Raw genomic sequence first — 57,671 nt, 5'->3', positions numbered from 1 at the left:
GCCTTCATATGCGATGAAATAGCCGTTAAGCAAACCAATCATTCCGCCGAGCACCAGACCGCCCACCAATACCACCGGCCAGGGCAATCCCCAATTATTCAGGGCAATGGCGGATAACGCCCCCACCAGCGCCAGAATGGAACCCACCGAAAGATCGATGCCGCCGGTGGTGATAACCAGGGTCATGGCGGTGGCGACAATCAGTAACGGCGCGCTCTGGCGGATGATATTGAGCCAGTTGGGACCGCTGAGGAAATCATCGGTTATCAAGGCAAAGACTACACAGCAAAACAGGCAAAATAGCGCGATGCTTACCACGCCGGAGTGGTTATGTAAAATGCGTCGCGGCAGCGAATGCTGAATCATACGGTTATTAGACATATTCATAATACTCATGCGGGTATCCCCGTTAATGGGCGCGGGCAGAGTGCGCCTCGAACTTCTCGCCGACGATCAGATTGACGATGTCCGACAAACTGGTATTCGCCACCTGTCGCTCCGCGACGTTGGTGCCTTCGTACATCACCATGATGCGATCGCAGACCAGAAAAAGATCCTGCAAGCGATGGGTAATCAGGATCACGCTGACGCCGCGGGCGCTGACGCGTTTTATCAATTCCAGCACCGCCTCCACTTCGGCCACCGCCAGCGCCGCGGTGGGTTCATCCATGATCAGCACTTTAGGTTCAAAGGCCGCCGCACGGGCGATGGCGATGGCCTGCCGTTGCCCGCCGGAGAGATTACGTACCAGCAGACGGGTATCCGGGATGGATATTCCCAACCCCTTAAGCATCTCCCGCGCCTGGGCATGCATGGTTTTTTCATCAAGAAACGGGATGCCCAGCCAACGGGTCTGCGGTTCACGTCCCATAAAAAGATTACCCGCCACGTCCACGGTGTCGCAGAGCGACAAGTCCTGGTAAACCATTTCAATATGGCAACGCCGCGCGTCCGCCGGGGAGGTAAAGGCCATTTCCTGCCCGTCGATGCGTATGGCGCCGCTGGTGGGGACCACCGCGCCGGACAGTATTTTCGTCAGCGTGGATTTACCGGCGCCATTGTCGCCCACCAGCCCCAGCACTTCGCCGGGGGCCAATCTCAGGTTAACCCCGCGCAATGAGCGGATGGATCCATAAGTCTTGGTGATATCCACCATTTCGACCCTGGGGGATACGTTCTGTGCTCCAGCCATTGATATATCTCCGAACTTGAAAGATGAAGCGCATACCGTCCCTCGAAAGGGACGTTATGCCGGCATCGGTGAATTTCGGTTGTTTTCGGTTCACAATTCCTTTGTAAACCGGTTTACCAAAACAATGGAAACTCACCTTCCGCCATTCCACTCGCCTGTGCTGCTATGTGGATATTTGTATCGCCAAGAAGGTCAAAGCAGTTTTCATGCCATGGCGGCGGTCAGTTGCAAACGACTACGTAGGATATGGCTGGTATCCTATTGATATAAAATAAATAAAGACAGGGAGGATTTTTTTTGTGCGAAGGTTACGGTATTGTTGCCGCCAATAGGTTAAATGCATTTCAATGCATCATTTTTGTGCAGGGTTGCGCAAAATTGGTGCGAAAACTTACTCCGGCGGGTAGCGCCGCACCGAATCTCGGCCAATCCATTGCACCGGAATACGGGTTTCAACGTTGATATCCTGGCGACCGTTAAGCAATTTAATCATGATGTCGATGGCGGTGCGGCCCAGTAAGCGGGCAGGCTGACGGATGGTAGATAACCGCGGCGTGATAAGCTCAGCGTAGCTGGCGTCGTCAAAACCCACCAGCGACAGTGCTTCAGGTGCCGTCAATCCCCGTTGGCTCAGGCCGTCAAGCAGGCCGAGCACCAGATAGTCGCTTGCGGCGAACACTGCTGTGGGCGCCTCGGGCAGCGATAGCAGCCGGTGCAGGGCGGATTGGCCGAATTCCCGGCTGTAGTCCCCATACAGTACCCGCTCAGGAGGGCAGTCCAGTCCCGCATGCTCCATGGCTTGCCTGAAGCCCTCATGGCGTTCGCGCACGCTCATCAACGCATCCGGACCGCCGACAAATGCGATGCGGCGATGGCCGGCGGCAATGAGTTGCTCCGTGGCCAATATGCCTCCCTGAACGTTATCAACAAAGAGCTTAGGCACTACGCTGCCAGGAATATCCTCATCAATCAATACGATGCGCTGATGGCCTACCAATTCTTCCCGTAATAAACCGTTATCCGGCCGGTTGGTCGTGAACAGCAGTCCGTCCACTTGGCAGGTATCCAACCAGCGGATAAACTGGCGTTCTTTATCCGGGTTGTTGCGGGTGATACATAGCACCAGGCTGTAGTGATGCTCCGATGCGGCTTCTTCCGCGGCATCCGCCAGTTCAGCGAAAAACGGATTGGTAATATCCGGCAGCACCAGGCCGATGGTTTCGCTGCCGCCTTTGCTCAAGCGGCGGGCCAGACTGTTGGCGCGATAATCCAACTGGGCGATGGCATCTTCAATCCGCTGCACCGTCGCCTGCGGCAAGACGATACTGTTGTTGAGATAACGCGAGACGGTGGCCTTGGACAGGCCGGCCAAGTTGGCGACATCTGAAAGGACGACTCTTTTTTTATTCATTCGCACCACCGCAATCATTCTGCCCAGCGCTATTGTTAACACATTTACGTCAGAGGGTTACAGGCCTTTTTAACGTAATTCTGTCCTATAATAGGCTGTGTCGCACGAATTAATGCTTGACAAAAGTTCGGCGTCGATGAATTGTAATTAGCAGTTTACCCGCAATACCTGTTTTCCGGGAATTATTCCCGAACCTGCCGATTCTGACCGTAAAATAGCCTACATGGACAGGCTAGGAACAGAATCCGACAGTAAATGCTGCGACACCGGACGGCGATTTTGTGATTTCCGTTGCTGTGTTTTCGCCCTATCGATATTTGTCCCGCCAACTTTATCCCTGATGCCGAGGCCGTTGATTTTGGTCCTTATGCATCTTGCTTGCACTATTTTTCTTGACGAGGACAACCAAATGTTATTTAACACCGGCAAAAGATTCATTTCCACCCTGGCCTGTTCATTGACGGCAATAGCATTATTGACCGGCGCATCTTCAGCAAAAGACGCGGCGCCCACCTATGCGTTGGTCCAAATTAACCAGCAAGCGTTATTCTTCAATTTGATGAATAAAGGGGCGCAGGAAGCGGCAAAAAAAACGGGTAAAACTTTGGTGGTTTTTAATGCCACCGATAATCCCGTGGCGCAGAATGACGCCATTGAAAACTATATTCAACAAGGCGTTAAAGGCATTCTTGTTGACGCGATTGATGTGAACGGTATTATGCCGGCCATCAAAGAAGCGGCGGATGCCCATATTCCCGTTATCGCCATTGATGCCGTATTGCCCGCCGGACCGCAAAAATCACAGGTTGGGGTAGATAATATTAAAGGCGGCCACATCTTGGGTGATTATTTTACCGATTATGTTAAGAAAAATATGGGCGGCAAGGTCAAGGTGGGGATTGTCGGTGCACTGAATTCAGCCATCCAGAATGCCCGTCAAAAAGGATTTGAAGATGCCATCAAAGTCAATCCGGGGATCAAAGTGGCGGATGTGGTGGATGGACGTAATATCCAGGACGATGCGCTGACCGCCGCGGAGAATCTGATTACCGGTAACCCCGACATGACCGCGATCTACGCCACCGGCGAACCGGCATTGCTGGGCGCGATGGCGGCAGTGGTCAACCAGGGTCGTCAAAAGGATATCAAGGTTTTCGGTTGGGATTTGACTGCCCAGGCCATCACCGGCATCGATCAAGGGTATGTGGCGGCGGTCTTGCAGCAGGATCCTGAAAAAATGGGCTTCGAAGCGCTGAAAGCCCTTAACGCGGTCACCGCCGGTCAGACGGTGGAGAAAAATATCCTGGTGCCGGCCACCGTGGTGACCAAAAGCAATGTCGACACGTTCCGCCCGTTATTCAAGTAATGGCCTGTCCCGACCGGGCAGTCCAGCGGGACATCCTGTCCCGACCAGACAAGGTGTTATCAGGCAAGCAAGGCGGCCAGCTCTTCCCGGGAAGGGAAGGCATTTAACGTACCGCTGCGGCCGATGGTAACCGCCGCGGCGGCAACGGCATGGCGCAGCGCCTTCGGATCAACGTGAACGCCACGCCGCAGTGAAGAGGCCAGCATGACCGCCAGGAAAGTATCGCCGGCGCCGGTGGTGTCGACGACACGGCAGGGCGCGGCATCCACGTGATGTTGCTGTCCGTTGCCAAACAGCAGCGCGCCGTCGGCGCCGAGAGTAATCACCAGCGTGCCGACGCCGTCGTTCAACAACTGTTGCGCGGCGGCCACCGGCTCCTGATTACCCTGGCTCAGCAACCTGGCTTCGAGACTGTTGAGCACGGCCAGATCGATAAGCGGCCAAAGCTGGGCGAATTGCGTTTTAACCGGCGAAGGATTGAACACATTGAATAATTTACGACTGCGGGAATATTCAAAGATGGCGCGGGTTTTTTCAAAAGAGAAATTACCCTGCTGTAATAACACATCACCCGGCTGCGCGGCGGCGAGGGCGGTTTTGATGTCCTCCAGGGATAAAATTTCGGCAGCGGTGGTGGTGGTGATATTCGCATTATCGCCATCGGCGCTATTAAGAATAATGGATGTATCTGTTGCGCAATTTAATGGCTTAATGGGAAACAGCGTTAATGATTCTTGCTCTATTTTTTTACGGCACCATGCCCCTTGACTATCATCACCGCTCCCGGCAATCAAGGTGGTATTTATTCCACAGCGGGCCAGGATAATGGCCTGATTAGCCCCTTTACCACCCAAATCCTGGGATATTCTTTGCCCAAGAATCGATGCGCCTTTTTCCGGCAGTTCATCGATAAGATAGGTTTGATCGACGCCCATATTACCCACGACATAGACGTGCATAATGTAATTCCTAAGAAGGTGAAATAAGATGGCCTCTATATCAGCAGATAAACCCAGTGCAATACAAGATATATTTTCCAGAAGTAAAGCAGTCATTGGCGTTGTGCATTGCGCCGCTTTCCCCGGCACGCCGCAATATAAAGGGCAGCCTTTTTCGAAAATAATTGATCGCGCTTTGTACGATGCCAAGCATTATATTGCCGGCGGCGTGCATGGGCTCATTATCGAAAATCATGGCGATATTCCTTTTGCAAAACCGGAAGATATCGGGCCGGAAACCGCGGCGCTAATGTCGGTCATCACCGATCGTATCAAAAAAGAATTCGGCGTGCCGCTTGGGATTAATGTGCTGGCCAATGCCGCCTTACCTGCCCTGGCCACGGCGCTGGCGGGCGGGGCGGATTTTATCCGGGTCAATCAATGGGCGAACGCCTATATCGCCAATGAAGGGTTTATTGAAGGCGCGGCGGCCAAGGCGTTACGCTATCGCAGTATGCTGCGGGCCGAACATATCCGGGTTTTTGCCGACAGCCACGTTAAACACGGCAGTCATGCCATTGTTGCCGATCGTTCCATTCAGGAATTGACCCGGGACGTGGATTTTTTCCAGGCCGACGCGGTGATAGCCACCGGCCAGCGCACCGGCGACAGCGCAACGTTGGAGGAAATCGATGAAATACGTTCCGCCACCGCGCTGCCGTTGTTGGTGGGATCCGGCGTCACCCCCGATAACGTCCAACAGATTTTGCAACGCACCCAGGGCGTGATTGTCGCCAGCACCTTAAAAGTGGGCGGCGTCTGGTGGAATGAAGTGGAACCGGAACGGGTTAAACATTTTATGGCCGCGGCCCGGGCGGCGCTGGAGGCATGATGGAGAGTTTCAGCGACCGACTGCTGGCGGAGCACCAGGCGTCCTGGCAGGCCATGCAACAGCATCGTTTTGTTACCGATATCGAACAGGATAAATTGCCTGCCGACGTTTTTAATCAATACCTGGTGTTCGAAGGCGATTTTGTCGCCACCGCCATCGGCATTTTTGCCCTGGCGGTCAGCAAAGCGCCGGATATCCGTCAGCAGCGCTGGCTGGTGGGCGTACTGAACGCCCTGGTGGACGACCAGATGGGTTATTTCGAACAGGTCCTGGCGCGGCGCGGTATCAATCCCGACCATTATCAGCGCAACCTGCTGGCGGTCAGCCGTTTTCGCGACGGCATGTTGACGTCCGCCCGTGATGGAGGTTATGCCGATATCATCACCCTGATGTTTGGCGCCGAGTGGATGTATTACCATTGGTGCAGCCGCGTATCCCGGTCCGGACAAACGGACCCGGATATCCGCCAATGGGTAGAGATGCATGCGGAAGAGGCTTTTTTCGCCCAGGCCCGTTGGTTAAAGGCGGAACTGGACCAGTGCGGCGCGGCGCTGCCTGAAAGCGAACAGCGGCGCTTGTCCGCCCTCTATCGGCAGGTGCTGGAATGGGAAATTGATTTCCACAGCGCGGCTTACGCGGATTGCATTGCGGATTAGGCCCGAGATCACTGGACCAAATCACACCGATCGTGCAACGAACGTGTTAAAGGGAGACCGCGCTGATGGGGTCGAATCGGGCATGGTTTTCCCGCCCGACCGAGCGCCCCACAGCACGGTAGGCCCGCTAACGCCGAAGCTGAACCGGACGTGTTAAAGGGAGACCGTGCCAATGAGGTCGAATCGGGCATGGTTTTTCTGCCCGACAGAGTGCCTCATGGTACGGTAGGCCCGCCATTACCGATTGTGCAACGGGCGTGTTAAAGGGAGACCGTGCCAATGAGGTCGAATCGGGCGTGGTTTTTTCGCCCGACCGAGCGCCTCATGGTACGGTAGGCCCGCTATCTCCACGACGTGAACCGAACGTGTGAAAGGGAGACCGTGCCGGCAATCATTCTGCGTTTACACCATCCCTCAGCCGGCTTTGGATATGGGATGGTGCTTTCGGTCCAGAATCGGCTTCAGGAAGCGGGCAGTGTAAGAATCCTTGCAGGCCGCCACGGTTTCAGGGGTACCCGATACCAGAATTTCTCCTCCGCCATTTCCCCCCTCCGGGCCGAGATCGACAATCCAGTCGGCGGTTTTGATCACGTCCAGATTATGCTCGATAACCACAATGGTATTACCCTGATCCCGCAGCTGATGCAGCACTTCCAACAACTGCTGGATATCGGCGAAATGCAGCCCGGTGGTGGGTTCGTCCAGAATATAAAGCGTCTGGCCGGTGCCGCGTTTCGACAGCTCCCGGGCCAGCTTGACGCGCTGCGCCTCGCCGCCGGACAGGGTGGTGGCGGATTGTCCCAAACGAATATAGGAGAGACCCACATCCATCAGGGTTTGCAATTTACGCGACAGCGCCGGCACCGCATCGAAAAACTCACGGGCGTCCTCAATGGTCATATCCAGCACTTCATGGATATTTTTGCCTTTATACTTCACTTCCAGGGTTTCGCGGTTATAACGCTGGCCCTTGCATTGATCGCAGGGCACATAGATATCCGGCAGAAAATGCATTTCCACTTTCAGCACGCCATCCCCCTGGCAGGCTTCGCAACGTCCGCCGCGCACGTTGAAACTGAAACGGCCGGGAGTATAACCACGGGTACGGGATTCCGGCACGCCGGCGAACAGTTCCCGCACCGGCGTAAACACCCCGGTATAGGTGGCGGGGTTGGAACGCGGCGTCCGCCCGATGGGGCTTTGATCGATATCGATGACCTTATCGAAGTACTCCAGACCCTGTATATCACGATAAGGCGCGACTTCAGTGGTGGTGGCGCCGTTTAACTGGCGCTGCGCCACCGGGAACAATGTGTCGTTGATCAAGGTGGATTTACCGGAACCCGACACGCCGGTGATACAGGTGAACAGCCCCACCGGCAGCGTCAGGGTGACATCTTTCAGATTGTTGCCGCGGGCGCCGATTAATTTCAGCACCCGGGTGGGATCGGCCGGAATGCGCCGTTCGGGAATGGCGATCTCCCGTTTTCCGCTCAGGAACTGCCCGGTGAGTGAGGCGGGGTTGGCCATAATCTGTTCGGCGGTACCCTCGGCGACCACTTCCCCGCCGTGCACGCCGGCCCCCGGACCGATATCGATGATATGGTCCGCCGCGCGAATGGCGTCTTCGTCATGCTCCACCACAATCACCGTATTGCCGAGATTGCGCAGATGGATCAAGGTTTCCAGCAGCCGTTCATTATCCCGCTGGTGCAGGCCGATGGAAGGTTCGTCCAGCACATACATCACCCCCACCAGGCCGGCGCCGATTTGGCTGGCCAGGCGGATACGCTGCGCCTCCCCGCCGGACAGGGTTTCCGCCGATCGGGACAAAGAGAGATAATTCAAACCGACATTCACCAGAAACTTCAGCCGATCGCGGATTTCTTTCAGAATTTTTTCAGCGATCTGGGCCCGTTGACCGCTGAGCTTCATCTCATCAAAGAAGCTCAAGGCATGGCCGATGCCCATATCGGAAATGGAAGGCAGCGTGGTGTTTTCCACAAACACATGGCGCGCCTCACGGCGTAGACGAGTACCGCCGCAGCTGTTGCAAGGGCGGTTGCTGATATATTTCGCCAACTCTTCGCGCACCGCCGAAGATTCGGTTTCTTTATAACGGCGCTCCATATTCGGCAGCACCCCTTCGAAGGGGTGGCGTTTTATCGAGCTGTCGCCGCGATCGTTGATATATTTGAATTCAATGGTTTCTTTACCGGAACCGAACAGGATTTTTTGCTGGACTTCGCTGTCCAGTTCATTGAACGGCGCTTCCACATCGAATTTGTAATGGGCCGCCAGGGATCGCAGCATCTGGAAGTAATAAAAATTGCGCCGATCCCAGCCGCGGATGGCGCCGCCCGCCAAGGATATTTCCTGATTTTGCAAGACCCGTTCCGGGTCAAAATATTGCTGAACACCCAGCCCGTCACAGGTAGGGCACGCGCCGGCCGGATTGTTGAAGGAGAACAGGCGCGGCTCCAGTTCCGGCATGCTGTAACCGCAAATGGGGCAAGCGAAATTGGCGGAGAACAGCAGCTCTTCCGCTTGCGGATTATCCATTTCCGCCACCACGGCGGTGCCGCCGGACAGGCCGAGGGCGGTTTCAAAGGATTCCGCCAGCCGCTGGGCCAGATCCTCCCGCACCTTGAACCTGTCCACCACCACTTCAATGGTATGTTTTTTTTGCAGTTCCAGCTTGGGCGGATCGGACAGATCGCAGACTTCGCCATCGATGCGGGCCCGGATATATCCCTGCGTCGCCAGGCCTTCCAAGGTCTTGCTATGCTCGCCTTTACGCTCTTTCACTATGGGCGCCAGCAGCATCAAGCGCGTGCCTTCCGGCTGGGACAATACATTATCCACCATCTGGCTGACGGTCTGCGCCGCCAGAGGCACGTCATGATCGGGACACCGCGGCTCGCCAACCCGGGCGAACAGCAGGCGCAGGTAATCATGAATTTCAGTAATGGTCCCCACGGTGGAGCGCGGGTTATGGGAGGTGGATTTCTGCTCTATGGAGATCGCGGGGGAGAGGCCCTCGATATGGTCCACATCCGGTTTTTCCATCAACGACAGGAATTGGCGGGCGTAAGCGGAAAGCGACTCGACGTAACGCCGCTGACCTTCGGCATAAAGGGTATCAAAAGCCAGAGAGGATTTGCCTGAGCCGGACAGGCCGGTAATGACTATTAACTTGTCGCGGGGAATAACCAGGCTGATATTTTTCAGGTTATGGGTACGAGCACCACGAACTTCGATCTTATCCATTCAACTTAATCCCGACACCGGATGAATAATTACTGACGACCGCTTTGACAACGCGACCGGCACGAAACGGACAATTATGACACAAAAAAAGCTGAACGAATATCCAGTATTGATTGCAACAGCAATATCTGTATCAACCGAAGCGGGAGCGGCGCCGCAATGATTTTCAGCCGTGTTCTTTACGCGTTTGCATGGTAAACTTTACCGATTACACTTAAAAAATCATTTTATCAGGAGAGTCGACATGGCCAGCAGAGGCGTAAACAAAGTGATTCTAGTCGGAAATCTGGGCCAGGATCCGGAAGTCCGTTATATGCCGAACGGTGGCGCGGTAGCCAACATGACTCTGGCCACGTCCGAAAGCTGGCGCGACAAGCAGACCGGCGAAACCAAAGAAAAGACCGAATGGCATCGGGTGGTCCTGTTCGGCAAACTCGCGGAAGTGGCGGGTGAGTACCTGAAAAAAGGTTCTCAGGTCTATATCGAAGGGGCGCTGCAAACCCGCAAATGGACCGATCAGGGCGGCCAGGAACGTTATACCACTGAAGTGGTGGTGAACGTGGGCGGCACCATGCAAATGCTGGGCGGACGCCAGGGCGGCGGGGCGGGTGCGACCGGCGGCAATGCCGGCGGCGGCCAGCAGGGCGGTTGGGGCCAACCGCAGCAGCCCCAGGGCAATAATGCGCAGTTCAGCGGCAATCCCGCTGCCGCGCCGGCGGCGCCAGCAGGTCGTCCTGCCGCCGCACCGCAGAATAATGCGCCGGCCGCCGGCAATGAACCGCCAATGGATTTTGACGACGATATTCCGTTTTAGAGTCGACCTTAGAATTTTTTTTGACAAGAAACTAATTTAAGGCCCTGTTAATTCAGGGTTTTTTATATTACACTTAATGATAGTAATATTTTTCTATTTCTTACAGCCCAAATCTTCAAGAGATTGACGGCAATCCAGCCGAGTTAATGACTGAACTGATGGATGTCAAAGCTTGGAGGAGGCCCGCCTCGAAATTCGGTATGCTTGGAACTTTATGCCATTTTCAGCTCCTATCCGAAATTGTCCCAAGGGGCCAACGTGGTTTACCAACATGCCAAACACGGATCTGAAAGTGATCCCAGTGCGAGAAGAACAGAAACTCAAATTCGAGATGGGGGACCGTTGGCACCCATTCAGCAAAGGCCTTGGTTTCCCCGATGCGCAGGTCGTGACTCCAGTCGTCAAAAACCAACACAGAACCGTGGCTTAATCGGCTTTCCAAAAACTGAAGGCATTCAACGGTCGGTTCATAAATATCGCAATCGATCCGCGCGAAACTAACCTTTTCGAGAAGGCGGGCTTCCATCCCTTTTAGGCTCTCTGCAAACCAATCGGGTACCAGGCGAATGTTAGGACGGTTTTCAATTTGAACATTGCGCTTTACTTCGTCCAGGCCGGCACAAAACATGCCCTCCTGCCAAAATGGATCGTCATTCTTTTCACTGGGCTTGGATAGGCCCTTGAAGGAATCGAAGCCCCAAATCTCCCGGTGGAGTCCTACACTGCCCATTATGTTGTATAGTCGATTAATCCATTCGCCCTTAAAAACGCCGAATTCGACAACTTCCCCCGGAACATTGTTTTTTTGAATATCACTCAAGAGGTCGGTGATAACGGCTAGCTCCGCGACGCCAATACCTTTTGATGCAAGTTTAAAGTACGATGACCCGGGAGTGAAACTAGCTATCAGCTTCGTGTTCTTGTCAACAGGGAACATGCCGATGCCAAAGAGCTTTTCCGTCCATTCAAGGTATTCCCCAATCCAACTAAATTTTTGATTGGCTGTTTGAATTTGAGTTACCAAATTCTGCAACTCGACCAGATCTTCCTCTTTTTTAGCGAGGTGTGCAGCCATTTTATTGATCTGCTCTCTAGATATTGGGGTTAAGTTGAATCTTTCGAAAATTTTAATAATAAGTTTATTCATCATGGCCTCCGGAACGTCGCTTATTTAACTTCACTCTTCTGGATTAGAGAAAGATAATTAATTCGATTGATTATCCGTCCTGACCGCGAGTTGCCTATTGTTTACCATCGCCAACCTGAAAACGCCTACCTAAGAGATTGCATTGCGGCAGACGCACTGGATGAATCATTTTTTGTTTTCAGTCGCTTGCTAAGTCTTCGACTATTCTCTCAATCAGACGGTGGAAGAAAAACATTATGTGGCATATATTCCAGTGGTTTTACTATAGGCGAGCACATTTTCTGCCTGTTCCAACTCATCTTTGTTTGTATGTACTATAGATTTACGTTTCTAATGTAAATTTGAAACATGCAATATCTTAATAAGATCTTGGATTCTAACTTAAAAATTGGCGATTTTGACTTCGATTTAATTAATCTTTTAAAAAAATTCTTACTAGCGTTGTATTAATATCAGATATCTTGAATCGCTTCTAGCGGATCATCTCTTTAACGTTCTAAAAAAATGAATGCAACCCAGATACAACCTGGATTTTTTGTCGTCCCGGAATTCCGAGACGCCGCTCTCGCAAGCATAAAGTCTTGCGGTCGACTGAGAGGATCACTAGATCTATTGGTTTGAAGTTTCATGTCAAATCTTACCATATAAACACGGTATCTGATGGGAAAAAGTATTCCATAGAGCGGATGCTCAGTGGAATTGTAGCCTTAGGGAGAATAGCCGAGCACATCAACAAATACGTCGCTGCAACGCGCCCACATATCGGGCTTTTTGAGCCAGAATATCTACCGGCGCCGGGAGTGGGTCAGTCACTTGCACTTAATCTGCTCTCAAACGAGGCGAGCGGAGCGCTCATCAATAGGTTAAGTTTATCAATCCGGCGGCGGAGAGCGGCAGCCCGTCCAGCGTCGCTTTAGCCTGTGCGTCAGACGCACCGTTGAGAAGAAAATCACCCTTACCGCATTCTCACGCAATCTGAAGTGCTGGATGATGCCACCAAGATAAAGCTTGAGTGTGGCGGGGATTTCGCACCGACCTGCCTTGACGGCCTATGAATTAAAAAATAACGTGCTGAATATGTTAATAACGCTCCCAGGGCGGTATATCGCCGAAATCCTTCACCAGACAATCAATAAACCGACGGATTTTTACCGGCGTATAGCGCATCGCCGGATAAACCGCCTGTACGGTTAAGTCTTTGGGTCGATAGGAGGGCAGTAAATTGATCAGCTCACCGCTGGCAAGAGATCTACCGAATACAAAGCTTGGACCGTAGGTAATACCGATACCCGCCAACGCCGTGTCCAAGAGCATCTGAACATTATTGGCTTGCATTCGGATCGGGCCGTCTATGTGGTGGGGTTGCTGGTTTTCATCGTAGACCGTCCATGCACCCGTCGACACCTCTTCGCTGAACGCCAAACGAGGCGAATGATGTAAGTCCTCGGGCACCCGAGGCGTCCCTTCACGGGATAAAAACGCCGGCGCGGCGCAAAGCACCATACGACAAGGCGCAAGGCGTCGGGCGATAAGGGCTGAATCGGCTAACCGGCCGATACGTATTGCCACATCAATATTTTCATCGTGCAAATCCAGGTAGCGATCGTCCAACCGCATATCAACGTTGAGCAACGGGTGATCCTTCAAGAATCGCCCAATGACATCGCCCATGTGCAGAGTGCCGAAGGTCACTGGCGCGGCAACACGTAATACGCCGTTCAGGCTAATGCTGGCATCACTGGCTTCGCGGTTAGCGTCGTCGAATTCATCCAGAATGCGTTTGCAGCGATCGTAATACCTGCTGCCGGCATCGGTAAGATTTAAGCGCCGGGTGCTGCGCTTGATCAAGCAGACATTCAATTCCGCTTCAAGCCCGGTCAGGTATTTTCCCGCCATTGAGGCGGACAAGCCAAAGCGCCGGCCCGCAGCCACCAGACTGCCCTCGTCGACGGCGGCAATAAAAATTTCAATGCAGGTCAAACGATCCATAAAGTCTCTATTCGATAGTTTTAGGATAGATTGATGATAGCAGAGAGAGGATTATCGATTAAAACGATTTAATTTATTATCGCGGCCTGACATTACTTATCACGGGGTTGCGTTATGAAATACTTTTTGAATGGCATTCAATTGAATTTAGTAGAAAGAGGTAACGGCTCACCGGCCATTATTTTTTTACATTACTGGGGCGGTTCGTCGCGTACCTGGAGAAAAGTTATAGCCGCTCTACCTGATTCTTATCATACCATCGCGCCCGACCTGCGGGGATGGGGTGAATCGGCCGCGCCGGCCGATAACGGATTCGCCCTTATTGATTTTGTTAACGATATCCTGGCCATGATTACGGCATTGGATGTGCGAAAGTATGTGCTGGTAGGGCATTCCATGGGGGGAAAAATCGCACAATTGCTGGCCTCGCAGCGTCCCCGTGGTCTTGCCGGGCTGGTACTGATTGCGCCCGCGCCGCCGGTGCCGATGTTATTGACGCAGGAAGCCCTGTTGGCCATGGAGAATGCTTACGCCTCACCGGAGTCGGTGAATATGGCCATCGACCATATGCTCAGCGCAAAGCCCTTATCTTCCGGCCAGCGTCAGCAGATCGTTGAAGACAGTTTACGCGGCGCGCCCGGAGCAAAAATAGCCTGGCCGAGGTACGCCAGTCAGGAAGATATTTCTGCGGAAGCTGCCGGGATCGTATCCCCAACGGTTATTATTGCCGGAGAACTGGACTGGGTTGAAACCGCCGCGGTGTTGAAAACCGCACTGCTGCCGCTTATCCCCCATGCGCTGCTGCATGTGTTGCCGGGAACGGGGCATCTTTCACCCCTTGAATCCCCTGCCGAGATTGCCGGGATTATTCGTGAATTTATCGAATGCTTATAACCCTTCGAGATAGGGGTAAATCGCATCTTTTATCTGATTGAATAGCGAAGATGCGATGAGTAAACAACAGATTAGGGAAGGCTCTCGCAAATATTTCCCTCGAGGCCGTTGAGAAGTGATTCGATAATCTGCCGTAACGCTGTCTGTTAACGCAAGGGACGGGTGATGGCCTGCCCGATCAATTCCGCCAGCCAGTCCATAAAAACCCGCGCGCGTCGGGGCAAATAATGGCGATGGGCGTACAACAACGAGACGTCCATGGAAGGCGGCGGATAATCCGCCAGGATGGCAACCAATCGCCCGGCGGCCACATGTTCGCTCATGCCGATGGCCGGCGCCTGGATGATCCCCAGTCCGGCCAGACAGGCTGCGTTATAGGCGTCGACATTATTCACCGTCACCATGGCGGGCAGCTCCAGTTCCACTGGCTTGCCTTGCCGCAGGTAGGTAAATCCCTCGGCCCGGGTGCCCAATACCGACACGTAATGTACCAGATAATGCCCGGCAAGCTCTTCCGGAGTGCGTGGCGTGCCGTGGGCGGCCAGATAGACCGGGCTGGCGCAATTTAGCATCGGCAGTTGGCCTAACCGGCGCGCGACGTGGGTCGCATCGGTTAATTCACCCACGCGTAGTACGCAATCAAATCCCTCCCGGACGATATCCACCCTGCGGTCAGTGCAGCTGATCTCGATTTGCACCCGCGGGTGCCGTTGCATGAATTCCCCCAGACGCGGCAGCACTAGGGAACGGGCAAAGCCGGCCGGCATATCGATACGCAAGCGCCCGGCCAGCACCAGACCGTCCTGGCGAAACAATCCCTCTAGCTCGTCCATGTTCGCCAGCATATCCAGGCTGCGCTCATAGAGTACCAGCCCGTCTTGTGTCGCCCTTACCCGTCGGGTGGTGCGATGCAGCAAACGAGCGCCCACCAGGTCCTCCAACTGCTGGATATGCTCAGACACCGTTGACTTCGGCAGCCCAAGGCTCTCGCCGGCCTGGGTAAAACTCGACAGTTCGGTCACCCGCACGAAACTGCGCAGAAGCTCCAGCTTGTTCACCATTGCCGCGTCACTCGCTATTGTTCTGTTATGGCGAACAGTATTTCCGATTTTGGCGGATTTATCTATCTCAATCCGGCCAATAAACTGTTACCCGAGCCATAATGATAAAGCCACCCATTAACGGGAGAACGACCATGAGTAATAAAATCGCCTTGATCACCGGCGCCAGCCGCGGACTGGGTAAAAGCATCGCACAGCACCTGGCTCGCCAGGGCGTCGATATCATAGGGACTTATCATAGCAAGGCCGACGAGGCGCGGGCGCTGGTTGAAGAGATCAAACAGGCCGGCGGTAAAGCGGCCATGGTGCAATTGGATGTGGGCGACAGCGCCGGGTTCGGGGATTTTGCCGCCAAGGTGAAACAGGTTTTGACCGCCGAGTTTGCGCGTGAGCAGTTCGACTTTCTGGTGAATAATGCCGGCGTCGCGTCGCATGTTGCTTTTGCGGAAATCTCTGAGGAGGAATTTGAACTCTTGTTTAAAGTCCACCTCAAGGGGCCCTATTTTTTGACGCAGAAATTGCTGCCGCTGATTGCCGATGGCGGGCGGATCGTGAATATCTCCTCCGGCCTGGCCCGGTTCTCCTTCCCCGGTTCCTCCGCCTATGCGGTCATGAAAGGGGGAGTAGAAGTGTTAACCCGTTATCTGGCCAAGGAGTTGGGGGATCGCCGCATCAGCGCCAATACCATTGCTCCCGGTGCCATCGAAACCGACTTCGGCGGCGGCTTGGTGCGGGATACACCGGAGATAAACCGGCAAATTGCCTCTGCCACCGCTCTCGGTCGGGTGGGGCTGCCGGATGATGTCGGCGCCGCCGTGGCCGCATTGCTGGCGGATGGCAACGGCTGGATCAACGGCCAAAGGATTGAGGTCTCCGGCGGTATTTTTCTTTGAATTCGCTGCATTATTACGGCGAGTCTGACCGAAATCTGTAATTGCGGGCCGGTTAACGGCACCGACCGGCCTTGCGCTGCCGCGCTTCCACCAGCGGGCAACCTGGGCAGTATTCGAGACCGGCGAGTTTATAACGCAGGCAACAGAGGCGACGGATAATTTTTGGCGGCCCCGACGGCTGCGGTATCTCCCGCACCGGCTGATAAAGGCGGTTGGGCGTGCCATCCGCCAGGGTGCGCATTGCCAGAAATTCCACGGCCCGGGTAATATCCGCCCCCTGCTGTAGCGCCATATCAACGCCGTGCGCCAGACGGATACCGGCATTGTTCCAAAACAATCCGGGCTTGATGCCGGCTAGCCGGCTTAAGGTCCGGCATACCGGCGCCAAATGCCGATCAATCAATTCCTCGAACCGGGCGGTACCCTCGCATGGAGGCACCGCGCGGCCAATATCCGCCAGAATAAACCGATCCGGCACGGCGTTTTCGGACTGCGTGAAGCGGATGCTTTGCGGCAGAAATGGCAACTGCCAGTCGTACAGCATATTGATACGCGTCCAGGGCGCCAGTAAAAGCGCAAAGTACCATTGCGACCAGATGGAGATAACCGCCGCCCGATCTCCCCCTTGATTTATTCTCAACAGGGGTTCTAAAACCGCCAGCGCCGTATCCTGCGCACATAAATCCAGTACGCTATGTACTTTTTTGTTGTCAGGGGCCGTGAGGAGAAAATTTTCCGCTATTTCGGCGGCGCATGCCGGGCCAGGCATGTTTTCATGAGGATTCATGTGTTTCCTTTGTTGATTTAAACCAAGGGAAAGGCGTTCTGGCAGGCGAGTTGCTTGCAGTCACTCTCTGAATGGGCATAATAGGCGATTAAAATCGTAATGATAACTATTAATATTTAAATTTTATGCAAACTCATGATGAGTATCGCCGACGTCTGCTTTTGGCAATGATGGCCCTGCCCTGGTGGCGTTCCGTTGCGATGGCGGCGGATAAAAGGCTCGATTCGAGGCGGATAATCGCTCTGGAATGGCGTCCGACGGAGTTGTTGCTGTCCCTGGGAGTTATCCCACAGGCCATCGCCGATGCGCCCAACTATCGTAATTGGGTAGTGGAACCTCCCTTGGCCCTGTCGGTCAAGGATGTCGGATTGCGCACTGAGCCGAATATGGAAGCACTGCAACGCCTGCGCCCTTCATTGATTTTGCTGACCAAAGGCTACGGACCGGCACCGGAAAGCCTAGCCCCCATCGCGCCGGTAATGTCTTTTCCGGTTCAGGATACGCCGGGTTTACCTTTAACCACCGCCCGGCGGGATGTGCTGGCGTTGGGTGAGTATCTGGACCTGATGGCGCGGGCGCGGCAACATTTGCAGGAGGTCGACGGGCAGTTGGCCCTGACGCGCCGGCGGCTGAGCACCGTCCCCAGCCGTCCGGTATTGCTGTTCACCTTTCTCGACAGCCAACACGTTATGGTGCTGGGGAAAGGCAGCATGTTCCAGGAAGTCATGGACCAGGTCGGCGTGGCCAATGCCTGGCATGGAGAGGTGAATCGCTGGGGCAGCGCGACCGTGGGCTTTGAACAGCTGGCCGGGTTAAAGGGTGTACGGGCCTTGTGCTTTCGCCGCGGCGATCGGGATCCTCTGGACGAGGTCGTGCTGTCGCCGCTCTGGCAGGTGATCCCCTTCGTGCGGGAGAAGCAATGGCAAACGGTCCCGGCGGTGTGGTTTTTTGGCGCTACCATCGCCGCCATGCGGTTTTGTCGACTGCTTGAGCAGTCCCTGGTGGAAGCGGCATGAGCGCCAGGGTATCGCCTTATTCTTCGCTGTTGATTTTACTGCTGGTCATGGCCGGTCTGGCATTGACCGGCCTGAATCTGATGCAGCAACTGCCGGTGGGCCTCTGGCGCCAGGCCGTCTGGCAACCGCAGGTCGATAATATCGACGAAATGCTGTTCCATTACAGCTTGCTGCCCCGCACCGTGTTGTCAATGCTGGTGGGGGCCGGTCTCGGCCTGACGGGGCTGTTATTCCAGCAGATCCTGCGTAATCCTTTGGCGGAGCCCACGACGCTCGGCGTGTCGGCGGGAGCGCAGCTGGGACTGACCGTCGCCATGCTCTGGGCACTGCCGGGCGGCGAATCCACCCGACAGCTGGCCACCATTCTCGGTGCTCTGACGGTGGGCGGACTGGTATTCGGTGTCTCCTGGGGTCGCCGCTTGTCGCCGGTCACCCTGATTCTGGCGGGATTGGTGTTGGGGTTATATTGCGGCTCCGCCCGAAGCCTGTTGTCGCTGCTTAACTATGAGCGCCTGCAAAGCATTTTTCTTTGGGGCAGCGGCATGCTCAATCAGCAAGACTGGAGCAAGGTGAGTTTTTTATGGCCGCGCCTGGTGATTGGGCTGGTACTGGTGTTGCTGATGCTGCGGCCATTGATGCTGATGGGGCTGGACGACGGTATTGCCCGTAATTTGGGCTTGGGATTGATTACCGCCAGGATCGGCGGCCTGGGCATCGCCATTGTACTGAGCGCATTTCTGGTGAATGCCGCCGGCAATATCGGTTTTATCGGATTATTCGCGCCGCTGCTGGCCCGGATGCTGGGGGCGCGACGCTTGTTGCATCGGCTCTGGTTATCCTGTCTGCTGGGCGCGCTGCTTCTATTGCTCAGCGACCAAATCATGATCATGCTGGCGCGCCGCTGGATTGAGATTCCCACCGGCGCCGCCACCGCGTTGCTGGGCGCGCCGCTGCTGCTGTGGCTGTTGCCAAGGCTGCGCAATAGCGTTACCGGCCCAGAGGACAGCGCACAGCCAACGGGACGTGAACGGCAATTGACCTGGATCGGGGCAGTATGGGGGATGGCGTTACTGCTGCTGCTGGTGGGTCTGGCGCTGACATTGGGCCGGGCCGACCATGGCTGGTATTTGTCGCTGATGGAGATGTGGCCCTGGCGCTGGCCGCGGGTATTGGCGGCGGGCGCGGCGGGGGCCATGTTGGCGGCGGCGGGCGCGCTGATTCAGAAAATGACCGGCAATCCGATGGCCAGTCCGGAAGTGCTGGGCATCAGCTCCGGGGCGGCGTTCGGTATTGTGTTAATGCTATTGCTGGTGCCGGGAGACGCCTTCGTCTGGCTATTGCCGGCCGGAAGCCTCGGCGCGGCGCTGACGCTGCTGCTGATTATGCTGCTGGCCCAGCGCGGCGGATTTTCCGGCAGCCGATTGCTGCTGGTGGGTATCGCCTTGAGCACGCTTTTCTCCACGTTGCTTACGCTGATGCTGATAAGCGGCGACCCGCGTATGGCGACGGTCCTTACCTGGCTATCCGGTTCCACCTATAAAGTGGGCGGCGCGCAGGCGCTGTGGACCGCCTTTATCGCGGTGATATTACTGGCCATCACGCCCTTGTTGCGCCGCTGGCTGGCATTGCTGCCCCTGGGGAGCGCTACCGCCCGGTCCGCCGGGGTGGCGTTGAAACCGGCCCGGGCAGCTATCTTGCTGCTGGCGGCGGGATTAATCGCCGCCGCCACTCTCAATGTCGGCCCGCTGAGTTTTGTCGGGCTAATGGCACCCCATATGGCCCGTTTACTGGGATTTCGCCGGCCGCTTCCGCAGCTATTGGTGGCCGGTTTGCTAGGCGCCTTATTGATGATCGTGGCTGATTGGTGCGGCAGGATCATTCTGTTTCCGTATCAGATACCTGCCGGATTACTGGCGACATTTTTTGGCGCCCCGTATTTTATTTATCTGCTGCGCAAGCCGGCAGCATAGAAGATGATTCTGTGGCGCAAGCCGGCCGGGTAGGGGGCGACTTTGCGCTAAAAGCGAAACCGGCCAGTGGATTGAAGTTAAAAATTAATCTGAAGCAATAATTCCATTAGTAATATAAATAATTTCTTGCAAAAAAAACGGCATTACGCATAATCATGAACTCTTATAAGAATCATTCTCATTATTATTTCCTAAAGGTTTGCACATGCGTACTGCCGTTCTTTCAACTCCTGCCCCATCGAGGGCTTTGCCGCGCTTGCTGGCGGTGGTTATCGGTGCCGCTTGCGGGGCAACGGTGCTACCGGTTATTGCCGCAACCACGGCGGATACCACCACCCCCGTTTCGTCTTCCACCGCCGCTTCCGCGACCTCAACCTCCGCGAATTCAGCCTCCTCAAAGGGGGAAACCATGACCGTGGTGGCATCGCCCAACAATGAATTCAAGGCGGGAGGGGACCAATTGGTGCCGGCATTTTTGGACGGACCTATTGCCAACGGCGGCCGTCTGGGCGTGCTGGGGGAGCAGGATGCGAATAACGTACCCTTCAGCGTCGTGAGCTACACCTCGAAGCTGATGCAGGATCAACAGACCCGTTCCATCAGCGACGTGTTGCGCAACGACGCCTCGGTGCAGACCGCCTACGGTTACGGCAGCACCCAGGAAATCTTTAACGTGCGCGGCTTTGATCTCACCAGTGAGGATATCTCATTCGGCGGTCTCTATGGCGTGCTGCCGCGCCAGTTTGTCGCCACCGAACTGGCGGAGCGGGTAGAGTTGCTGAAAGGCTCCAGCGCGTTCCTTAACGGCGTGCCGCCTGGGGGCACCGGAGTGGGCGGCACGATTAACGTCGAACCGAAACGCGCCGGCGATGAACCGCTGAACCGCGTTTCGCTGGACTATACCTCCAAATCCCAGATTGGCGGATCCTTTGATGTGGCGCGCCGCTTCGGCGACGACAATCAGTGGGGCGTGCGGGTCAGCGGCGTGCACCGCGAAGGTGATACCGCGATTGACGATGAGAGCCGCCGCCTGACGCTGGGCACCATCGGCCTGGACTATCGCGGCGATCGCTTTCGCGCCTCGCTGGATATGGGCGCGGAAAAACAAACGGTGCACGGCGCCCGTTCGGTGGTCTACACCACCGGCTTGAACGAGATCCTCAAGCCGCCTTCCGCCACCACCAACTACGGTCAGAAGTGGGCTTACACCGATACCGAGAGTCAGTTTGGTGCCCTGCACGGCGAATATGATCTAAACAATGATTGGACGGTTTACGGCGCGGTGGGCGGGAATCACACCCATGAATTAGGCTCTTATGCGTCCCCTACGCCTTATAATGACAACGGCGACGCCACCATTAGCGATCTGCGGGTGCCCTATTTTTCCGACAGTTTCTCCAGCCAGGCTGGCATTCGCGGCAAATTCGATACCGGGTTTATCACCCATCACGTTAATTTGGGCTATTCAAGCATCTATAACCGGATACGCACGGCCTACCAAATGTCGTCAGAAAGCATAGCCACCAATATCTACGACCCGAGCTATGTTTCCGAGCCCACCGATTCCACCTATGCGGGCGGCAGGATGGGCGATCCCGGCGTCACCAGCCGCACCTTTAACAGCGGCGTATCGCTGTCGGATTCCCTTTCTATGCTGGATGACCGTCTACGGCTGATCGGCGGCCTGCGGCGCCAGAGCGTCAACGTCAGCAATTATGACTACACCGGTGTTGAGTCCAGCCAGTTTAATGAAACCAAGGTGACGCCGGCCTTCGGCATCGTGGTGAAGCCGTGGGAGCATATCTCCTTCTACGCCAACCATATCGAAGCGCTGCAGTCCGGCCAAACCGCCGGCACCACCTACGGCACCGGTACCGTCATTAACGGCGGCCAGGTGACCGGCATTGAGACCTCGAAACAGAACGAAGTGGGCGTAAAGGCGGATTACGGCCGCATCGCCGGTTCGCTGGCGGCATTCGAAATCAAAAAACCGGTGGCCTCGTACAACTATCTGGGCGGCAACCAGTATGAATACGGCAACTATGGCGAGGAGCGCAACCGCGGACTGGAGCTGAACATCTTCGGCGAACCGCTGTTGGGCGTGCGCCTGAACGGCAGCGCCACCTGGATGGATCCGGAACTGACCAAAACCCAGGACGGCGCCTATGACGGCAACGATGCCATCGGCGTGCCGCGTTACCAACTGGTGCTGGGCGGCGAGTGGGATCTGCCGAGGCTGAGCGGGGTGGCCGCCACCGGCCGCGTGATTCGTTCCGGCGCACAGTATGCTGACCAAGCCAATGATTTGAAGGTCAAGGGTTGGACCCGGCTGGATCTGGGCTTGCGTTACGATATGCAGCTGCCGAAAAATAATATCGTCTGGCGCGCCAATGTGGAAAACGTGACCAATGAAAATTACTGGGCATCCGCCAGCGACGGCTATTTGACCCAGGGGGATCCCCGTTCTCTGAAACTCTCGATGACGGTTGATTTCTAACCGTCGGTTTTACCTGCCATCGCCCCGACTCAGGTCGGGGCGTTAATGATAGCCTTTCAAGCCCCTGCGCGAGATTTTCTCTCTTTAATTAAGTGACATCCTTCCGGGCAACTTCACGGGGTTGGTATACAGTAAGTACAGGATGACCCCCGAAGGAGCGCACCATGATTACCGTTCATCATCTGAACCAGTCCCGTTCCCATCGTATTCTCTGGCTGTTGGAAGAACTGTCCCTGCCGTACGACGTGGTGTATTACCAGCGGGAGAAATCCATGCTGGCCCCGCCATCGTTAAAACGCATTCACCCGCTGGGAAAAGCCCCCATCGTCACCGATGACGGGCTGACATTGGCGGAATCAGGCGCGATTATCGATTATCTGGAAGAGCGCTATGACAGCGCGCATCTGTTCAGTCCGGCGGACAGTCTCAGCGACAACGGCGTGCGATATCGTTATTGGCTGCATTATGCCGAAGGTTCATTAATGCCGTTATTGGTGATGAAACTGATATTCGGCATGCTGGGCAAACCGCCGGTGCCGCTGCTGGCCCGCCCGTTGGGAGCGATGGTGGGAAAGGGCGTACAGCAACAGTATCTGAACCCGCAACTGGCGACCCATCGCCAGTATGTGGAGGACCACCTCACATTATACCCCTGGTTTGCCGGCGAACAGTTCAGCGCGGCGGATATCCAGATGAGTTTTCCCATGGAAGGACTGATTTCCCGGTTCGGCGCCGAGGGCTTTCCCAAAATACAGGCCTTCGTGGCAAAGATTCAATCCCGGCCGGCCTACCTTCGCGCTCAAGCCCGCGAAGAGAAAAAATAACCGTTGCCCGCCAACGCCGGATCCTGAACCGGACGTGTTGAAGGGAGGGCCCGCGGGGGGCGAAGCGGGCAGGCGTTTTTCTGCCCGCTTCGACCCCCTTGGCATGGTAGGCCAGCAACCACTGAAGAAACCGAGTGCTCCACGGCAGGATAAGCCGGCTCTATGCCGGCCGGGAGCAGAATGTTCAACGCTTCATTGCAAAAAACGATCACAGGTTTTTAACTTATGGCAAAATGATCTACCATAACGACTCACGTTTTCGCCCAGACTTTCTCAAGGCCGGACTGTAAAACGTCGCCGGACAGACGACATAGCACCGACGACAGGGTACCGACGAAATAGTAAGGAAAGCATGGAAATCTTTTTTACGATTTTGCTCCTCACCTTGATGGTTTCTTTATCGGGGGTAGTCACCCGTATTCTTCCTTTTCAAATCCCCCTGCCGCTCATGCAGATTGTGCTGGGAGCGCTTATGGCCTGGCCGCGGTTCGGTTTGCATGTGGATTTTAATCCCGAGCTGTTCCTGGTGCTGTTCATCCCTCCGCTGCTGTTTGCCGACGGCTGGAAAACCCCGGCGCGGGAGTTTTTGCGCCACGGCGGCGAGATCGTGGCGCTGGCACTGGTCCTGGTGCTGATTACCGTGGTGGGCATAGGTTATCTCATTTACTGGATGGTGCCGGGTATTCCCCTGGTGGCGGCGCTGGCGCTGGCGGCGGTGCTGTCCCCCACCGATGCCGTGGCGCTGTCCGGCATTGTGGGGGAGGGCCGGATCCCCAAGAAGCTGATGGATATATTGCAGGGGGAGGCGCTGATGAACGACGCTTCCGGCCTGGTTTCCCTGAAATTCGCCATCGCGGTGGCCATGGGAACCATGGTCTTTACCGTCGGCGGGGCGTCGCTGGAATTCGTCAAAGTCGCGGCCGGGGGTTTACTGGCTGGCGTGGCGGTGACCTGGGCCTACAGTAAATCCCTGCGTTGGATTACCCGCTGGAGCGGCGACGACCCGGCCACCCAAACCGTGCTGCTGTTGCTGCTGCCTTTTGCTTCTTATCTGATTGCGGAACATTTAGGCGTCTCCGGCATCCTGGCCTCGGTGGCCTCGGGGATGACCATCGGGCAGTCCGGTATTATCCGCAATGCGCCGCTGGCCATGCGTCTGCGCGCCAACAGCGTTTGGGCGATGCTGGAATTTGTCTTCAACGGCATGGTCTTTATCATGCTGGGCCTGCAATTGCCGGAGATCCTGGAAACGTCCATCAGTCAGGCCATACTGGACCCCACCATTGAAACCTGGATGCTGTTCAGCGATATCGTGGTGATTTACGCCGCCTTGATTTTGCTGCGCTTCGGCTGGCTGTGGCTGATGAAAAAATTCAGCCAGCGGTTTTTGAAAAGGAGGCCGATGGTCTTCGGCGATTACAGCACGCGGGAAATCCTGATTGCTTCATTCGCCGGCGTGCGCGGGGCGATTACCCTGGCCGGTGTCTTGTCGATACCCCTATTGCTCAGCGACGGTTCCGCCTTTCCTTCCCGCTATCAGCTGGTGTTTATCGCCGCCGGCGTGATTGTATTCTCGCTGGTGTGCGGCGTCATTGCCTTACCGTTGCTGCTGCAAGGTATGGTGGTGTCGGATAAGAGCCTGCATCGCAAGGAGGAAAGGATGGCGCGCGCCGCCGCCGCTGAAGTGGCCATTGAAAGCCTGCGGAAAATGCATGAGCGGCTGGCGGGAGATCCGGAGGAAAACATAGACAATCAGCTGCTTACCGAAGTCAGCGCCCGGGTTATGGGCAATTTGCGCCGGCGAATAGACGGCAACAACGAGCTGGGTAATGCCCTGCTGATTGAGAATCTCGAACGGCGCATGCGTTTAAACGCCCTGCGCGCCGAGCGGGGAGAGTATTATCATCTGCGGGCGCAGCAAAAAATCAGCAACGAGACGTTGGTAAAGCTGCTGCGGGATCTGGATTTGCTGGAAGCGCTGCTGATAGAAAGCGAATAGCGGTTTCTCAGCGTCCCGACGTCTCTCCTTGCAGAAAGCGAATAGCGGTATCTCAGCGTTCGGACGTCTCTCCTTGCGGCCAGTGCCTGCGGCAGGCCTCAATCCACGCCTGGGCGCTGTGGGGCAAATAGATCCCTTGGCGCCAGATCAATCCCAGATGCCACATCATGCGCGGCGCTACCGGCAGCCATAACAGGCGGGATTTATCCAGCCTCTGGCAGATGGGTTCCGGCAGGATAGCGATACCGATGCCCGCTTCCACCATGGCCGCCAGAAAATCCCATTGCCCGCTGCGTACGGCGATTTGCGGATTGATGCCCTCGGCCTGGAAAGCCCGCATCAAATGCCGGTGCAGGGCGAAATCCTCGTTATAAATCAATACCGGCCAATCGCCGAGCTCCGCCAGCGCTATCCCGGTGCGGTTCAGCCAGGGAGCGGCGCGGGGCACCACGGCGCATAGCGGGTGGCTGAACAGCGGCAGGACGTTAAGGGCGGTTTCGGTTTCGGCGGTGAGCGCGGTAAGCGCCACGTCCAGCTCGCCGGACAGAACCGCCTGCTGTACAGTCAGTCCGCCGAACTCGGCGATCAACAGTTCAATGCCTGGATACCGGCGGCGGAAAGAACCGATCAAATCCGCCATCTGCATACCTACCATCGGCGGAATCCCCAGCCGCAAACGGCCCTTTTTCAGCGAGCCGATATCTTCGAGCTCCGCTTCCAATTGACGGAATTCATCCAAAATGGTCAGCCCGCGATGATATACCGCCTGACCGCTGTCGGTGAGCAGCAGTTTGCGCCCCTCGCGCATCAGCAGCGGCCGGTCCAGTTCATCTTCCAATTGTTTAAGCATTTTACTGATGGTGGGCTGGGTAACGAATAACGCGTCAGCGGCACGGGTAAAGCTTTGTTGTTTAACCACTTCCACAAAATAACGGAGTGTACGGATATCCATTACTATTCCTTTTGGTAATGATTAACATAATATTAATTCATTTCATGCAACTTTACCCCTCCGCCTATAATGCTTTCACATTATTTAATGTAGGATCTCACCGTGTTGTACTCTGCGCGCATGGCAGTACCGTTACGCTTGATTAACTTTCCCCTGGTGATTCAGTTGGCGTTGTATATCGGCTTATTCCTGGCTGCCCAGACGTTGGTGGACCGTTATCATTTGCCGCTGCCCGCCAACGTGGTGGGGATGTTTATACTGTTGGCGCTGATTCTCACCGGGATCTTGCCGGTACGGTGGGTGCGCGAGGGCGCGCGCTGGCTGCTGGCGGAAATGCTGCTGTTTTTTGTGCCGGCCGTGGTGGCGGTAATTAATTACACGCAGCTGCTGATGGTGGACGGTTGGCGTATCTGCGTGGTGATCGCTATAAGCACTTTGCTGGTCATGGGGACCACCGCCGTGGTGGTGGATCGTGTTTATCGTTTTGAACTGCGAATGGCGCGTAAAAGACCCCATCATGGTTAATCTTATTCTGAGCTGTGTATGTTTGTTTGTGACGCTGCTCTTGTATTTCGCCAATAAGTCTCTTTACCGCCGCTATCACTATTTAATGCTGATGCCGCTGATATTAACCCCGGTGGTGTTGATAGCGCTACTTGCCACCACCCATGTGACCTATCAACGCTATATGGTGGAAAATCAATGGCTATTATGGCTGCTGGGACCCGCCACCATCGCCTTTGCGGTGCCGGTATATGAAAACCTGTCCCTCATCCGCCAGCACTGGATGTCGCTGACAGCCGGGGTATTGGCCGCCACCTTGATGGCGGTGTTGAGTTCGGTTTGGCTGGCGCGCTTGCTGGCGCTGCCCGAGATTATTCAGCGCAGCATGGCGGTTCGCTCCATCACCACTCCCTTTGCCCTGGCGGCGGCGCGGCAGGTGGGCGGCCAGCCGGATCTGGTGGCGCTGTTCACGGTGATTACCGGGGTGTTCGGCATGGCGGTGGGGGATATTGTTTTTCTGCGCCTGTCGGTACGGGCCAAGATGGCTAAGGGCGCCGGGTTGGGTGCGTCGTCTCATGGCGCGGGTACCGCGCGCGCTTATGAGATGGGCCGCAAAGAGGGCGTGGTTTCCAGCCTGGTGATGATGTTGGCCGGCGTGCTGACGGTGCTGATTGCGCCGTTGATTAGCCGGTATATGTGGTAATGGGGATAGGCCCGAGTGCAGCGGGCCCGGCCTGCCAAGGGGCGTGAACCGTTGGCATGGTCTCCCTTTTACACGTTCGTTGCACGCTCGGCGTAAGCGGGCCTACCGCACCATGTGGCACTCCGGCAGGCGGAAAAACCCCGCCTGCTTCGACCCGGCCTTGGCAAACACGGTTTCCCTTTAACACGCGATCCCTTTGGCATGGGTCATCAAGTCCGGTGTAAGCGGGCCTACCGCACCATGGGGCACTCCGGCAGGCGGAAAAACCACGCCTGCTTCGACCCCATCGGCACGGTCTCCCTTTAACACGTTCGTTGCACGCTCGGTGATCGCGGTCTCCCTTTAACATGTTTATTGCACGGTCGGTGATCGCGGGTCTACCCTGCTATGGGCCGCTTTCCTGTTGCGATAGTATCGGCGGGGGGAGTGGTGGGTTCCTGCCACGCCCTGATACCGGTTTGGGAGCGGATAAACTGGGCGTAAAATAGCCCCCGCTCTTGCACCGCCTGCGTCGAACTGTCGGTGATGGAAAAAAGCCAGATGCCGATAAACGCCGCCAGCATGGAGAACAGCGCCGGGTATTCATAAGGATATATAGGTTTGGCATGGCCCAATACCTGCACCCAGACGGTGGGCCCCAGGATCATCAGGGTCACCGCGGTGATAAGTCCCAGCCATCCGCCCACCATGGCGCCGCGGGTGGTGAGTTTCGACCAGTACATCGACAGCAGGATAATCGGGAAGTTACAGCTGGCGGCGATGGAAAAAGCCAGTCCAACCATGAAGGCGATATTCTGTTTTTCAAACAACACCCCGAGGCCGATGGCCACCAGGCCCAGCACCAGCACGGTGACTTTGGATACCTTTAGCTCATCACGCTCGGTGGCTTTGCCTTTTTTAATGACGCTGGCATAGATATCATGGGATACCGCCGATGCGCCGGCCAGGGTCAACCCGGCCACCACCGCAAGGATAGTGGCGAAGGCCACCGCCGAAATGAATCCCAGGAAGAAATTGCCCCCCACCGCGTCAGCCAGATGGATCGCCGCCATATTGGCGCCCCCCAGCAATGCGCCGGTATTGTCTTTGAACGCCGGGTTGGCGCCCACCAGCAGGATGGCGCCGAAACCGATAATAAACGTCAGGAAGTAAAAGTAGCCCATGAAACCGGTGGCGTATAACACGCTTTTGCGTGCTTCCTTGGCATCCTGAACGGTGAAAAACCGCATCAGAATATGCGGCAGGCCGGCGGTGCCGAACATCAGGGCCAAGCCCAGCGATAAGGCGGATATCGGATCTGAAACCAGTCCTCCGGGACGCATGATGGAGGCGCCTTTGCTATGCACCTTCATGGCTTCGGAAAACAGGGTGTCGAAGCTGAAATGCACGGTTTTCAGCACCATCAATGCCATAAAACTGGCCCCGGCCAATAACAGCACCGCTTTGATGATCTGCACCCAAGTGGTGGCCAGCATGCCGCCGAACAATACGTACATCACCATCAAGATGCCCACCAGTACCACCGCCACATGGTAATTCAGGCCGAACAGCAGTTGGATGAGCTTGCCGGCTCCCACCATCTGGGCAATCAGGTAGAGCGCCACCACCACCAGCGAACCGCAGGCGGACAGCAGGCGGATGGGTTTTTGCCGCAGGCGGTACGAGGCGACGTCGGCAAAGGTATAACGCCCGAGATTCCGCAGGCGCTCGGCGATTAAAAACAGAATAATCGGCCAGCCCACCAGGAAACCCAGCGAATAAATCAGTCCGTCGTAACCGGAGGTATAGACCAGTGCGGAAATACCGAGAAAGGATGCCGCCGACATGAAGTCGCCGGAGATAGCCAGTCCGTTTTGCAAGCCGGTGATGGTGCCGCCGGCGGTGTAATAATCCTTACGCGAGCGGGTTCGTTTTGATGCCCAATAAGTGATGTAAAGAGTGAGGGCAACAAACACCACGAACAGAATAATCGCCTGGACATTCAATGGCCGGCTGTCGCCGGTTGCCGCCTGCGCTATCACCGGGAGCAGGCCTGCGACGCCCACCGCCATTTTGCCGAAGTTAGCCATTATAACGTACCTCGCGCAGCAGCTGCTGGGTCAGGCGGTCGAATTCGCCATTGGCGCGGATTACATAAATCGCAGTGAGGATAAAAGACATGATTATCAGGCCAATCCCCAAGGGGATGCCGCGCGTTACGCTGGTGCCTTGGTAAATCGGCGTTCCCAGCCAGCCTGGGGCAAAGGCGATAAGCAGGATAAATCCATAATAAAGTACCAGCATAATCAGCGTGAGCAGCAAGGCGAAATGTTGGCGTTTATTCACCAGTTCTTTGAAGTGCGGATTTTTTTCAATCCGTTGATAAATGATGTCATTCATCAGGGATTCTCCAGTAGGGTAGCGGTAACGATCGGATAAGGCCGCCCGCAGGCGGCGGAATGGTTATGAAGGCACGTTCATGGATTGTTTTTCTTCTAACAGTTTTTCAACCACGCCCGGATCGGCCAGGGTGGAGGTATCGCCCAGATTACCGGTATCGCCGGCGGCGATCTTGCGCAAGATACGCCGCATGATTTTACCGGAGCGGGTTTTAGGCAGTGAATCGGTCCAATGTAGAATATCCGGGGTGGCTATGGAGCCGATTTCCTTGCGCACCCAACTGCGCACTTCGTTATACAGTTCCGGGGTCGGCAGTTCTCCATGATTGAGTGTGATATAGGCGTAAATCGCCTGGCCTTTGATATTGTGCGGGATGCCCACCACCGCCGCTTCGGCGATTTTCGGATGGGATACCAGGGCTGATTCGATTTCAGCGGTGCCCAGGCGGTGCCCGGAGACATTCAGCACGTCATCCACCCGGCCGGTTATCCAGTAATAACCGTCTTCGTCCCGCCGGGCACCGTCGCCGCTGAAGTACATGCCCTTGAAGGTGGAAAAATAGGTTTGTTCAAACCGGTCGTGATCGCCATATAACGTGCGTGCCTGTCCCGGCCAGGAATCGGTGATGACCAGATTCCCCTCGGCGGCGCCCGGCTGCTGCTCGCCGCCGTTATCCACCAGGGCCGGCTGGATGCCGAAGAACGGCAGCGAGGCGGAGCCCGCCTTCAACGGAGTGGCCCCCGGCAGCGGCGTAATCATAAAACCGCCGGTCTCGGTCTGCCACCAGGTATCCATAATCGGACATTTACCGTTGCCGATTTTATGGTAGTACCACTCCCAGGCTTCCGGATTGATGGGTTCCCCCACCGAGCCCATGATGCGCAATGAATCACGGCTGGTGCCTTCGATAGCCTTATCTCCTTCCGCCATCAGGGCGCGGATGGCCGTCGGCGCGGTATAAAGAATATTGACCCGGTGCTTATCCACTACCTGGGCCATGCGCCTGGCGTCCGGCCAGTTTGGCACCCCTTCGAACATCAGGGTAATGGCGCCGCAGGCCAAGGGACCATACAGCAGGTAGCTGTGACCGGTGACCCAGCCGACGTCGGCGGTGCACCAATAAATATCGCCGGGATGGTAATCAAACACATATTTGAAGGTCATGGCGGCATAGACCAGATAGCCGCCGCTGGTATGCAACACGCCTTTGGGCTTGCCGGTGGAGCCCGAGGTGTAAAGAATAAACAGCGGGTCTTCGGCGTTCATCTCGGTGGGGGGACAATCGTCCGACGCGCCGGCCATGGCATCATGCCACCAGATATCCCGGTTTCCCCGCCAGTTGATATCTGTACCGGTACGTTTCAGGACAATCACTTTTTCCAGGCTCGTGACCGCCGGATTTTTCAGCGCTTCGTCGATATTTTTTTTCAACGGGATCTTTCTGCCGGCGCGAATGCCTTCATCGGCGGTAATCATCAGCTTGGCGCTGGAATCCACAATGCGGCCGGCAATGGCCTCGGGGGAGAAACCGCCGAAAATCACCGAATGAATGGCGCCGATGCGTGCGCAGGCCAGCATGGCGACGGCGGCTTCCGGTACCATCGGCATATACAGCGCCACCACATCTCCTTTGGCAACGCCTTGCGCCTTGAGCACGTTGGCGAAACGGCACACGTCCTGGTACAACTGGCGGTAGGTGATGATTTTGCTTTCATTGGCGTCATCTCCTTCCCAGATAATCGCCGTCTGATCGCCGCGTTCCGCCAGGTGCCGATCAAGGCAATTGGCGGCCACGTTGAGCGTACCGTCCTCAAACCAGCGGATACGAATATGGCCGGGATCGAAGGAGGTATTCTTAACCTGGGTATAAGGGGTAATCCAATCGATAATTTTGCCCTGCTCTCCCCAAAAAGCGGCCGGGTCGTTCACGGACTGCCTGTATAACTGCCGATATTGTTCTTCTGAAATGAGTGCCCGCTGCGCAATGTCAGCCGGAATCGGATAGGTATGCGGTTGGCTCATGGTTTCCTCCTTTAAATGTTAATAGTATGTCAAACGTAAGTTAATTAAACCTATCCCCACGGCTTTGTTTCCTTTTTGCGCAGTAGATCACGCAACTTTGGTGAGGTTTTGCTAAAGGGCCGCTAATTCTCTTTTACTCAGGGTGTAGGCGAACCTGTGAGGAGGATATTCATCATACTTATAGGGGGGTTGGAGGCGACATGTTCAGCCTTGCCAGAAGCAGGAAATAAAATTAAAAAGCGTTAAAAATGACATCGCAAGAGAAATGATTATTACCTTATTCATATTTTTTTACCGTTAAAATACATAAAGTTATATTGTATAATATGACTATTTACCCGTGTAAAGAATAAATAGTATTGAAGCATGGATAAATCAAAGCTTGCATTGATGCTTTTCGAGGTGTTACAGAATGGCGTTCTTTTATTTTGTGAGTCGAAAATTGGCCCCGCCGAATATGACCGAGCAGTGTATCAAAGCAAATAAAAAGCACTGCGTGACATGCCTTCGGCAATGGCGGGGTCTCTATGGGGAAATAATATTGTTATGAAAAGGTTAAAATTTACTCTTGCCTGGCAAATTCTGCTGGCGCTGATATTGGGCATCGGCGCCGGGGCGATATTACATCACCAGGGGGAATACCGGGATTGGCTGGTGGGCAATATTTTGACGCCGGCCGGGGATATATTCATTCACCTGATCAAGATGATCGTGGTACCGATAGTGATTTCCACCTTGATAGTGGGCATTGCAGGCGTGGGGGACGCAAAAAAGCTGGGTAAACTCGGCCTGAAGACCCTGCTTTATTTCGAGGCCGTCACCACCCTTGCCATCATCCTGGGCATCACCCTCGCCAATGTTTTTCAACCCGGGCTGGGCATTGATATGTCCTCCCTGGCGGCGGTGGATATCTCACATTACGAACAGACCGCCGAACGGGTGCAGAGCGGTGACCATGGGCTGATGGGTACGCTGTTGTCGTTGATTCCGCAGAATATCTTCGCCGCCATGGCCCACGGCGACATGCTGCCGATTATTTTCTTTTCGGTGCTGTTCGGCTTGGGATTGGCGGCTTTACCCAATGAAACCAAAACGCCGCTGTTGAATGTGTTCAAAGCGGTGGCCGAAACCATGTTTAATGTGACGCATATGATTATGCGTTATGCCCCGGTGGGGGTGTTCGCCCTGATTGCGGTGACGGTGGCCAATTTCGGTTTTGCGTCGCTGCTTCCGCTGGCCAAGCTGGTGCTGTTAGTTTACGCCGCGATCATTTTTTTCGCCCTGGTTATTCTGGGAGGGGTGGCGCGGCTATGCGGCCTGCGCATCTGGACGCTGATTCGTATTCTGAAAGAAGAATTGATACTGGCCTATTCCACCGCCAGTTCGGAAAGCGTCTTGCCGCGCATTATCGAGAAAATGGAGGCCTATGGCGCGCCGCGGGCGATAACCAGTTTTGTGGTCCCCACCGGCTACTCGTTCAATCTTGATGGCTCCACGCTTTACCAAAGCATCGCGGCAATATTCATTGCCCAGCTTTACGGTGTCGAATTATCCCTTGGTCAGGAGATCGTTCTGGTACTGACGCTGATGGTCACCTCAAAAGGCATTGCCGGGGTGCCGGGGGTGTCCTTTGTGGTATTGCTGGCTACCCTTGGCAGCGTGGGGATCCCGTTGCAGGGTCTGGCATTTATTGCCGGCGTTGATCGAATTCTGGATATGGCGCGCACCGCGCTCAATGTGGTGGGTAATGCGCTGGCGGTAGTGGCCGTCGCCAAATGGGAGAACCAGTTTGACGATGAAAAAGCCCGTGCATACGAAAAAGAGATGCTGACGGCCAAAGCGCCGCAGTCATCTCTGTTGTAATAGGATCGCGGCCCCGGTGGGGCCGCGTCCATATTCTTAGCCTTTGCGATGCAGGATGCGATAAAGCGCCGGGATCACCAGCATGGACAGCAGCGGTGCGCTCACCATGCCGCCGATCATCGGCGCGGCGATGCGCTGCATCACTTCCGATCCAACTCCGCCGCCCCACATAATGGGCAGCAGCCCGGCCATGATGGTGGCCACCGTCATCACCTTCGGCCTGACCCGCAGCACCGCCCCTTCGCGGATCGCCGCCAGCAGCTGTTGCTCCGACAACGGCTCGCCGTTAACCCGGTGTTTCTCCATAGCATGATTGAGGTAAAGCACCATAATCACCCCGAACTCCGCCGCCACCCCTGACAGGGCGATAAATCCCACCGCGGCGGCCACCGAGAGGTTATAGTGCAGCAGATAGAGCAGCCAAACCCCGCCGATTAACGCAAACGGCAGCGTGCCCATGATGAGCAACGCATCCCTGACCCGGCTGAAGGTGACATACAGCAGCACGAAAATAATCGCCAGGGTGAACGGCAGCACGATTTTCAGCTTGGCGCTGGCGCGTTCCAGATATTCAAATTGTCCCGACCAGCTTAACGACACGCCGTCCGGCAGCTTGACCTGTTGCGCCACGACCTGCTGCATGGCATCCACGGCGGATTTCAAATCACGGCCGCGTAAATCCACGTAGATCCAGTCCGACAAACGGGCATTTTCACTTTTCAGCATCGGCGGGCCTTCGGTGACCTTGATATCCGCCAGATCGGACAAAGCCACCTGAGCGCCGCCGGCGGTAACCACTGGTAAATCCTTCAGCTTTTGCACCGAATCCCGCAGCTCGCGGGGGTAGCGCACGTTGATGGGAAAACGCTCGCGGCCTTCGATGGTTTCACCGATGTTATCGCCGCCGATAACCGCCGCCACGATGGATTGCAGTTCGCTCACCGACACGCCGTAGCGGGCGGCGCGCACCCGGTCGATATTAATATCGATATACCTGCCGCCGTTAAGCCGTTCCGCCAGGGCGGAGGTCACGCCGGGCACGGTCTTCACCACCCGTTCAATCTGCTGGGCCACCGCTTCGATATCATTGATATTGTTGCCGTTAACCTTGATGCCTACCGGGCTTTTGATGCCGGTGGCCAGCATGTCCAGCCGGTTGCGGATGGGGGGTACCCAGACATTGGCCACCCCCGGTAACGATACCGTCCGATCCAGCTCCTGAATCAGCTTATCGGTGGTCATGCCCGGCCGCCATTGATCCCTGGGTTTGAAATGAATGGCGGTTTCGAACATGGTCAGGGTTGCCGGGTCAGTGGCGGTTTCGGCGCGTCCCGCTTTGCCGAACACCGTCTCCACTTCCGGTATGGTTTTAATCAGCCGATCGGTTTGCTGCAATAATCGGGCGGCCTCGTTGGCGGAGATGCCCGGCAGGGTGGAGGGCATATATAATAAATCCCCTTCGTCCAGCGCCGGCATAAACTCGGTGCCCAGCCGGCTCAACGGAAACAGGGTAATGAGCAGCAGCGCCAGGGAGAGGCCCAGGGTGGCTTTCGGCCAGTGCAGGACCCTTTCCAGCAGCGGCCGATACAGACTGATAAGCCCCCGGTTAATGGGATTGGCGTTTTCATCGGGAATACGCCCGCGAATAAAGTAACCCATCAACACCGGTACCAAGGTAATGCCAAGACCAGCGGAGATGGCCATGGCATAGGTCTTGGTAAACGCCAGCGGGCCGAACATCTTGCCTTCCTGCGCCTCCAGCGAGAAGACCGGAATAAACGACAGGGTGATGATAAGCAGGCTGCAAAACAGCGCCGGCCCGACCTCGGTGGAGGCCTGGGCGGAAATCTGCCAATAATCCTCTCCCACCGGCGTTTGGCCGGGATGCTCGTGCCGCCACCTTTCCAGCACCTTATGCATATTCTCTATCATGACAATGGCCGCATCCACCATCGCGCCGATGGCGATGGCAATACCTCCCAACGACATGATATTGGCGTTGACCCCCTGATAATGCATGACGATGAAGGCCCCGAGGATCCCCAGCGGCAGGGTGATAATCGCCACCAGCGCCGAACGGAAATGGAACAGGAAGAGGCTGCACACCAGGGTGACCACGATAAACTCTTCCACCAGCTTATGAGACAAGCTCTTGATGGCTGCCTTTATCAGGTTGGAACGGTCATAAACCGGGACAATCTGTACGCCGGGCGGCAAGCTGCGGCGGATTTCGTCGAGTTTCTTTTTCACACCGTTAATGGTATCCAGCGCGTTTTTACCGTAACGCATCACCACAATGCCGCCGGCCACTTCCCCTTCGCCGTTGAGCTCCGCCACGCCGCGCCGCATTTCCGGGCCCAGACGCAGGCTGGCGACGTCAGACAGCAATATAGGCACACCGCCGCGGGAGGTAATGACGATATTCTCAAAATCCGATGTGGTTTTCAGGTATCCGGCGGCGCGGACCATATATTCAGCTTCGTTCATCTCCAGCACAGAACCGCCGCCCTCCTGGTTGGCCTGTTTGACCGCATCGATAACCTGCTGATGTGAGACATTCAGGGCCCGCAGCCGATCCGGCTTGAGGATGATTTGGTATTGCCGCACCATCCCGCCGACGCTGGCCACTTCCGACACGTTCGGTACGGTTTTCAACTCGAATTTCAATACCCAATCCTGCAGGGCGCGTAAATCCGCCAGGCTATGGCGTCCGGTTTTATCCTCCAGGGCATATTCATAGATCCAGCCGACGCCGGTGGCATCCGGCCCCAGGCTGGCCCGGGCGTCCGGCGGCAGGGTGGATTGCACCTGGCTCAGATATTCCAGCACCCGCGATCGCGCCCAGTAGGGATCGGTGCCGTCTTCAAACAGGATGTAGACATAAGAGTCGCCGAACATCGAGAAGCCGCGCACCGTGGTGGCCCCCGGCACCGACAGCATGGTGGTGGTTAACGGATAGGTGACCTGATCCTCCACCACCTGCGGAGCTTTGCCCGGATAGCTGACGTGGATAATGACCTGTACATCGGAAAGGTCCGGCAGCGCATCCACCGGCATGCGTTGCAAAGCCCAAATACCCCAGGCGGTGAGCAGCGCCGCCCCCACCAGCACCAATAGCCGGTTGCGCAGGGACCAGCGGATGATAAACGCGATCATCGCACGCTCCTTACCGGTATCATCTGCGTGATACGGGCGCCATTATCATCCAGGGTGAAGTGGAACAACACCCGGCTGCCCACCGCCAGCCCCTGGGGAAGTTTCCCGTCGGGCAGGGTGAAGTCCATGGTCATCGGCGACCAGTGCAGTGCCGGCACCGCGTGATGAGACAGCGTCACCTGCCCATTGTTAACGGCATTAATAACCCCTTCAGTGGCATACTCCTGCGGCTTGGCGGCAGGCTGTGCCGGTGTTTGAGCTGGAGACGGAGCCGTGCCGGAGGACATCGCCGGCATATTAGGCATGGCCGCCATACCGGGCATATCCGCCATGCTTGTGGCGGCCGCAGACTGTGCCGGTGTTTTGGCGGATGCCGTACCCGAGGCGCCGGCGGCGGCCTGTGGGGCGGCATCGGCTGCCGTCGGCGGGTTGCCCGTCATTTGCGGCAGCGCGCTGCGCAGACTTGCTTCGGAATCAATCAGGAACTGGCCGGAAGTCACTACCCGATCGCCGACCTGGAGCCCCCGGCGTATTTCCACCCAGTCGCCGAATTCACGTCCCGCGGTGATCTCCACCGGTTTGAAATGTCCATCCCCTTCCGCCAGCAGCACGGTATTGCGGCTGCCGGTCTGGATCAGCGCGTCCTGGGGAATGGCCAAGACGGTATCCCCCTGTGCCGCCCGGGCCAACCGCACGTTCATATACATACCGGGCTGCAATTGATTATCCCGGTTATCCAGCGCGATACGGGCCCGATAGGTCCGGGTCGCGTCGTTCACCACCGGCAGCACTTCGCTGATGCGCCCATGAAAGGATTCGCCGGGCCAGCGCGCCGTGGTGGCGATGATGTCACTGCCCGGCGTCACGGCGCCGGCCTGGGATTCGGGATAATCCGCCACAACCCATACCGGATCCAGCGAGGCCAGTTCAAACATGGCCTGGGAGGCGGCGACCTGGCTGCCCTCACGCACGTCCAGCTTGCTGATAAAGCCCTGCTCCGGCGCCCGGATTTCGATGCGGGTTTGCGGTTGCCCGGTTTTTTCAATGGCCCGGATCAAGTCCTCCGGCATAAACAGCAGTTGCAGCCGTTGCCGAGCGGCGGCGGTCAGCGACGGGTCGCCTAAATGACGCACCGCCAGGTATTCCTGCTGGGCGGCGCTCCATTCCGGGATCCACAGGCGTGCCAGAGGTTGGTTCTTGGTCACCTGTTGCTGTTCGGCCCTGACATAGAGCTTTTCCACCAGCCCGTTGGCGCGGGCGGGGATAATCTGTATGCCGCGGTCGTCGATGTTCACCGTACCGAAAGCATCAAGCCGAGACTGCACCACCCGTTGTTCCACGTTCGCCAGCCTCACCCCCAGGTTTTGCTGTTGACGGGCGCTGACCGTCACGCCGCCATCCTGCGTATCTTCATCGGCATAGCGCGGCTTAAGAGGCATATCCATCAGAGGGGACTTGCCCGGCTTGTCAAAACGCTGTCCCGGCGACATGGGATCATACCAATACAAGACTTTCCGACCGCCGCTGTCAGCGGTGGCCGGCGCGGCGGTTTGGGCATCCGCCGGGGTCACTATCTCCGTCTGGCGCAAAAAATAGCCTCCGGCGAAGGCGGCCACCAACGCTGCCAAACTCAATAGGGGTGTGGCGATACGGCCAGTGTTAAAACGGCTCATGATTGGGTCTCCTGCGGAATAAGATAGCGAATGGCGGCCCAGCTTTGCGCCAAATCCCGTGCGGCGCGGTTTGCCTCAAGTTCGCTTTCAAGCAGCGCCCGCCGCGCGGCCAGCATGTCGGTCAGGGTGGCGCTGCCGGTACGGTATTGCGCCTGGGTCAGCTGCAGGCGCTGTTGCTGCAGCGGCAGAACGTCGTCTTTTTGCCGCTGCCAACGAGTCTGCGCGGCCTGGTATTGGGCTATCAGCATAGCCAGCTGTGCGTTGTGGTCGCGTATGGTGGTTGCCAACTGATCGTTGGCTTCAAATGTCCGCGCCTGATCCGCCGCGTGATCTTTATCCTGGCGTTGGGACTGAAACAGCGGCAAATCCATGGTGAACATCACGCCGGCCATATCGTCCAGACGATCGGCCCGTCTGCCGTAGTACACTTCAACGCCCACATCCGGGATGGCCGCCACCGCCGACTGGGCGGAACGGGCCTGGGCGACTTCCGATTCACGACGGGCCTGCAGGATCTCGGGGTGTTGATCGATGCCCTGCGCGAGTACCGCCGGATCGGCGGGCAGGCGTTCAAAGCGGGGCAGCGGGCCGGCGGTGCTGGCCTGATTGTCGCCGGTCAGCCGTACCAGCTTGGCCTGAGCCACCGCCACATCGCGCTGTGCATCGGTGACGGCATTCTGCATATCCACCACCACCAGGCGCCCGTCCAGCACCGAAGCGGCGCTTCCGCCGCCCGCCACCGCCGCTCGTTGTACCGAGATTTGTCGCTCGCTTTCCGAAAGCAGGCTGCGGGCTGCCATCAATCCCTGCCGGGCCAAGGCCATATCCAGCCAGGCCTGCGCGGTGTCGCGCTGCAACTGCGCCCGCAGTGTTTGATAACCGGCGGTGGCGGAAGCCGCTTCGGCGCGGAAGGCATCGGCCTTCCGGTCGCGCTTGGTACTGCTGATGTAATCCTGCTGGATGCCGATGCGCTGCATGGTCATGTCTTCGCGGGTGAATCGATGGGCATTATTCCCCCCCACCGGCACGTTTTCGATACCGAATTCCAGCTTGGGATCCGGCAATTGGGTGGCGGAATCGGCCTGGTTCGCCAAGGCCTGCCGTTCATGTCGATTGGCGGAAAGCTCCGCGGAATAGTGTTCGGCACGGGTCAGTGCTTCATCCAGATTCAGTTCCGCGGCGGAGGTCGTCGCGGAAGCAAACAGCATGAGGACCAACCACGCCCGTTGAGAGCATGGAAGTTGCATGGTGATCCTCACTTAAGGCTGAACGGGATGAATGGCGGTGAGCTGATAGCCCTGCGCATCCTGGCGGAAACTGAAATCGACCTGGGTGCCTACCGCCAGTTTCTGGCCGGCAAAGGCAGGGGGCACCGCGAAGGTCATGGTCATCGGCGGCCAGTTCAAGGCCGGAATGGCGTGATGGGCAATAGCCACATGCTGGTTATCCCACAGCTTGACAATTCCCTGAGAGTGATAGTCCGAGGCGGCGGCATCGGCGGCGGTCATCATGCCGTTATCGTGCTGCATGCCGGGCATATCGCCCATGGCCGCCATATCGTCGGCAAAAACCGGTAAGGTGAAGAGAGAAATAGCGGAAATAACGATAATAAATAAAGCTCGCATTGGATAGATTCCTAAACATAAGTCATACACTACCCGCGCATTACGGCGAGGGTAACCATTGGCGTTATGTCTGGATCTATTCCCGGAACCGGCAGAAGCGAATCTCTGCCGGCGGCCCCGCTATGGGCGGCGCAAGCCAGGCGACGTCCTGGATACGGGGTTCATCGCGCCAGTCCGCCACCTGCAAATCGGTCTGGCTGGGCAGCACGGCAAACGGGGCGTGCTGGCTATCTTTTTGCGCGTTATCCGGCACGCAGTGCTTATCGCACAGCAGACCCGGCTCAGCGGCATGCTGCTGCGGGTCGTTGTCATGAAGCATACTCTCGGTATGTTCCATGGCGGCGGGCAGCGCGGTAACCGGCATCGAGCACTGGTGGCCGGCCAGGGCCAACTGGGCATTCAGTAACAGCCAGAAGGCCAGCAAAATCAAGGCAAACATCCGCCGCCGCCGGCAGCGAAGTTTTTCCATGAATTTTGTTACCGAAGCGGAAGACAACATTATTTCCTTTTAAACAAGCCGGCACCGTCACAGCCGAAAGGTCAAAACCCGTTATGTCCGGATGGCACCCATCCGCCACCGGTTTGCCTAAGTGAACGCGAAAAAGCCGTCGAACTTATTGATGTGCGTCAACTTTCACTGGATGAGCCGTCGGGGCTAAGAAAATTTGCATTTATTGACATTCGTGTACAGAACGCTTTTCACGCACATTGGTTGAATTTTGAAAGTCTAATAATATCATATATTTGATAATCAATAGAATTGTAAAAGGATCGAACGCATGCCAATTAACGGAATTAATTTATATACAAATAAAAGTTTCCCTCTGACATCATCTGAACCCCTGAAAACGGGCAGTGAGGATGTTAAACAGAAGGTGATATCGGTATCAAATACTGGCTCTGCCAATTTAAAGCTGCCAGAAGGAAAGAAGATAAATTCATATAACGACGCACACACCAAGATAGAATCTCGGCTGATTGAAGCAATTAAACAAAATAATTCAGATCAACTGGAAGCATTTTTCAGCTACGAAAATTTGCATTCTGGTTCAAAGTTATTAAATCTGAGAGATGCTGAAGGCAATACGGCCGTTATGCTGGCGGTTAAAAAAAATGACTTAGAACTGCTGGCGAGGTTGGAAAAAAACTTCCATAGCGCGACGTATAGACATTGCCTCCCGTTGGATTTTAAAATACCCGATAATGAAGGTAATTCACCTCTGATCACTGCATTAAAAAACAGACAGATTAGCATTATTGAACATTTATTATTACATACTGTTAATAATATGTATCATAAAAACAATAAGGGTGAAACTGCCTTCACTATGGCGGCAAAGAATAACCGGCTGCCTTTATCAATTTTTAAAAAAGTGTGCGATGCAACCCATCTTGATGTCTACGATGAGAAAAATAGAACATTATTGATGAAGACAATCGTGCAGGCTTCGGCCGAAAAAATAGAGTATGCATTACAAAGCGCAGAATCTTCGTTAAAGCGAAGAGATGCTAATGGCAATACGGCTTTGTCATTGGCTAAACAGCGTGGTGACACACGCATAATCAAACTCATTTCAGATTGCATTGTTAAGAATAAAACTTTATCGGTCATCGATGGTACAGCTAAACAGAAGACTCTGTAACGGCATCCGAGCTGCGATATATTTATAGAAATAGAGAATTGTTGAAGCAAAGGGTGCATTTCTACCTGAATTATCAGCGAGTGCCTGCCCCATGGGCCGAGGGCGAGAGGTTCAGCCGCCACTGGGCCACGTATATTCCGCGAAGCATTATTCAAGATAATATATAATTCATACACAATAGCATTCAATTTGCAGACAACGCCGCCGCAACTTGAAAGATAAAGGTATATTATTATGAGCAGTATGTACTGAGTGCTGCCGTGGGTGCCGGCGTAAATGTGAACATGACTATATTTTTCTAGGTGTAAAGGGGATGTGGATGGACTCTCCGCATCCCTTTTTTATCGTTTCAACGGCGTTCAGCGCAAATAATGCACTACCTGGTTACTGCTGCCGCGCCAGATCAGCGCAGGGTCGCGTAGCTCCTGCACAAATTTGCCGTCGATCAGCACATTGATAAGCGATGCCACCTGCCGCTGGGCCTCGGTAAGCGAATCCAGCGTATAACCGGTCCAGACCCAAATATCCTTGCCGGGGCATTCCGTCCTCACCCGCCGCACCAGATGCAGCACAGCGGACAGGTTTTGCGGATGCAGCGGATCGCCGCCTGAAAGCGTCAACCCTTGCCGGTGGATGCGGGTATCCAGCAGGTCGGCGATAATCTGATCTTCCAGTTCGGTGGTGAAAGGGAACCCCGAGTCCACCCGCCAGGTGCTCTTGTTGTAGCAGCCCGGACACTGATGTTCGCAACCGGCCACAAACAGGGTACAGCGGGTGCCGGGGCCGTCGATCACATCCACCGGGTAATACTTATGATAGTTCATGACCGCATCAGCCCAGCTGCCCGTCAGGTAAATGTTTAACCCGCCGTTTCACTTCTTCCTGTTTACCCGCGTTAAAGGGCCGTGCGTCCGGGCTGCCGAGATAACCGCATACCCGGCGCGTGACAGAGACCTTGGCGGGGTTATGGTTGCCGCATTTCGGACAGGTGAAACCTTTGCTGGTGCAGGAAAACTCGCCGGTAAAGCCGCATTCGTAGCATTCATCAATGGGGGTATTGGTGCCGTAATAGGGCACGCGAGTATAGCTGTAATCCCAAACGTCCTCCAGCGCCTTCAGATTGTGCTGGAGATTGGGATACTCGCCGTAGCAGATAAAACCGCCGTTGGACAAAGGCGGATAGGGCGCTTCGAAATCTAGCTTATCGTAGGGATTCACCTGCTTTTCCACATCAAGATGGAAGCTGTTGGTGTAATAACCTTTATCGGTGACTCCGGGAATGACGCCGAACTCTGCGGTATCCAGGCGGCAGAAACGGTCGCACAGATTTTCGCTCGGCGTGCTGTACAAACTGAAGCCGTAACCGGTTTCTTCCTTCCATTTGTCGGTAGCGGCCTTCAGGCGGGCCACAATCGCCACCGCCGTATCGCGCAGATGCTGATCGTCAAAGACATGCGTCTTTCCGCCGAACAGGGCGTTGATGGTTTCATGCACGCCGATATACCCCAGCGAGATCGATGCCCGGCCGTTTTTGAAGATTTCCGCCACGTCATCATCGGCCTTCAGCCGTACGCCGCAGGCCCCTTCCATATACAGGATCGGCGCGACCCGGGCTTTTACGCCGTCAAGGCGCGCGATACGGGTCATCAGCGCTTTTTTGGCCAGCACCAGCCGTTCATCCAGCAGTTGCCAGAAACGCGCCTCGTCCCGGTTTGCTTCCAGGGCGATACGCGGCAGGTTCAGGCTGATAACGCCTAAATTGTTGCGACCGTCATGGATCTGTTTGCCGTTTTCTTCATAAACACCCAGGAAACTGCGGCAGCCCATCGGGGTTTTAAACGAACCGGTGACTTTTACCACCTGATCGTAATTGAGGATATCCGGGTACATCCGCTTGCTGGCGCACTCCAGGGCCAGCTGTTTGATGTCGTAGTTTGCATCGCCGTATTTATGATTTAAACCGTCGCGAATGGCGAACACCAGTTTGGGGAAAACGGCGGTTTTGCGGTTCTTGCCCAGGCCGGCGATACGGTTGCGCAGGATGGACTGCTGAATCAAGCGCGATTCCCAACGGGTGCCCAGGCCGAAACCAAAGGTCACGAACGGCGTTTGCCCATTGGCGGTATGCAGCGTATTCACTTCATATTCCAGTGACTGAAAGGCGTCGTAACACTCTTTTTCAGTACGGGAAAGGGCGTAGCCTTTGGCGTCGGGAATATTCCATTGCGCCGCGGTATTGCAATGTTTATCGTAGCTGGCGGCAACGTAGGGTGCCAAAATCTCATCGATGCGGTTGATGGTGGTGCCGCCATAAATATGGCTGGCCACCTGGGCGATAATCTGCGCGGTGACGGCGGTGGCGGTAGAGATGGACTTGGGCGGCTCAATCTCGGCGTTGCCCATCTTGAAGCCCTTGGTCAGCATGCCTTCCAAATCAATCAACATACAGTTGAACATCGGGAAAAAAGGCGCGTAATCGAGGTCGTGGTAATGGATTTCACCCCGTTCATGGGCCAGTACCACCTCCCGCGGCAGGATATGCTGCCGGGCATAATGCTTGGCCACGATGCCGGCCAGCAGATCCCGCTGGGTGGGGATGACCTTGCTGTCTTTATTGGCGTTTTCATTCAGCAAAGCCATATTGCTTTGTTCCACCAGGCCGCGTATTTCCTGGTTCAGGCGACCGCGTTGCTCCCGGGCGACGTCGCGATCGTGGCGGTATTCGATGTACAAGCGGGCCAGTTTCTTGTGAGGCCCGGCCATCAGCTGATTTTCCACGGCATCCTGGATATCGCGAATATCCACGTGGGAACGGCTGTTCATCTGCTCCGCCACCGAGGTGGCGACGGCGGCGCAATAATCGTTGTCTTCGACGCCGGCTGCCTGTGCAGCGTTTTTGACAGCCTGGCAAATCCGTTCCTCATCGAAATTAACCTGACAACCGTCTCGTTTGATCACTACCGGTTTCACGATGCGACTCCTTGTACGCCTGATGCGGGGTTAGGGACTATTTTCATACCGTTGGCTTTACCGGTGAAATGCTGCCGGGTGCGATAACTAGCGGTAGAGGTGATAACCACAATATATAGTCTAATTATTTTGAAAACGACACTAGATGTAGAGTATGGGCCAGACAAAGTGAAGGAAACTTGACTTCGCGCAAGAAAATCGGCCCCTGGCCGAAGAGTTGTACAGCTCAACTTTTAAGCGGAGAAGGGCGGCGGGAAACTTATCTTCCTGAAAACAAATCGGTAAATCAGCTCTTAACCAGCCTTGGCGTCAGAAAAATAATTTCCGGCTGTCACCGTCGGCCACCAGATGGCTGCTTCGAGCCGTCCTTTGGCGTGTTCGCAGTTTTGGCGGCAGCCCAGCATGATCTAACTATGCTCAGAAAAACGGGCATTGGACTGCCTGGCAAAAAGCATTTTATTTAACCCATATTTAGATATGTGTTAGTAGTATGACTAATATTATTAACCATTTTCCACTCATTAAGCTTTTCATTTTATATTTAGACCATTTTTTTAATATCTTAATCGATCGAAATTTTCAACCAGGAATAAAACGGCGTTTATTCATATGGATAGTATTTGCGGCAATACGATGGCGGGACATATTTCGGGTATCGGCATTGAGCAGACAGAATGCGAGTCTGCACGTTCTCGGGCGATTTTAGAGTATATCGTCAATTTTTTTTCATACGGAAATGCATGTCAAAAACACGCTGAGAAATATGGCTTTTTCGCTGAAACATTAGCAATTGAACTTTACAAAGGTTTAACAAACGATGATTCCGGCGGTGCCATAGAGACGTGGATCGTTGATTTTTTGGGCCATAGTCTCTCTTTCATATTGCCGGGAGAAAACCTTGGCGAAGAGGGCCCCGTCACCATTAAGGTGAGCAAAAATGGGGAAACTATTGAATCAACGGTTAATCTGGATGTATTTCAACTTATTTGTAGAGTTTTATTGATACGCCAGCAGTTTAAGCTTCCCCAATTATCCAGAACCTTAACGGATGAGGGGAAGATGGATTTGAATTTAAAAAGTATTGATTTCAGGGGCGCTAATCTCCACGGCTTTTTTCTGCCCGGGGTCGATCTAAGCGGGGTCAACCTGAGCAGGGTTGACTTGAATGATGCTTATCTTGCAGGGGCCGACCTGAGCGGAGCAGACCTGAGTGGGGCAGACTTGAGCGGCGCTTATCTGGCGGGGTGCAACCTGAAGGGGGCTAACCTGAGTAATACTTGCCTGAACCGGGCCAATCTGGAGGGGGCAGACCTGAGCGGAGTAAGCCTGATCGAGTCCGAACTGTTTGGTGCCCATCTGGATAAAGCTGACCTGAGCAACCTCTCGCAGGAAGGTTCTTTGCTAAAACTTCCCGTTTGGGATGCGAAAAATATCGAATACTACTTAGATAGGACAATCGAAAATAATCGCGATAACCTGCTTAATATGATGGACAGCATCGATGAACAATTTGCGAGCGTCAAATTACGGATGGCTCGTGAATTAATCGCTTCATTAGAGGGCAACGACGTATCCGACCTCCCCCTGCCGCTGGGATTTTGCCTGTCGAGGGAGCCCTACCGCGAGGAGGTAGATATAGCCGCCTGGGTGAACAGTAGGATCTTCGGTACCAAACACCCAGAATATAGAATTGTAAATGCACAAGATACCCTGAAGCGGGCTGTGTATTTTTTTACTGCCAACGGCGTGCGCAGCAAGCACAATGAGCAAAATGGTTCGCCCGCAGCTGTGACGGCAGCCGCCGTTCAGCACGACCGGAAATATTCTTTTTTCGCTCAAGCCACAATGGACGCCCTTATAAAGACGGTCACAGACGAAGACCCCTGGGAACTCTCTGGAAAAACCTTCGCCTTCAATTTTTATGAATATAGCGTTACTTGCATCCTTCCGGAAAAAAACCTTGATGCAACGGGTTTGGTTACCATTAGGGTAAGCAAGGACCCAAAAAGCTTTGAATCAACGGTTGATCAGGAGGCATTTTTTAATACCTGCGCCGTTGTGCTGCTAATGCAGCGGTTACACCTTCCATTTAAATGGGATGAACGAGGGGGGGTGGACCTGTGGGAAGCCAACATGAAACTCATTGCGTGGGGCAAGGCTAACCTGAGAGCATTAAACCTCACTAAGGCTGACATGATAAGCGCTGATTGGACGGAGTACGACCTGAACGGGACCGATCTGTCCAAGGCTTATTTGCGTGGGGCATGCTTTATCGATACCGATTTGAGCGACGCTGATCTGTCGAGGGCCGACCTGCGCGGAGCCGATCTGTCCGGGGATGAACTGAAGAGAGTATCCCTGCGCGTAGCAAATCTGAACGGGATAAATCTGAGCAGGGTTAACCTGGTCGCTCTTGCCTTCCGCGGGGTTAACCTGAGCGGGGCTGATTTGTCCACTCTCCCACCTGAAGGGGCTTTACTGAAACTCCCGCCGTGGAATGCAGATAATTTAGACGGCTATTTTAATCATTATAACAACCCAACACGAGGCAACCTGTTGACCCTGATCGACAGCATTGATGAACGGTACGCGACGGTCAAGGTGCGGATTGCTCGTGAACTGATGGACTCTTTGAAAAGCGTCAACGGGGCCATTGAGATAGCACTGCCGCTGATGAGCGTCTTGTCTAAGGCCCCTTACATCAATGATGCGGTTATTGACGCCTGGCTGAATGATATCTGCGAACGTTTTGTCGGTCGATATAATGCGCATGCCCTGCCACCGCTGAATAAAGGTATGGTTAACCAGGTTATCAGACTGTTCAACTTACAGCCGGAACAGATGTTTATCCATAACGGCGCGTTTATCCAACTGATGTCTCGGGAGAAGAGCGTAGGAGACGATGATGCCAAGGCTGCCATCAAGCAGCTTTATGACCTGTATCTGAATCAGGAACAGGTAAGGCCGTACACCCTGGTGGAAGATTTTGGTGGCTATGGCAGCCATATGCCTGACTGGGCGGATGAACATGCTGCGAACTATATTCTTTTATCATCCAGGCCTGACGGGCCTGTCATGCTGCTGTCAAGGCATACGCTCAACGGGATGTTGAGCCCTGATAAGCTCAAGCCGGTGTGGGACCGCTTTTATCTGTACGACAACCGCGGAGAGAACCTGCCATTGGCGCATCACCCGCTGGAAACGTTGTTCAGGGACGATTTCAAGCTGTTTAATTGGCCGTATCGTTATTTGCTCTCGTCAGTCCGTTTCCGACGATTGCTTGAAACATTAGACCTTGGTGACATGCGCAAGACCTTTATTTCTGCTATGGGTGCACATGTATCAAAGCAGAAGCTGGTGAGCGCGGAAGATCAAAGGAGACTGAGGGAAATCTTCAGCCCTAAACTGATGTATTCAACGGATTCCGGCGACTATAGTCTGACAAACGAGCACTACCAGGAAATTCTCAAGGTGTATGACCTGTCCGCCTCCAACAATAGCGATAAAGCAAAATTACTGCTGAGCCTGGCGGCGGTATTTACAAAATACTCATCCACAGCAATTTTTGGCGAGGAGCAAGAATCTCCGGAAATGCTTAGACGCTATGCCTATGCGCTGATGGAGAAGGCGAATTCCCTTGATGCGGAAGTGTTTGAAGATGAGGATATGTTTGCCGACTGGAAGAACCGTCTGCTGGGTCTGCATAATGCCTTCAGTTGCAGTGCTGTGTTATTCAACATAATGGTCGAGCATATCAGGTCGCGGTTTCCCGATGTTCTGGCAAGCATCATGCCTCCGGCATGGTGCTGATAGCTTGCAAGAATAAAACTTTTAACGCGCCCTGTTTCCCGCGACAGGGCACATTACAGCGTCGAGCCGTATTCAGCTTTCGATGTGAAGCAGTCTGCTCCTCTTATAGCGTATTGGCTTCGACCGGCCTGCTCCCCCACAGCAACACCCTGAAACTATCTCTCTTCTTAAAGTAATAAATCGTTTAATTACTGTTTAGTATTTTGGTTGTATAGTGCGCACCGCTTACCGTAGCGCTTGCTTATGGGCAAGCGGCATGTTGTGTGCCGCAAGAATTGGCCGCAAGAATGGTAAGCATAAAGACACCCGACCGCCTGGCTCTTCGCTATGCTGTGACCGACCGTCATGTAAGTCCGATTCCGCCTGATTATGCGGATTTTTTTCCCTTTACCGGAGGTGTTCAACCCATATGGACCCCGCACCTAAACCTGAAGATTATTCGCCCATCCGGTAAGCATTCCCTTTTTTCGCGTCTGCCTTACCGGGTGATTAACGGTAGGCAGAAGTCTCTCTCTTCTGCTGATTAAACTTTTTTTCCATTTCCCGGCCATTAAGACCGAGAAAGGCAAGGAAGACAGCATGGTTTTGAAAAAAGTCACCCGGCGGCTGTTCACGCAGTTTTACCGCCATCTTCCCCGTCGCCTGTTCCAGCGCGACGTCATGCTGGAAGGCATGCAAAAAAACCTGAACCGCAACGTGCCGGCGGCCCTGACCCACGCCTGCCTGACCTGTGCCCGGGCCAATGAAGAGCAGTTGTTTCAGCGTTTCTCCAGTCATCCGGAAGGCATGACCGGGGCCGAAGTCAGCGCCGCCCGGTCCCGGCACGGCGCCAATACCATCGCCGGCGAACAGCCTGTGACCTGGTGGCGGCATTTATGGTTGTGCTACCGCAACCCGTTCAATTTATTGCTGACGGTGCTCGGCATCGTCTCCTACGGCACGGATGACAGCACGGCGGCGGCGGTGATTGCCCTGATGGTGATGATTGCCACGCTATTGTATTTTATACAGGAATCCCGATCCAACAAGGCCGCCGATGCGCTGAAAGCGCTGGTGAGCAATACCGCCACGGTGCTGCGCGCCGATGATATCAGCGGCGAAAGCCGCTACCGGGAAATCCCCATCGACCAGTTGGTACCGGGGGATTTGGTCAAGCTGTCGGCGGGGGATATGATTCCGGCCGATCTGCGCATCCTGCAGGCCAAGGATCTGTTTATCGGGCAGGCTTCCCTCACCGGCGAGTCGCTGCCGGTGGAAAAGACCGCCCACAGCCGGATGGAGAACCTGCGCAACCCCCTTGAGTGCGATAACCTGTGCTTTATGGGCACCAATGTCATCAGCGGCACCGCGCTGGCCATGGTTATCGGTACCGGCGACAACACCTGGTTCGGTCAATTGGCGGGCACTCCACCCGGCAGTCGGCGCCGCCCAACGCCTTCCAGGCCGGCATCAGCCGGGTAAGCTGGCTGCTTATTCGTTTTATGATGGTCATGACCCCGGTGGTCTTGCTGGTGAACGGCTATACCAAGGGCGACTGGTGGGAAGCGGCGCTGTTCGCCTTATCGGTGGCGGTGGGACTGACGCCGGAAATGCTGCCGATGATCGTGACGTCGTCCCTGGCGAAGGGGGCGGTGCAGCTTTCACGCCAAAAGGTTATTGTCAAACGCCTCGACGCCATTCAGAACTTCGGCGCGATGGACATTCTGTGCACCGATAAAACCGGCACGCTGACCCAGGACAAAATTGTGCTGGAGTGCCATACGGACGTATTCGGCAGTCGCAGCGATCGGGTATTGCAGAATGCCTGGCTTAACAGTTTTCACCAGACCGGGCTGAAAAACCTGCTGGATAAGGCGGTGCTGGAGAGCGTCGCCGACCATAATCCCGAGCTGGCCCAGCCGCAATGGCGCAAAATCGACGAGATCCCGTTTGATTTCTCACGTCGCCGCATGTCGGTGATTGTGTCCGGCGACGACGACATTCCCCGTTTGATCTGCAAAGGCGCCTTGGAAGAGATGCTCGGGGTTTGCAGCCGGGTGCGCCATGATGACGAGATCATGGCAATGACGCCATCGCTGTTGGAGCGCATCGGTACCGTCACCGAGGACCTCACCCTCCAGGGCCTGCGGGTAGTGGCGGTGGCCAGCCGCGATATGGCGCCGGAACGCTGTGATTTCAGCCGGGCGGATGAATCTGATCTGATCCTGGAAGGCTATATCGCTTTCCTCGATCCGCCGAAAGAGAGCACCGAGCCGGCCTTGACGGCATTGAAAAACCACGGCGTGACGGTAAAAATCCTTACCGGCGATAACGAACTGGTGGCCGCCAAGGTCTGCCGGGACGTGGGACTGGAGGTGAACCGGGTCCTTACCGGCGGCGAGGTTGAGCGAATGAACGATCAGGAATTGGCCGCCGCCGCCCATGAGACCACGCTATTCGCCAAGCTCACGCCATTGCAAAAGGCGCGCATCGTCAGCGTATTGCGCGGCAAAGGCCATGTGGTGGGATTTATGGGAGACGGCATCAACGATGCCCCGGCGCTGCGGGCCTCGGATATCGGCATTTCGGTGGATTCGGCGGTGGATATCGCCAAAGAGGCGGCGGATATCATTCTGCTGGAAAAAAGCCTGATGGTGCTGGAACGCGGGGTGGTGGAAGGACGCCGCACCTTCGTTAATATGCTCAAGTACATTCGGCTCACCGCCAGCTCCAACTTCGGCAATGTATTCAGCGTGCTGGTGGCCAGCGCTTTTCTGCCGTTCCTGCCGATGCTGCCGCTGCATTTGCTGGTGCAAAACCTGATTTATGATATTTCTCAGATAGCCGTGCCTTTCGACCGGGTGGACGAAGATCAGTTACGCAGCCCGCAACGTTGGCGCACCAAGGATCTGGGCCGGTTTATGGTCTATTTCGGGCCCATCAGCTCCATATTCGATATCCTGACGTTTTGCCTGATGTGGTGGGTGTTCAAAGCCAATACGCCGGAAAGACAAACGCTGTTCCAAACCGGCTGGTTTGTAGTGGGGGTATTATCGCAAACGCTGATTGTCCATATGCTGCGCACCCGTAAAATACCGTTTGTGCAAAGCCGGCCTTCCTGGCCGCTGGGGCTGACCACCCTGACGGTTATCGTGCTGACCGTGGGCATGACCTTCACGCCGGTGGCGGGTTTCCTGCATTTACAGGCGCTGCCCCTGGGGTATTTCCCGTGGCTGGTGGCGATTCTTGCCGCCTATATGCTGCTGGTACAGGCCATGAAAGGCTGGTATGTGCGCCGCTACGGCTGGCAATAAGCGCGAGGCGGAAGTTTACTCCTCCGCCAGATCCAGCGGCGGCATGTGCAGGAAGGTATTTAATAATCCTTCCGACCAGGCTTTGCGAATGGTGGCGAAATACGGGTTATTTTCGGTGATGCGGTACTGTTCGTTGCTGGCGAAACTGTCGCGCCGATAGATCATCACGTCCAGCGGCAGGCCCACCGACAGGTTGCTGCGCAGGGTGGAATCGATGGAAATCAGCGCGCAGCACATGGCCTGCTCAAGGGGCGTATTGTAAGTCAGCACCCGGTCGATAATGGGCTTTCCGTATTTGCTTTCGCCGATTTGGAAGTAGGGGGTATCTTCCGTGGCTTCGATGAAATTGCCCTCCGGATAGATATGGAACAGCCGCGGCGGTTCGCCGAGAATTTGCCCACCCAGCAGGATGTTGCAGCTGAAATCGGTGCTGCTGCCGCTTTGCTGGGCGCTGCTGTCGCGGTGAATCACTTCCCGCACCGTTTCGCCAATCAGGCTGGCGGCGTCGAACATGGAAGTGGTATTCAGCAGATTGTCGCGTTCATCATCCTTGGCCCGCAGTCGCAGCAGATTGATAATGCTCTGGGTGGAGGCCAGATTGCCGGCGCTCTGCAATACCAGCGTGCGCTCGCTGTCCTGGTGCAGGACATGCAGCTTGCGAAAGGTGGAGATATGATCCACGCCGGCATTGGTACGGGAGTCGGAAGCGAAAACCACACCGCCCGACAGGCGCATCGCCACACAGTAGGTCATTGTAAAACGTCCTTAAAAAAATGTTATTGTTGCTGGCCGCCTTGGCCGCCGGCCTGCTGCTCCTCGGTTTGCTCCACGGTGGCTTCCGAATACATCTCTTCATAACCGCCGCCGATACGCGAACCGCGCACCGGGCAGGCGTCAAGATAATCAAAACCTACCGCCAGCTTAAGATGCTGACCGGGATTGCAGGTGTTATTGGTAATGTCAAAACTTTGCCAATGATCGTCGAACCAGGCTTCCACCCAGGCATGCATCGCCACATGCTTGGTGTCTTCACTGTAGATATAGCCGCTGACGTAGCGCGCGGGTATGTGCAGGCTGCGGCAGCAGGCGAGGAACACATGGGAATGATCCTGGCAGACTCCGTGCCGGGCGGAAAATACCTTGGCGGCGGTATCCTGCACCTGGGTCACACCCGGCGTATAGGGCATCCGCAGCCGCAGCTCCGCCATCATTTCCCGCAGGCTTTCATCCGCCGCATCGGCGCGATAATACCGCGCGGCGAAATTGCGTATCGCCTCATCGGGTAGGGTCAACGGGCTGCAGCGTAAGAATACCAGAGGCGAAAGCGGACCGCACTCCTCCAGAATGCTTTCGCTGTCGTCGGCAATCTCCACTTGCCCCTTGGCGCGGATGGCTATCATTTCATGGGGACGGTCCAGCGTCAGTACATGCAATATATTGCCGAAACCGTCGGTGGCGGGGGTGGCCTGTTCCGGCAGGGTCAACGACCATTCTATAATGCGCTGTCGCGGGGTATTTTGCGGCGTCAGGCGCAGATACTGGGTACTGAATTTGACCTCATGATCATAACGGTAATGGGTGAGGTGATCGACGGTCAATTTCATAGCGCCTCCAAGTAGGTATGGTTAATGCTTTCCGCCAGCGCGTTGATTTTGCCCTGAAATTGCATCATGTAGGTTTGCAGGCCCTCCGCCAGCACTTCGTCCAGCGAGCTGAAGCGCAGCTCCACGTTCAGGGTATGGGCCAGGCGGCGGGGGACATTGGCCCGCTGGCCGCCGATACGCTCCAGTTGCTGCACCACATCGCCGACGCAGGCCCGCAGCGAGCGCGGCATATCGTTGCGCAGTACCAGCAGTTCGGCCACCGTTTCACGGCTTAGCGGATGTTTATACAGGCTGTGGTAGGCTTCACGGGCGCTCACCGCGCGCAGCAGGGTATCCAGGCGATAATATTCCCGTACCGGATCGGAGTCGGCGTCCAATTGCTGATCCTTCAGCCCCAGCAATTGCGCCGTGGCGTAAGCGCGCTCTATCAGGGTGCCCAGACGGATAAAACAGAGGGCATCGTTACGCAGCAAAGTGCCGAACATGGCGCCGCGAAACAGATGCGCCCGCTCCTTGACCCAGTCGAAAAACGCGTCGGTGCCCACCTTGGCAACGCCTTTGCCGCGCATCAGCTTCATTTCAATCCAGGTGGCGTTGATGCTCTCCCAGACTTCCGACGACAGGCTGCCGCGCACCGCGTGGGCATTGTTCCAGGCGGCTTCAAAGCAGCTGTAGATGCTGCCGGGATTGCGGTCGTCCAGGGCAAAAAAACTCAGCAGATTGGTCATGTTCAGGTGCTGATAATGCTCCTCGAACAGTTCGTGGGAACCGGTGAGGTTCAGCGGCAGGGTCAAATCCTCGTTCTGCTGGCTGCGGATCGGCATCAGGGATAATTTATAGGTGACGTCCAAGACCCGGGCCAGGCTCTCTGCCCGTTCCAGGTAGCGGGCCATCCAATACAGTTCGCTGGCGGTTCTGCTTAGCATGCGTCGTCCTCCATTATCCAGGTGTCCTTGGTGCCGCCGCCTTGGGATGAGTTCACCACCAGCGAACCGGCGTTCAGCGCCACGCGGGTCAGGCCCCCCGGCACCAGCCGTACCTCATCGCCGGTAAGGGCGAACGGACGCAGGTCGATATGGCGCGGCGCCAGGCCCTCATCCACAAAGGTGGGGCAGGTGGACAGCGCCAGGGTTTCCTGGGCGATGTAGTTGTGCGGCCTGGCCAGCAGGCGCTGCCGGAATTCCGCCAGTTCAGCGCGGGACGCCTTGGGGCCTACCAGCATGCCGTACCCGCCGGCGCCATGGACTTCTTTCACCACCAGTTTTTCCAGATTGGCGAGCACATAGGACAGCGAGCCGGCATCCCGGCACTGCCAGGTAGGGATATTGCCCAGGATCGGCTCTTCGGACAGATAAAAACGGATCATTTCCGGCACGTAAGGATAGATGGATTTATCGTCCGCCACGCCGGTTCCCAAGGCGTTGGCCAGCACCACCCCGCCGGTACGGTACACCGACAGCAGACCGGGCACCCCCAGGGTGGAATCGGCGCGAAAGGCCAGGGGATCGATATAGGCATCGTCAATGCGGCGATAAATAACGTCCACTTTGCAGGGGCCCTCGGTGGTGCGCATAAACACCGCCCCCTGCTTGACGAACAAATCAGCGGCCTCCACCAGTTCGACCCCCATTTGCTGGGCAAGAAAGCTGTGTTCGAAATAGGCGCTGTTGAAACGGCCCGGGGTCATCACCACTACCGTGGGATCCACGACGGCGGTGCTTTCGCGCAGGGTTTGCAGCAGATCGAAGGGATAGCGTTCAATGGGGGCGATATGCTGGTTGGCGAAAACATCAGGATAAAGCCGCATCATCATCTTGCGGTTTTCCAGCATATAGGAGACTCCGGAGGGGGTGCGCAGATTGTCCTCCAGCACATAATAATGGCCGTCGCTGTTGCGCACCATATCGGTGCCGACAATGTGGGCGTAGGTATTGTTATGCAAATTTACCCCCTGCATACAGGGCTGGTACTGCTCGTTGGCCAATACCTGTTCCGACGGTACGATGCCCGCCTTCAGGATATTCTGCTCATGATAGATATCGTACAGAAAGGCGTTCAGCGCCTTGACCCGCTGGCGGATTCCGCGATCCATCCACTGCCACTCTTTGGCCGGGATAATTCTCGGCACGCTGTCGAAAGGGATGAGCCGCTCGGTGCCCCCCTCTTCGCCGTAAACATTAAACGTGATGCCCACCCGATGGAACAGCAGCTCGGCCTCTTCTTTTTTTTGCTGAATGGCCTGCTGGTCGGCCTGTTGCAGCCATTGCCAGTAAGCGTCGTAATGGCTGCGGTGTGTCCCGTCAGCTAACAGCATTTCATCAAAAAACGGCGACCCGGAAAGATTGATTCTTATCATCGGCATACCCTGGCTTTCCTCGCGAGCTGATAATGACGTTATGCATAAAGCGCGCCAGCGCAGGGGCCGGTTCCATAGGAAAGATCGAGGCTAAACCAACGGCTTTTGCACAAGTATGGTGCGCGAGATGAAAAACCAAGAATTTTTAAACTGAAAAAGGGCAAAAAATTTACATCACGGTAAGGTGTATACGCTTGCTATATCCCAATATTTGGTTAGAATCTTTCTATCAATGGGCTTTGACGTGGAGTTTATATGTCGCACAGTACGGTTTTCATTAACAACCGGTCTCAAGCGGTACGCATACCTGCCGAACTGCGCTTCGCGGATAATGTCAAGAATGTGAACGTCAGGGCGGTTGGCAATGAAAGGATTATTGCGCCCGAGCAAAATACCTGGGATAGCTTCTTTTTAGCCGGCCCGTTGGTATCGGATGATTTCATGTCGGAAAGGCCCGATCAAGAACAACCGGATCGTGAATCTTTCTGATGTATAAATACATGCTCGATACGAATATCGCCATTTATGTCATAAAGAGGCGACCGTTGGATATACTTGATCTTTTCAACGCCAATGTGGGACGCATGGTCATCTCATCAATCACTTTGGCTGAATTAATCCATGGAGTTGAAAAAAGCGCCGCCGTGGCGCGCAATAACATGGCTGTAGAGAATTTCGTTTCTCGCCTGGATGTCCTTGATTACGGAGCAAAGGCGGCAATGCATTATGGCGATATCCGTGCCGGTCTTGAACGTAAAGGTACGCCTATCGGTGTGAACGATGTGCATATCGCAGCTCATGCCCGCAGCGAAGGGTTGACAGTTGTGACTCATAACACCCGCGAATTCAACCGAATCGATGGCCTATTAGTAGAAGATTGGATTGAACACGCCTAAGGATACTGGAGCGCACGCGGGTCCGTGCGCCCTATATATATCAGCGACGGCAGGCAATCGCTTCGATTTCTATTTGCGCGTCTTTCGGCAGTCGCGCCACTTCAACGCAGGAGCGGGCGGGGAACGGCGCGTTGTTTTCCTTGAAAAAGGCTTCATAGGCGGCGTTTACGGTGGAAAATTCATTGAGATCTTTAACAAACACCGTGGTTTTGATGATATCCGCCACCTGTAAACCCGCTGCTTCCAAAATGGCTTTTATATTGGACAGGGATTGACGGGTTTGCCCGGCAATATCCTCATCCACCAACTGACCGGTTTTCGGACAGATGGGGATTTGGCCGGAGGTGAAGACCAGATTGCCCAGATCCACTGCCTGGACGTAAGGCCCGATGGCGGCCGGCGCGTTTTCGGTACTGATAATGCGGGACATGGCGTCTCCTGGAGTCAACAAGCAACAAATAGAAAAACAGTGCCGGTCATTATAAGGAGTAATCCGGTGAATGCACAGCCCGTCATCATTACGATACGCTTGGTTCAGCTTCGACGTTGGCGGGCTTACCGCGCTGTGGGGCGCTCCACGGCCGACTATGGCCGCTCCGGCCCCAT

The 57,671-nt window shown here is 55.4% G+C and carries 43 protein-coding genes and 1 pseudogene (1 of these 44 running past the window's edge); 19 read left to right on the top strand and 25 right to left on the bottom strand.

Features of this window, described 5'->3' with window-relative positions; translation table 11 throughout:
- From HB631_RS24110 to HB631_RS24100, 3 genes are all read right to left on the bottom strand, one after another.
- Positions 1-387, bottom strand: the 5' portion of a protein-coding gene (locus tag HB631_RS24110; protein ID WP_213993738.1) for an ABC transporter permease. Its footprint begins 612 nt before the window's first position; the window shows 387 of its 999 coding nt (coding positions 1-387); the start codon lies at positions 385-387; its stop codon lies beyond the left edge, outside the window.
- Positions 388-409: 22 nt separating this feature from the next.
- Positions 410-1,156 (bottom strand): ATP-binding cassette domain-containing protein, encoded by a 747-nt coding sequence (locus HB631_RS24105; RefSeq protein WP_213993737.1) that lies wholly within the window; start codon positions 1,154-1,156, stop codon positions 410-412.
- A gap of 427 nt (positions 1,157-1,583) precedes the next feature.
- A complete protein-coding gene (locus tag HB631_RS24100) occupies positions 1,584-2,603 on the bottom strand; it encodes a LacI family DNA-binding transcriptional regulator (RefSeq protein WP_213993714.1) in 1,020 nt (339 codons plus the stop codon).
- Between the two features lie 409 nt (positions 2,604-3,012).
- On the opposite strand from HB631_RS24100, the gene HB631_RS24095 reads away from it, so the two are divergent.
- Positions 3,013-3,969, top strand: coding sequence for a substrate-binding domain-containing protein (locus HB631_RS24095; RefSeq protein WP_213993713.1), 957 nt, complete (start codon positions 3,013-3,015; stop codon positions 3,967-3,969).
- Between the two features lie 59 nt (positions 3,970-4,028).
- On the opposite strand, the gene HB631_RS24090 is transcribed toward HB631_RS24095, so the two are convergent.
- Complete coding sequence (locus tag HB631_RS24090; RefSeq protein WP_213993712.1) at positions 4,029-4,928, bottom strand: PfkB family carbohydrate kinase; 900 nt, start codon at positions 4,926-4,928, stop codon at positions 4,029-4,031.
- Between the two features lie 28 nt (positions 4,929-4,956).
- On the opposite strand from HB631_RS24090, the gene HB631_RS24085 reads away from it, so the two are divergent.
- A complete protein-coding gene (locus HB631_RS24085) occupies positions 4,957-5,799 on the top strand; it encodes a BtpA/SgcQ family protein (RefSeq protein WP_213993711.1) in 843 nt (280 codons plus the stop codon).
- On the top strand, positions 5,799-6,455 hold the full coding sequence (locus tag HB631_RS24080; protein ID WP_213993736.1) for a TenA family protein: 657 nt from the start codon (positions 5,799-5,801) through the stop codon (positions 6,453-6,455). The genes HB631_RS24085 and HB631_RS24080 overlap by 1 nt, the downstream gene beginning before the upstream one ends.
- Before the next feature lie 414 nt (positions 6,456-6,869).
- Here the strand turns inward: HB631_RS24080 and uvrA are convergent, their stop codons facing one another.
- Positions 6,870-9,725 (bottom strand): excinuclease ABC subunit UvrA, encoded by a 2,856-nt coding sequence (gene uvrA, locus HB631_RS24075; RefSeq protein WP_213993710.1) that lies wholly within the window; start codon positions 9,723-9,725, stop codon positions 6,870-6,872.
- Between the two features lie 244 nt (positions 9,726-9,969).
- Between uvrA and HB631_RS24070 the strand changes: the two genes are divergently transcribed.
- The gene (locus HB631_RS24070; RefSeq protein ID WP_213993709.1) at positions 9,970-10,539 is read left to right on the top strand and encodes a single-stranded DNA-binding protein; all 570 of its coding nucleotides are present in this window, start codon (positions 9,970-9,972) and stop codon (positions 10,537-10,539) included.
- 223 nt (positions 10,540-10,762) lie between these two features.
- Here HB631_RS24070 and HB631_RS24065 read toward each other — a convergent pair whose 3' ends face one another.
- Positions 10,763-11,689 (bottom strand): TylF/MycF/NovP-related O-methyltransferase, encoded by a 927-nt coding sequence (locus HB631_RS24065; RefSeq protein ID WP_213993708.1) that lies wholly within the window; start codon positions 11,687-11,689, stop codon positions 10,763-10,765.
- Positions 11,690-12,766: 1,077 nt separating this feature from the next.
- Positions 12,767-13,675 (bottom strand): LysR family transcriptional regulator, encoded by a 909-nt coding sequence (locus tag HB631_RS24060; RefSeq protein WP_213993707.1) that lies wholly within the window; start codon positions 13,673-13,675, stop codon positions 12,767-12,769.
- A 114-nt stretch (positions 13,676-13,789) separates the two neighbouring features.
- Here HB631_RS24060 and HB631_RS24055 point away from each other — a divergent pair, with 114 nt between their 5' ends.
- On the top strand, positions 13,790-14,569 hold the full coding sequence (locus HB631_RS24055) for an alpha/beta hydrolase (protein WP_213993706.1): 780 nt from the start codon (positions 13,790-13,792) through the stop codon (positions 14,567-14,569).
- A gap of 146 nt (positions 14,570-14,715) precedes the next feature.
- Here the strand turns inward: HB631_RS24055 and HB631_RS24050 are convergent, their stop codons facing one another.
- A complete protein-coding gene (locus HB631_RS24050; RefSeq protein WP_213993735.1) occupies positions 14,716-15,627 on the bottom strand; it encodes a LysR substrate-binding domain-containing protein in 912 nt (303 codons plus the stop codon).
- 137 nt (positions 15,628-15,764) lie between these two features.
- Between HB631_RS24050 and HB631_RS24045 the strand changes: the two genes are divergently transcribed.
- Entirely contained in the window at positions 15,765-16,523 is a 759-nt protein-coding gene (locus HB631_RS24045; RefSeq protein ID WP_213993705.1) for an SDR family oxidoreductase, read from the top strand.
- A gap of 52 nt (positions 16,524-16,575) precedes the next feature.
- Here the strand turns inward: HB631_RS24045 and fhuF are convergent, their stop codons facing one another.
- Positions 16,576-17,310, bottom strand: coding sequence for a siderophore-iron reductase FhuF (gene fhuF / locus HB631_RS24040; protein WP_213993704.1), 735 nt, complete (start codon positions 17,308-17,310; stop codon positions 16,576-16,578).
- Between the two features lie 125 nt (positions 17,311-17,435).
- On the opposite strand from fhuF, the gene fhuD reads away from it, so the two are divergent.
- From fhuD to HB631_RS24015, 5 genes are all read left to right on the top strand, one after another.
- Positions 17,436-18,326, top strand: a complete 891-nt coding sequence (gene fhuD, locus HB631_RS24035) for a Fe(3+)-hydroxamate ABC transporter substrate-binding protein FhuD (protein WP_213993703.1) — start codon at positions 17,436-17,438, stop codon at positions 18,324-18,326.
- The gene (gene fhuB, locus HB631_RS24030; RefSeq protein ID WP_213993702.1) at positions 18,323-20,296 is read left to right on the top strand and encodes a Fe(3+)-hydroxamate ABC transporter permease FhuB; all 1,974 of its coding nucleotides are present in this window, start codon (positions 18,323-18,325) and stop codon (positions 20,294-20,296) included. The genes fhuD and fhuB overlap by 4 nt, the downstream gene beginning before the upstream one ends.
- Before the next feature lie 205 nt (positions 20,297-20,501).
- A complete protein-coding gene (locus HB631_RS24025; RefSeq protein ID WP_213993701.1) occupies positions 20,502-22,793 on the top strand; it encodes a TonB-dependent siderophore receptor in 2,292 nt (763 codons plus the stop codon).
- Positions 22,794-22,957: 164 nt separating this feature from the next.
- Positions 22,958-23,617 (top strand): glutathione S-transferase, encoded by a 660-nt coding sequence (locus HB631_RS24020; protein WP_213993700.1) that lies wholly within the window; start codon positions 22,958-22,960, stop codon positions 23,615-23,617.
- A 352-nt stretch (positions 23,618-23,969) separates the two neighbouring features.
- Positions 23,970-25,616 carry a Na+/H+ antiporter gene (locus HB631_RS24015; protein ID WP_213993699.1) on the top strand — a complete coding sequence of 549 codons (1,647 nt, stop codon included), beginning with the start codon at positions 23,970-23,972 and terminating at the stop codon, positions 25,614-25,616.
- A gap of 52 nt (positions 25,617-25,668) precedes the next feature.
- Here the strand turns inward: HB631_RS24015 and HB631_RS24010 are convergent, their stop codons facing one another.
- Positions 25,669-26,568, bottom strand: coding sequence for a LysR family transcriptional regulator (locus HB631_RS24010; RefSeq protein WP_213993698.1), 900 nt, complete (start codon positions 26,566-26,568; stop codon positions 25,669-25,671).
- A 120-nt stretch (positions 26,569-26,688) separates the two neighbouring features.
- Between HB631_RS24010 and HB631_RS24005 the strand changes: the two genes are divergently transcribed.
- Both HB631_RS24005 and HB631_RS24000 read left to right on the top strand, forming a co-directional pair.
- On the top strand, positions 26,689-27,093 hold the full coding sequence (locus HB631_RS24005) for a CidA/LrgA family protein (protein ID WP_213993734.1): 405 nt from the start codon (positions 26,689-26,691) through the stop codon (positions 27,091-27,093).
- Positions 27,086-27,775, top strand: a complete 690-nt coding sequence (locus HB631_RS24000) for an LrgB family protein (RefSeq protein ID WP_213993697.1) — start codon at positions 27,086-27,088, stop codon at positions 27,773-27,775. The genes HB631_RS24005 and HB631_RS24000 overlap by 8 nt, the downstream gene beginning before the upstream one ends.
- A 377-nt stretch (positions 27,776-28,152) precedes the next feature.
- On the opposite strand, the gene HB631_RS23995 is transcribed toward HB631_RS24000, so the two are convergent.
- From HB631_RS23995 to acs, 3 genes are all read right to left on the bottom strand, one after another.
- Positions 28,153-29,826, bottom strand: a complete 1,674-nt coding sequence (locus tag HB631_RS23995) for a cation acetate symporter (protein WP_213993733.1) — start codon at positions 29,824-29,826, stop codon at positions 28,153-28,155.
- 10 nt (positions 29,827-29,836) lie between these two features.
- A complete protein-coding gene (locus HB631_RS23990) occupies positions 29,837-30,154 on the bottom strand; it encodes a DUF485 domain-containing protein (RefSeq protein ID WP_213993696.1) in 318 nt (105 codons plus the stop codon).
- A gap of 63 nt (positions 30,155-30,217) precedes the next feature.
- Entirely contained in the window at positions 30,218-32,176 is a 1,959-nt protein-coding gene (gene acs / locus HB631_RS23985; RefSeq protein WP_213993695.1) for an acetate--CoA ligase, read from the bottom strand.
- Between the two features lie 546 nt (positions 32,177-32,722).
- On the opposite strand from acs, the gene gltP reads away from it, so the two are divergent.
- The gene (gene gltP / locus HB631_RS23980) at positions 32,723-34,039 is read left to right on the top strand and encodes a glutamate/aspartate:proton symporter GltP (protein WP_213993694.1); all 1,317 of its coding nucleotides are present in this window, start codon (positions 32,723-32,725) and stop codon (positions 34,037-34,039) included.
- 36 nt (positions 34,040-34,075) lie between these two features.
- Here the strand turns inward: gltP and HB631_RS23975 are convergent, their stop codons facing one another.
- The 5 genes from HB631_RS23975 to HB631_RS23950 form a co-directional block, all read right to left on the bottom strand.
- Positions 34,076-37,195 carry an efflux RND transporter permease subunit gene (locus HB631_RS23975; RefSeq protein WP_213993693.1) on the bottom strand — a complete coding sequence of 1,040 codons (3,120 nt, stop codon included), beginning with the start codon at positions 37,193-37,195 and terminating at the stop codon, positions 34,076-34,078.
- The gene (locus HB631_RS23965; protein ID WP_255557254.1) at positions 37,192-38,868 is read right to left on the bottom strand and encodes an efflux RND transporter periplasmic adaptor subunit; all 1,677 of its coding nucleotides are present in this window, start codon (positions 38,866-38,868) and stop codon (positions 37,192-37,194) included. Before HB631_RS23965 ends, HB631_RS23975 begins: the two co-directional genes overlap by 4 nt.
- Complete coding sequence (locus tag HB631_RS23960; RefSeq protein WP_213993692.1) at positions 38,865-40,115, bottom strand: TolC family protein; 1,251 nt, start codon at positions 40,113-40,115, stop codon at positions 38,865-38,867. Before HB631_RS23960 ends, HB631_RS23965 begins: the two co-directional genes overlap by 4 nt.
- A gap of 12 nt (positions 40,116-40,127) precedes the next feature.
- Positions 40,128-40,493, bottom strand: coding sequence for a copper-binding protein (locus HB631_RS23955; RefSeq protein WP_255557253.1), 366 nt, complete (start codon positions 40,491-40,493; stop codon positions 40,128-40,130).
- Positions 40,494-40,569: 76 nt separating this feature from the next.
- Positions 40,570-40,992, bottom strand: a complete 423-nt coding sequence (locus HB631_RS23950) for a hypothetical protein (protein WP_213993691.1) — start codon at positions 40,990-40,992, stop codon at positions 40,570-40,572.
- A 280-nt stretch (positions 40,993-41,272) separates the two neighbouring features.
- Between HB631_RS23950 and HB631_RS23945 the strand changes: the two genes are divergently transcribed.
- Positions 41,273-42,136 carry an ankyrin repeat domain-containing protein gene (locus HB631_RS23945; protein ID WP_213993690.1) on the top strand — a complete coding sequence of 288 codons (864 nt, stop codon included), beginning with the start codon at positions 41,273-41,275 and terminating at the stop codon, positions 42,134-42,136.
- 359 nt (positions 42,137-42,495) lie between these two features.
- Here HB631_RS23945 and nrdG read toward each other — a convergent pair whose 3' ends face one another.
- The gene (gene nrdG / locus HB631_RS23940; protein ID WP_213993689.1) at positions 42,496-42,960 is read right to left on the bottom strand and encodes an anaerobic ribonucleoside-triphosphate reductase-activating protein; all 465 of its coding nucleotides are present in this window, start codon (positions 42,958-42,960) and stop codon (positions 42,496-42,498) included.
- Between the two features lie 7 nt (positions 42,961-42,967).
- On the bottom strand, positions 42,968-45,106 hold the full coding sequence (gene nrdD / locus HB631_RS23935; RefSeq protein WP_213993688.1) for an anaerobic ribonucleoside-triphosphate reductase: 2,139 nt from the start codon (positions 45,104-45,106) through the stop codon (positions 42,968-42,970).
- Positions 45,107-45,715: 609 nt separating this feature from the next.
- Between nrdD and HB631_RS23930 the strand changes: the two genes are divergently transcribed.
- Both HB631_RS23930 and mgtA read left to right on the top strand, forming a co-directional pair.
- A complete protein-coding gene (locus tag HB631_RS23930) occupies positions 45,716-48,916 on the top strand; it encodes a pentapeptide repeat-containing protein (RefSeq protein ID WP_213993687.1) in 3,201 nt (1,066 codons plus the stop codon).
- Positions 48,917-49,495: 579 nt separating this feature from the next.
- Positions 49,496-52,209 (top strand): annotated as a pseudogene (gene mgtA / locus HB631_RS23925) (magnesium-translocating P-type ATPase).
- 15 nt (positions 52,210-52,224) lie between these two features.
- Here mgtA and HB631_RS23920 read toward each other — a convergent pair.
- The 4 genes from HB631_RS23920 to HB631_RS23905 are packed head-to-tail and all read right to left on the bottom strand — an operon-like array spanning position 52,225 to position 56,169.
- Complete coding sequence (locus tag HB631_RS23920) at positions 52,225-52,962, bottom strand: proteasome-type protease (protein WP_213993686.1); 738 nt, start codon at positions 52,960-52,962, stop codon at positions 52,225-52,227.
- Positions 52,963-52,985: 23 nt separating this feature from the next.
- Entirely contained in the window at positions 52,986-53,813 is an 828-nt protein-coding gene (locus tag HB631_RS23915) for a transglutaminase family protein (protein ID WP_213993685.1), read from the bottom strand.
- Positions 53,810-54,739, bottom strand: a complete 930-nt coding sequence (locus HB631_RS23910) for an alpha-E domain-containing protein (RefSeq protein WP_213993684.1) — start codon at positions 54,737-54,739, stop codon at positions 53,810-53,812. The genes HB631_RS23915 and HB631_RS23910 overlap by 4 nt, the downstream gene beginning before the upstream one ends.
- The gene (locus HB631_RS23905) at positions 54,733-56,169 is read right to left on the bottom strand and encodes a circularly permuted type 2 ATP-grasp protein (RefSeq protein ID WP_213993730.1); all 1,437 of its coding nucleotides are present in this window, start codon (positions 56,167-56,169) and stop codon (positions 54,733-54,735) included. Before HB631_RS23905 ends, HB631_RS23910 begins: the two co-directional genes overlap by 7 nt.
- Before the next feature lie 255 nt (positions 56,170-56,424).
- Between HB631_RS23905 and vapB the strand changes: the two genes are divergently transcribed.
- Both vapB and vapC read left to right on the top strand, forming a co-directional pair.
- Positions 56,425-56,658: a type II toxin-antitoxin system VapB family antitoxin gene (gene vapB / locus HB631_RS23900; protein WP_213993683.1), complete on the top strand. Its 234-nt coding sequence runs from the start codon at positions 56,425-56,427 to the stop codon at positions 56,656-56,658.
- Positions 56,658-57,065, top strand: a complete 408-nt coding sequence (gene vapC / locus HB631_RS23895; protein WP_213993682.1) for a tRNA(fMet)-specific endonuclease VapC — start codon at positions 56,658-56,660, stop codon at positions 57,063-57,065. Before vapB ends, vapC begins: the two co-directional genes overlap by 1 nt.
- A gap of 40 nt (positions 57,066-57,105) precedes the next feature.
- Here vapC and HB631_RS23890 read toward each other — a convergent pair whose 3' ends face one another.
- Positions 57,106-57,495, bottom strand: coding sequence for a RidA family protein (locus HB631_RS23890; protein WP_213993681.1), 390 nt, complete (start codon positions 57,493-57,495; stop codon positions 57,106-57,108).
- Positions 57,496-57,671: the final 176 nt, after the last annotated feature.

It is taken from the genome of Sodalis sp. dw_96 (genome assembly GCF_018449575.1).
GTDB lineage: Bacteria > Pseudomonadota > Gammaproteobacteria > Enterobacterales > Enterobacteriaceae > Acerihabitans.
The sequence above is the reverse complement of the archived record's forward strand: the minus strand, read 5'-3'. Positions and strand labels throughout refer to the sequence as shown.

Bases quoted from the DNA above. Each gene is read 5' to 3' on its own strand.
- HB631_RS23920 (WP_213993686.1), bottom strand. From the start codon at position 52,962: ATGACCTACTGTGTGGCGATGCGCCTGTCGGGCGGTGTGGTTTTCGCT.
- gltP (WP_213993694.1), top strand. From the start codon at position 32,723: ATGAAAAGGTTAAAATTTACTCTTGCCTGGCAAATTCTGCTGGCGCTG.
- fhuF (WP_213993704.1), bottom strand. From the start codon at position 17,310: ATGAATCCTCATGAAAACATGCCTGGCCCGGCATGCGCCGCCGAAATA.
- HB631_RS24010 (WP_213993698.1), bottom strand. From the start codon at position 26,568: ATGGATATCCGTACACTCCGTTATTTTGTGGAAGTGGTTAAACAACAA.
- HB631_RS23945 (WP_213993690.1), top strand. From the start codon at position 41,273: ATGCCAATTAACGGAATTAATTTATATACAAATAAAAGTTTCCCTCTG.
- vapC (WP_213993682.1), top strand. From the start codon at position 56,658: ATGTATAAATACATGCTCGATACGAATATCGCCATTTATGTCATAAAG.
- HB631_RS24080 (WP_213993736.1), top strand. From the start codon at position 5,799: ATGGAGAGTTTCAGCGACCGACTGCTGGCGGAGCACCAGGCGTCCTGG.
- HB631_RS24095 (WP_213993713.1), top strand. From the start codon at position 3,013: ATGTTATTTAACACCGGCAAAAGATTCATTTCCACCCTGGCCTGTTCA.
- HB631_RS23890 (WP_213993681.1), bottom strand. From the start codon at position 57,495: ATGTCCCGCATTATCAGTACCGAAAACGCGCCGGCCGCCATCGGGCCT.
- HB631_RS23910 (WP_213993684.1), bottom strand. From the start codon at position 54,739: ATGCTAAGCAGAACCGCCAGCGAACTGTATTGGATGGCCCGCTACCTG.
- HB631_RS24025 (WP_213993701.1), top strand. From the start codon at position 20,502: ATGCGTACTGCCGTTCTTTCAACTCCTGCCCCATCGAGGGCTTTGCCG.
- HB631_RS23995 (WP_213993733.1), bottom strand. From the start codon at position 29,826: ATGGCGGTGGGCGTCGCAGGCCTGCTCCCGGTGATAGCGCAGGCGGCA.
- HB631_RS24090 (WP_213993712.1), bottom strand. From the start codon at position 4,928: ATGCACGTCTATGTCGTGGGTAATATGGGCGTCGATCAAACCTATCTT.
- HB631_RS24100 (WP_213993714.1), bottom strand. From the start codon at position 2,603: ATGAATAAAAAAAGAGTCGTCCTTTCAGATGTCGCCAACTTGGCCGGC.
- uvrA (WP_213993710.1), bottom strand. From the start codon at position 9,725: ATGGATAAGATCGAAGTTCGTGGTGCTCGTACCCATAACCTGAAAAAT.
- HB631_RS23975 (WP_213993693.1), bottom strand. From the start codon at position 37,195: ATGATCGCGTTTATCATCCGCTGGTCCCTGCGCAACCGGCTATTGGTG.
- HB631_RS23950 (WP_213993691.1), bottom strand. From the start codon at position 40,992: ATGTTGTCTTCCGCTTCGGTAACAAAATTCATGGAAAAACTTCGCTGC.
- nrdG (WP_213993689.1), bottom strand. From the start codon at position 42,960: ATGAACTATCATAAGTATTACCCGGTGGATGTGATCGACGGCCCCGGC.
- HB631_RS24015 (WP_213993699.1), top strand. From the start codon at position 23,970: ATGGAAATCTTTTTTACGATTTTGCTCCTCACCTTGATGGTTTCTTTA.
- acs (WP_213993695.1), bottom strand. From the start codon at position 32,176: ATGAGCCAACCGCATACCTATCCGATTCCGGCTGACATTGCGCAGCGG.
- HB631_RS24005 (WP_213993734.1), top strand. From the start codon at position 26,689: ATGGCAGTACCGTTACGCTTGATTAACTTTCCCCTGGTGATTCAGTTG.
- HB631_RS24000 (WP_213993697.1), top strand. From the start codon at position 27,086: ATGGTTAATCTTATTCTGAGCTGTGTATGTTTGTTTGTGACGCTGCTC.
- HB631_RS24065 (WP_213993708.1), bottom strand. From the start codon at position 11,689: ATGATGAATAAACTTATTATTAAAATTTTCGAAAGATTCAACTTAACC.
- HB631_RS23905 (WP_213993730.1), bottom strand. From the start codon at position 56,169: ATGATAAGAATCAATCTTTCCGGGTCGCCGTTTTTTGATGAAATGCTG.
- fhuD (WP_213993703.1), top strand. From the start codon at position 17,436: ATGCAAACTCATGATGAGTATCGCCGACGTCTGCTTTTGGCAATGATG.
- fhuB (WP_213993702.1), top strand. From the start codon at position 18,323: ATGAGCGCCAGGGTATCGCCTTATTCTTCGCTGTTGATTTTACTGCTG.
- HB631_RS24085 (WP_213993711.1), top strand. From the start codon at position 4,957: ATGGCCTCTATATCAGCAGATAAACCCAGTGCAATACAAGATATATTT.
- HB631_RS23960 (WP_213993692.1), bottom strand. From the start codon at position 40,115: ATGCAACTTCCATGCTCTCAACGGGCGTGGTTGGTCCTCATGCTGTTT.
- HB631_RS23930 (WP_213993687.1), top strand. From the start codon at position 45,716: ATGGATAGTATTTGCGGCAATACGATGGCGGGACATATTTCGGGTATC.
- HB631_RS24105 (WP_213993737.1), bottom strand. From the start codon at position 1,156: ATGGTGGATATCACCAAGACTTATGGATCCATCCGCTCATTGCGCGGG.
- HB631_RS23955 (WP_255557253.1), bottom strand. From the start codon at position 40,493: ATGCGAGCTTTATTTATTATCGTTATTTCCGCTATTTCTCTCTTCACC.
- HB631_RS23965 (WP_255557254.1), bottom strand. From the start codon at position 38,868: ATGAGCCGTTTTAACACTGGCCGTATCGCCACACCCCTATTGAGTTTG.
- HB631_RS24060 (WP_213993707.1), bottom strand. From the start codon at position 13,675: ATGGATCGTTTGACCTGCATTGAAATTTTTATTGCCGCCGTCGACGAG.
- HB631_RS23915 (WP_213993685.1), bottom strand. From the start codon at position 53,813: ATGAAATTGACCGTCGATCACCTCACCCATTACCGTTATGATCATGAG.
- HB631_RS24055 (WP_213993706.1), top strand. From the start codon at position 13,790: ATGAAATACTTTTTGAATGGCATTCAATTGAATTTAGTAGAAAGAGGT.
- HB631_RS23990 (WP_213993696.1), bottom strand. From the start codon at position 30,154: ATGAATGACATCATTTATCAACGGATTGAAAAAAATCCGCACTTCAAA.
- vapB (WP_213993683.1), top strand. From the start codon at position 56,425: ATGTCGCACAGTACGGTTTTCATTAACAACCGGTCTCAAGCGGTACGC.
- HB631_RS24045 (WP_213993705.1), top strand. From the start codon at position 15,765: ATGAGTAATAAAATCGCCTTGATCACCGGCGCCAGCCGCGGACTGGGT.
- HB631_RS24020 (WP_213993700.1), top strand. From the start codon at position 22,958: ATGATTACCGTTCATCATCTGAACCAGTCCCGTTCCCATCGTATTCTC.
- HB631_RS24070 (WP_213993709.1), top strand. From the start codon at position 9,970: ATGGCCAGCAGAGGCGTAAACAAAGTGATTCTAGTCGGAAATCTGGGC.